The following is a 56,746-nucleotide window of genomic DNA, read 5'->3' as shown; positions in this document are numbered from 1 at the left end:
TGGATTGGTTTCTGCGTTACGCGCAGTATTAACGACATGGAGTAAAAAATGTCCAGACCCACAATTATCATTAATGAGCTCGACGCAGAACGTATTGACCGTCTTCTGGAGAAACCCGAATTCGCTTCACTCCCGGTAGCCGATGCGCTGAACGAGGAACTTGACCGGGCGCAGATGTGCACGCCTGAAACAATGCCTCAGGATGTGGTTACCATGAACAGCCAGGTAAAATTTCGCAACCTGACAACGGGCGAAGAGCTGACCCGCACGCTGGTCTATCCGGCGCAAATGACCGACAGCAGCGCACAGCTTTCCGTCCTGGCACCTGTGGGTGCGGCCCTGCTTGGGTTGCGCACAGGCGATACCATTCACTGGGAACTGCCGGGTGGCGCGTCGACGCATCTGGAAGTGCTTGAACTGCTCTACCAGCCAGAAGCCGCAGGCGATTACCTTCGTTAATTCCGCGCGTTCTGCCCTGCAAAGAGGATGCCCTTGCATCCTCTTTTCGTCATTTCACCCGATTGTCCTATATCGCTCAAAATCACCTTAATCCACGCTTAATCTGTTTTGTTGCCGCGGGGACGGTCATGAGTGAGATACTGGCTATCACACTTATTTTTCTCATTTTTTTGGCGATTATCGTCATAGCAGTGCTTTATCTTGAACGCCACTGGTAAACGACGTGGCTCACACCACCCCGCCGGGGAAAGCGTTAACCAGCCCCTTAACCTGCTGCTCTGCCGCCTCGGGGCTTTCGGCGCCGGGGACCAGAATGACTTTGCGACATGCCTCTTCCCGTTTCTCAAAAATCTTGTAGGCACGTTCAGCGTCTGCCAGGGGCAGATAGTGCGTGACGATCTCCTCCGGCGTCAGCAGACCTTTTTCAATCAGCGGCAGCAACTCGCCCAGCCAGGCGTGAACGTGCGTCTGCCCCATCTTAAAGCTGATGCCTTTATCAAATGCGTCGCCAAATAAGAACCCATGAATAAACCCGGCATAGACGCCCGGTACGCTCACTATCCCACCGCGCCTTACAGCCGCAATGCACTGGCGTAGCGCTTTGCCGCTGCTTCCTTCAATCTTGAGATTACTGAGGAGGGTTTCCGTGGTGCTGCCCTTGGCTTCAAACCCGACCGCATCAATCACCGCATCCACGCCGCGCTGCCCCGCCGTCTGCTCAATGATTTTTTCCGCCGCGTCGTTATCATCATCAAAATTAACGGGAATGGCACCGTAACGTTCCTGCGCAAACTGCAGACGGTACGGATGATGGTCAATGACAAAGATCTGTTCAGCCCCTAACAGCCGCGCGCAGGCGATGGTCAGTAAACCGACTGGCCCCGCGCCGAAAACTGCCACGCTCGAGCCTTTTGCTATCTGCGCGTTTTTGGCTGCCTGCCAGGCTGTGGGCAAAATATCTGAAAGGAACAGCGCTTTGTCATCTGACAACAGTTGCGGCACCTTGAACGGTCCAACATTGCCTTTCGGCACGCGAACGTATTCCGCCTGTCCTCCCGGCACGCCGCCGTAAAGATGGCTGTACCCAAACAGCGCGGCAGGGGCTGGAATTTGCTTTTTGTTCAGCGCCGCGCCCTGCCCGGCGTTGGTTTTCTCGCAGGCCGCATACTGTTGCAGACGGCAAAAAAAGCAGTCGCCACAGGCAATCACGAAGGGGATTACGACCCGCTCGCCCTTCTGTAGATTCTTCACATCCCTGCCGGTTTCGACCACTTCGCCCATGAATTCATGACCAAAAATGTCGCCGTGCTCGACCTTCGGGATTTTTCCGCGGTAGAGATGCAGATCGGATCCACAAATCGCCGTCGCCGTGACGCGCAGGATAATATCGTCAGGTTGTTCAATGGCGGGATCGGGGACATTATCAACGCGAACATGGTGTGGACCGTGGTACGTGAGTGCTTTCATGCGACCTCCGAAAGGATGTGAGTAAGCTTCTAAAAGGGTAGCGTCCCCTGAAGGTCAGCCCTGAAATCCAGGCGTTTTGAGATTTATCCTGGCGGAATACAAAAGTGCTGTAGAGGTTACAGAAACCGATAATATTTTATGTTTGAATGATTTCAGCGTTTATAAACAAGGAGTAACGGGTATGTATCAGACAATCATTATGCCGGTTGATGTTTTTGAGATGGAGTTGAGCGACAAGGCCGTTCGCCACGCGGAGTTCCTTGCGCAGCAGGACGGAATCATTCATCTATTACACGTGTTGCCGGGCGCTGCCAGCCTGAGCCTGCACCGCTTTGCCGCCGACGTGCGCCGCTTCGAGGAGCATCTGCAGCACGAAGCCGAAACGCGCCTGCAAACCATGGTTGGGCACTTCAGCATCGACCCTTCACGCATTAAAACCCACGTCCGTTTTGGCAGCGTGCGTGACGCCGTAAATGAACTGGCGGCCGAGTTAAACGCCGACGTGGTGGTAATTGGCTCGCGTAATCCATCGATTACCACTCACCTGCTGGGCTCTAACGCCTCCAGCGTGATCCGCCACACCCATATACCGGTGATGGTCGTAAGATAAAAAAAGAGGCCACCTTTCGGTGGCCTCTCGCTATTGCAGGTGTAGCCTTACTTTCTTCTATTATGCGGTTTTGGTGCGAATCAGGTAGTCGAACGAACTCAGCGACGCCTTCGCCCCTTCGCCGGTGGCGATGATAATCTGTTTGTACGGTACGGTGGTGCAGTCGCCCGCGGCAAACACGCCTTTCACGCTGGTTTCACACTTGGCATCAATGATGATTTCGCCCATGCGGTTGCGCTCAATCGCGCCTTCCAGCCAGGTGGTGTTTGGCAGCAGACCAATCTGCACGAAGATCCCTGAAAGTTGAACGCTGTGCACGTCGCCGCTCACGCGGTCGCGGTATTCCAGGCCGGTCACTTTGCTGCCGTCGCCCTTCACTTCCGTGGTCTGCGCATTCAGCACGATATCAACGTTTTTCAGGCTGCGAACTTTATCCTGCAGAACCTGGTCGGCCTTCATCTCTGGAGCGAACTCCAGCAGAGTCACGTGCTCAACAATCCCCGCCAGGTCGATAGCCGCTTCAACGCCGGAGTTACCGCCGCCGATCACCGCCACGCGTTTGCCTTTAAACAGCGGGCCGTCGCAGTGCGGGCAGTAGGTCACGCCTTTGGTGCGGTACTGATCTTCACCCGGCACGTTCATGTTGCGCCATTTTGCGCCGGTGGCAATGATAATGCTGCGTGCTTTCAGCACCGCGCCGGAGGCGGTTTCAATCTGGTGTAAACCACCCTCGACCGCTGCCGGAACCAGCTTACTGGCGCTCTGGCTGTCGATCACGTCCACGTCGTAGTCGCTGACGTGCGCCTTCAGCGCCCCCGCCAGCTTCTGGCCTTCGGTCTTCGGCACGGAGATGTAGTTTTCGATGTCCACGGTATCCAGCACCTGGCCACCAAAGCGTTCGCCCATCAGCCCGGTACGAATGCCTTTACGCGCGGAGTACACCGCCGCCGCCGCACCCGCAGGGCCGGAACCGACGATCAGCACGTCGTAGGCATCACGTTTGTTCAGCTCTTCCGCCGCACGTTTTTCAGCACCGGTATCCACTTTGGCAACGATTTCGGTCAGCGTCATGCGGCCCTGGCCGAACTCTTTGCCGTTCATGTAGACCGCCGGCACGCCCATCACGTTGCGATCGGTGATTTCATTCTGGAAGGTACCGCCGTCAATCGCCGTGTGCTTGATGCGCGGGTTCAGGACCGACATCAGGTTCAGCGCCTGCACCACGTCCGGGCAGTTGTGGCAGGAGAGCGAGTAGTAAGTTTCAAATTCAAAGTCACCGTCGATATCGCGGATCTGCTCCAGCAGTGCCTGCGCCTCTTTTGACGGATGACCACCGGTCCACAGCAGCGCCAGCACCAGTGAGGTAAACTCGTGGCCCAGCGGAGAGCCGGCAAAGCGCGGTCCCTGGTCGGAGCCTGGGTTGGTAATCAGGAAAGAGGGCTTACGAACCGGCAGCGCGTTGTCTTCTTTGAAGGTCACTTTCGGCGACAGTTCGGCGATCTCCGCCAGCAGTTCCTTGATCTCTGCCGATTTGGCGCTGTCGTCCAGCGTGGCAATCAGCTCAACGGGTTTGGTCAGTTTCTCAAGGTAGGCCTTGAGCTGGGTTTTCATATTTGTGTCGAGCATTGTTCTTCCCTCTCTTAAGACGTCATCATGCAAGCTGCCTTATACGGGCGGCCTGAATGCAACTTGCATCATGGTGCTGGAATGAAATGGGCGCGGGTGCGCCCATTGATTGCCGGGTGGCACTTCGTTTACCCGGCCTACGATACTGTAGGCCTGTGCAAGCGCAGCGCCGCCAGGCTTTACAGACTTAGATCTTGCCGACCAGGTCCAGAGATGGAGCCAGCGTCGCTTCGCCTTCTTTCCATTTCGCCGGGCACACTTCGCCTGGGTGAGAAGCCACGTACTGAGCGGCTTTCACTTTACGCAGCAGGTCAGATGCGTCACGGCCGATACCTTCAGCGGTAACTTCGATAGCCTGGATAATGCCCTGCGGGTCAACAACGAAGGTGGCACGGTCAGCCAGGCCTTCATCTTCACGCATATTTTCGAAGTTACGGGTCAGGGCGCCAGTCGGATCACCGATCATCGCGTATTTGATTTTCGCGATGGTTTCAGAGCTGCCGTGCCATGCTTTGTGGGTGAAGTGGGTATCGGTAGAGACAGAGTAAACGTCTACGCCCAGCTTCTGCAGTTCGTCGTAATGGTCAGCCACGTCGCCCAGTTCAGTCGGGCAAACGAAGGTAAAGTCAGCCGGATAGAAGAAGAACACGCTCCAGCGGCCTTCGGTATCTTTCTCGGTAACTTCGATGAATTCACCGTTTTTGAACGCCTGGTTTTTGAAAGGTTTAATTTTAGTGTTAATCAAAGACATCTGTACTTCCTCCGTGTTTTCGTTGAGATGTAAGGTAACCAACTTTCTTCATCGGGGCTAATGCGTATGCTTTATCAAATCAATCAGCCAAACCTTACAACGTCGACAAGACAGCAAGGTGAACCTTATTAAAGGGAGCCTGAAAGTAAAAAGGCCGCCTCAACGGGCGGCCCTGATACCTGAATTCCCCGCAGGTACATTCAGTGCCAGCCGGAGCTGGCGTTGCGTTGCGCTCTACAAACCTTTATATCAAGGCGGTAACAGCGCTTTGATTACACCATTCACGCAGGTAATGAGCAATCCATAAGAGAGATAGTCCTGCCTATGGCTGTGATAGGCTGTGTCGAACATGATTCCGGAGCGTTATAAATTTATTTTTATTATAACACCATCGCAATATATAAATGACAATTGTCATTTAAAGCGTTCATCCCCTCTTCTAAGATAAAATTATCTTAATTACCTTTGAAGCGCTATTTCAATAATCTGATGCCGTGATATATTAAGATGAGTTTAATTTAAAATTAAGAGAGTTAACCTAAAGGATTGTAAATGGTTAACTTCAAACTATAGTTATCAATGATGTGATAACCACAGCAAACACAGCATCCTCAGGACGAAACATGGCAAACCTCTACGACCTTAAAAAATTCGATCTTAATCTCTTAGTCATTTTCGAGTGCATTTACCAGCATCTTAGTATCAGTAAAGCCGCCGAGACGCTGTATATCACGCCCTCTGCCGTGAGCCAGTCGCTGCAACGTCTGAGAGGACAACTCAACGATCCTCTGTTTATCCGTTCCGGTAAAGGAATCACGCCCACGACCGTCGGCGTCAATCTACATCATCATCTGGAACAGAACCTGAACCAGCTTGAGCAGACCATCAATATCATGCACAGCAGCGGGTTGAAGAAGAATTTTGTGATTTACTGCCCGCAATTTATGAGCACGAAAATCATGCTCGGACCGATGCTGCTCCTCATGCAAAAGTACAACTATGAAGTTGAATTACATGACGTTTTACTGTCTCCGGATTCAGCAGAAGATTTACTGGCCTACCGAAAAGCCGATCTGGTCTTTTCTTTCTTGCCATTAAATAACCGCTCTATCGCCTGCAGCCTGTTTCATAAGCTTCCGTTTGTGCTGCTGTGTCGGAAGGATCATCCCCGCATCGGCGAGACAACTTCCCGTGAAGAGATACTAAATGAGTACTTCACCGCCTATCTGAGCGACGAGACCAGTGTTAAAAATTATCAGGAAAAGGCGGAACATGCGCTACCTGAAAGAAATATTATCTTTCGCAGTGACTCCTTTATTTCACTTCTGACGATGATTAGCTCTACCGATCTCCTTGGCTTAGCGCCCACACCGGCCTTTGAACAATATGGTCCAGCGCTTAACCTGCGCAAAGTGGAAACAGACATTCAGTTTCCGAGCATTGATATTTACATGATGTATAATCGTTCCGCGTTGAATAGCTCAGCATTCGCGAGCTTTATTGAAGAAATATCCTTACCGTGAGATGTTAGCGTGGTTCTCGCACAGAATGGGAGCCACGTTTTTGAAACATACACCACCGTGATAGAAACATTCACTATAAATGTTATATATCCAATTAATTATTGACTGATATAATCCTCTCTTTAGTATTGACGCTACAGTCTGGTATTTATTCCTCAGGATGAGAATAAACATGTCAATTTATAAATACCCTTTAAACCAGGATGTTCTAACTGCAACTCGAGAGCGAATAAAATGGACCCTCGAAAATTTACCCAGAACCTGTGTCTCCTTTTCAGGAGGTAAAGACTCCACCGTCATGCTGCATCTGGTTGCCCGCCAGGCGCGACAGATGAAAATAAAAATAGATGTCCTCTTTATCGACTGGGAAGCGCAGTTTTCCCATACCATTACCCATGTTGGGCATATGCGCGAGTTGTACAGCGATGTCATCGACCATTTCTGGTGGGTCGCGCTTCCCCTGACAACGCAAAATTCTCTCTCGCAATTCCAGCCGGAATGGCAATGCTGGGAACCCGGCACCCGTTGGGTCCGCCAGCCTCCTGACGATGCGATAACCGATCCCGCTTTTTTCCCGTTCTACCAGCCCGGCATGACGTTTGAAACCTTTGTCCGCAGTTTCTCCGACTGGTTCTCTCACAATCGCCCGGCGGCGGTGATGATCGGCATCCGCGCCGATGAGTCTTACAACCGTTTTCTGGCTATTGCGTCCGCGCGTAAGCAGCGGTTTGCCGATGATAAGCCCTGGACGACCGTCGCCCCTGGCGGGCATGCCTGGTATGTTTATCCCCTCTACGACTGGAAAACTGCCGATATCTGGACCTGGTTCGCCAAATCGGGATGTTGCTATAACCCGCTCTATGACCTGATGTTCCAGGCCGGCGTGCCGCCCCGCTATATGCGCATTTGCGAGCCCTTTGGCCCGGAACAACGTCAGGGATTATGGCTGTATCACGTTGTTGAGCCCGATCGCTGGGCGGCCATGTGCGAGCGCGTGAGCGGCGTGCGCAGCGGGGGGATTTACGCCGGGCACGATAACCATTTTTACGGCCACCGGAAAATCCTGAAACCCGAACACCTCTGCTGGCGCGAATATGCCATGCTGCTCCTCGACAGCATGCCGCAAAATACCGCTGAGCATTACCGCAATAAAATCGCCATTTATCTGCACTGGTATCAGAAGAGAGGCATAGAGGATATTCCCGATACGCAGGACGGTGATATCGGAGCCAAAGACATTCCCTCCTGGCGTCGTATTTGCAAGGTTATCCTTAATAACGACTACTGGTGCAGAGCGCTATCGTTCAGCCCAAATAAACCCAAACATTATCAGCGCTACAGCGACAGAGTGAAGGCAAAACGCAAGGAGTGGGGCATATTATGCGACAAAGACTAATCACCGAGATGGAAACGTACCTTCAGTCACTTCCCGAAGAGGATCGCATTAACGCCATAAATGCTTTTCGCGAAGCGATCCATAAAAACAGCCCTTTTCGCGAGCAACCGATAGACTGCGTCCTCTGGATCAGACAGGACGCTATTACCGCTAACGACTACAATCCCAATAACGTGGCTCCTCCAGAAAAGCGGCTGCTCAGTAAGTCGCTGGAACTCGATGGATTCACCCAACCTATCGTTGTGACAGAAAGTGAACCGGAGCACTACGAAATTGTGGATGGTTTTCATCGCCATGAAATCGGTAAAAACCGGGCGGCGCTGAAGCATCAGCTCAAGGGCTATCTCCCCATCACCTGCCTGCGTCAGGACCGGCAGGATAAACATGACCGTATGGCCGCCACCATTCGCCACAACCGGGCGCGCGGGCGGCATCAGATCAACGCCATGTCTGAGATCGTTCGCGAACTGGTGCAGCTCGGCTGGGACAACGAGAAAATAGGCAAAGAGCTGGGGATGGATAGCGACGAGGTGCTGCGCCTCAAGCAAATTAACGGTCTGCTGGAGCTGTTTGCAGACCGTCGTTACTCAGAAGCCTGGACGGTGAAATAATCAGAGCGAATTCAGACGCTCAGCCGCCGCGAGGAGCGTCGATTCCTGCTTCGCAAAACAAAGGCGAATCAGCCTGTGCGGGAAGGGATCGGCGCAGAACACCGACAGCGGAATAGCCGCTACCCCCACCTCTTTCGTGAGCCACTGGCAAAAGCTCACGTCGTCCAGATCGGAAATTGCGCTGTAGTCGGCCAGCAGGAAGTAGGTCCCTTCGCAGGGCAAAATCTCCAGACGGCTTTTGCTCAGCGCGTTCACAAACAGATCCCGGCGTTTCCGATAGAAGTCCGGCAGCTCGCGGTAGTGCTCCGGCTCGGCGCGCAGCATATCCGCCAGCGCCAGCTGGGCGGGCGTGTTCACCGCAAAGGTCAGATACTGGTGCACCTTGCGCAGCTCGGCGCTGATGGCGGCCGGTGCCACGCAGTAGCCCACTTTCCAGCCGGTCATATGGTAGGTCTTACCGAATGACGAGACGGCAATAGCGCGCTCGCGCAGCTGTGGATGGGCCAGCACGCTGGCGTGTCCTTCTTCTGCAAAGCAGATGTGCTCGTAGACTTCATCGCTCAGCACGTAAATTTCACGTTCCGCAATCGCCTGCCACAGCGCGGCGAAATCGGCTCTCTGCCACACCGTCGCCGACGGATTGTGCGGCGTATTCAGGATCACCAGACGGGTTTTGTCGCTCAGCAGCGCGGCGAACGCCTGCCAGTCAGGACGGAAATGCGGTGGCTGTAACGCCACGCGCTTCACCACGCCGCCGGAGAGTTCAACCGCAGGCGCATAGCTATCGTAGCTCGGGTCAAAGCAGATAACTTCGTCGCCCGCGCGCACCAGCGCGGTAATCGCCGCATACAGCGCTTCGGTCGCCCCTGCCGTCACCGTAACGTCGCTGTTCGCATCCGGCTTGTAGCCATACAGCTCCGCCGTTTTATCCGCAATGGCTTCACGCAGCGCCTGAACGCCGGTCATCGGCGCGTACTGGTTTGCCCCCTGCGCCACGTGGTACGCCAGACGCTCCTGGAGATAGCGCGGTCCGTCGAAATCCGGGAACCCCTGCGAGAGGTTAATGGCGTTGTGCTGCTGCGCCAGAGCGCTCATCTGCGTAAAGATGGTGGTCCCAAGATTGGGAAGTTTACTCTGCGGAATCAACGCGTTATTGCTCATTGTGTCGTGCCTGCTTGTAATACTTATGTTGCTGCCACTATAACACGATGTTAGTCTTTGGCAATCAAGACGCTTAGACGTCTATACCATATGAATATTCCTGGCCGCGAGGGTAAAAGGAAATGACAGACAACCTGCAACTCACACATCTGGTCGACGCCTGCCGCTGGATTGGCGCTAAAGGCTGGGCTCCCGCCACCGGCGGCAACATGTCGGTGCGGCAGGACGAACGCCTGTGCTGGCTCAGCGAATCCGGTAAAGACAAAGGCAGCCTGACGACGGAAGATTTTCTGCAGGTGGAGATCGCCACCAACCGCGCGCCGTCTGGTCGTAAGCCCTCAGCCGAAACGGGGCTACACACCCTGATTTATCGCCTGTTTCCGGAGGCCAACGCCGTCCTGCACGTTCATACCGTCAACGCCACGGTGCTCTCGCGTCTGGTGAAAGAAGCCGAACTCACCATCAGCGGCTTTGAAATGCAAAAATCCCTCACCGGACAGACCACGCATCTGGATACGGTTTCCATCCCGGTATTTGATAACGATCAGGACATCGACGCCCTCGCCTCGCGCATCGCCCATTACGCGCAGGAACGCCCGCTTAATTATGGTTTTCTTCTTCGCGGTCATGGCTTAACCTGCTGGGGACGCGACGTGGCCGAGGCCCGCCGTCATCTGGAAGGATTAGAATTCTTATTTGAATGCGAAATGCGTTTACGACAACTGGAGAGAGTATGATTCGCGCGATTGTGACGGATATTGAAGGCACCACCAGCGATATCCGTTTTGTCCATGATGTTTTGTTCCCCTACGCGCGTGAGCGGCTGGCGGCCTTCGTGACCGCGCAGCAGTACGCCGAGCCGGTTACATCCATTCTGGACAACCTGCGTGATGAAATCGGTCACCCGCACGCCAGCGTCAGCGAGCTTATCGACGCCCTGTTTGCCTTTATGGATGAAGACCGCAAATCCACGGCGCTCAAAGCCCTGCAGGGGATCATCTGGCACGACGGCTACGTGAACGGCGACTTTACCGGCCACCTCTACCCGGACGTACTGCCTGCGCTGGAAAAGTGGAAAGCGCAAGGGATTGATCTCTATGTTTATTCCTCAGGCTCCGTCGCCGCGCAGAAACTGTTATTTGGCTACAGCGACGAAGGTGATATTACTCATCTGTTCAGCGGCTATTTTGATACCCACATCGGCGCCAAGCGCGAGGTGCAGTCTTATCAAAACATTGCGGCGCAAACGGGCATCGCCCCGTCGCAGATCCTTTTCCTCTCCGATATTCATCAGGAGCTGGACGCGGCTGAACAGGCAGGTTTTCGCACCCTGCAGCTGATTCGCGGCGATGATGACGGCGCAAGCCATCACCATCAGGTCCACCAGTTTGACGAGATTAATCCGGAGCAGATCCCTTCATGAGCGCATTGACCATTTATTCCGATAAAGACGCCAGTCAACACCAGTGGCACAGCACCGACGCCGCCGAAATCGCCCAGCAGCTCAACGCTAAAGGCGTGCGGTTTGAACGCTGGGCTGCGGATCGCGATTTAGGGGACGATCCCGCGCCCGAAGCCGTGATCGAGGCGTATCAGCATGCGATCGACAAGCTGGTGGCGGAGAAAGGCTATCAGAGCTGGGACGTGATCAGCCTGCGCGCCGACAACCCGCAGAAAGCGGCGCTGCGCGCGAAGTTCCTGAACGAACACACCCACGGCGAAGACGAAGTGCGCTTTTTCGTGGAAGGCGCAGGGCTGTTCTGCCTGCATATTGGCGATGAGGTGTATCAGGTGCTGTGTGAGAAGAACGACCTGATTTCCGTTCCTGCGGGCACGCCGCACTGGTTTGATATGGGTTCAGAGCCGAACTTTACCGCCATTCGTATTTTCGATAACCCGGAAGGCTGGGTTGCCCAGTTTACGGGTGATGCAATCGCGGATGCATATCCAAGGCTGGCATGATCTTTTCTCCCTCTCCCTGTGGGAGAGGGCCGGGGTGAGGGCATCAGCGCGCACTACGCGTTAAGCCCTTTCACATACCCCACCAGCTGATCCAGCACAATCCCCCACCCTTCGTGGAAGCCCATTTGTTCATGCTGTTCGCGGATTTCCTTCGTCGGATGGCGCGCAATCGCCGTGTAGCGGGTTTTGCCCTCGCCCACATCCTCCAGCAGCAGGATCGCCGTCATAAACGGCTTCTCGGCCGGCTTCCAGCCTTCGGTATAGCCGTCGGTAAAGACCAGCTTTTTCCCCGGGTCGATTTCAAGAAATACGCCCCGGTTATCCATCCGCTGCCCGTCGACCTCAAACACGGTGTTGAACCGCCCGCCCACGCGCAGATCGAGGTCGCATTCGGTCACCTTATGGGGAGCAGGAATGAAGAAGTTTTTGATGTGCTCCGGCGTAGTCCAGCAGAGCCACAGCAGGTCGCGCGGTGCGTCCACCACGCGCTCCAGTTTTAAGTCTGTTTCAGGATCGAGCGTCACGATGTTGTCCTCTCAGGGGAACCCCTTAAAGGATAGCCGGACTCAGGCGAATTTCCCGTTTGCCACCGCCTCCGGCGTAACCACGCCCGTATCCAGCACCCAGCCGCTAATCAGCGAGGCAGGCGTAACGTCAAACGCCGGGTTATAGACCTGCGCGTTTTTCGGCGCCCACTGCACCGCGCCAAAGCTTCCGGCCACGCCCGTCACCTCGCTGGCGGCACGCTGCTCAATCGGGATCGCGTCACCGTTCGGGCAGTCCGGGTCGAGAGTCGTTTGCGGGGCGGCCACGTAGAACGGAATGCCGTGGAATTTCGCCAGCACTGCCAGAGAATAGGTGCCGATCTTGTTCGCCACGTCGCCGTTGGCGGCAATGCGGTCTGCGCCCACCCACACGGCGTCTACTTCCCCTTTCGCCATCAGGCTGGCGGCCATGGAGTCGGTAATCAGCTGATACGGCACGCCCAGCTCGCCAAGCTCCCACGCGGTCAGTCTGCCGCCCTGCAGCAGCGGACGGGTTTCATCCACCCAGACGTTGCTGACGTTACCGTCCTGATGCGCGCGGGCAATCACGCCCAATGCGGTGCCGACGCCCGCCGTTGCAAGCCCGCCGGTATTGCAGTGGGTCAGCAGGCGGCTACCGGGTTTCACCAGCGTACTACCGGCTTTCGCAATCGCGTCGCAAAGCCGTTTATCTTCGTCAATCAGGCGCAGCGCCTCGGCTACCAGCGCCGGAACATACTCTTCCTGCCACAGGGCGAGTTTCATGCGGTCGAGATTGTTCATCAGGTTCACCGCCGTCGGGCGTGATGCGCGCAGGGTTTCCAGTGCTGCCGCCAGCTCGTCGCGGCTTTTGCCGTTTTCCGCCAGCAGCGCCAGCAGCAGGCTTGCAGAGAGACCAATCAGCGGCGCGCCGCGCACCCGCAGGGCGTGAATGTGCCCAACCAGCGCCTCGACCGTCGAAGCATCCAGCCAGCGTTTCTCCTGCGGAAGCGCCTGCTGGTCGAGAATAAAGAGCTGATTATCCGCCACCCGCAGGCTGGTCGTCTGTAATGTCTGCATGTCGTTAATTCCCTGTTGCGTTGTTGTAGCACATTGTGTCAGGATGAAATCCAGATGTATAGACGTCTACATGTCTTTATTAGCAAACTCGTGAGGAGCAGGCCATGTCGCAATACCGTACCTTTACCGCTCAGGACGCCGTGGAGTATGCCAGGCAGTTTGGCGGCCTTGATGACCCATCATCGCTGGTAGAGGCGCAGGAGGTAGGCGACGGCAACCTCAATCTGGTATTCAAAATTTTCGACAGCGCGGGCGTGAGCCGCATCATCGTTAAGCAGGCGCTGCCCTACGTGCGCTGCGTCGGGGAGTCCTGGCCGCTGACGCTGGACCGCGCACGTCTTGAGGCGCAAACGCTGGTCGAGCACTACCGGCACAGCCCGCAGCACACCGTGAAAATCCACCATTTTGACCCGGAACTGGCGGTAATGGTGATGGAAGATCTCTCCAGCCATCGCATCTGGCGCGGCGAGCTGATCAACAACATTTACTACCCGCAGGCGGCACAGCAGCTGGGTGAATACCTCGCGCACGCGCTGTTCCACACCAGCGATTTCTACCTGCACCCGCACGAGAAAAAAGCGCAGGTGGCGAAATTCATCAACCCGGAGATGTGCGAGATCACCGAAGATCTGTTCTTCAACGATCCGTACCAGATCCACGAGCGCAACAGCTACCCGGCTGAGCTGGAAAATGACGTCGCGGCCCTGCGCGACGACGCCCAGCTTAAAATTGCTGTGGCCTCTCTGAAGCACCGTTTCTTTTCTCAGGCTGAAGCCCTGCTGCACGGCGATATTCACAGCGGGTCGATTTTTGTGGCCGACGGCAGCCTGAAGGCCATCGACGCCGAGTTCGGCTATTTCGGGCCGATTGGTTTTGACGTCGGTACCGCCATCGGCAACCTGCTGCTGAACTTCTGCGGCCTGCCGGGGCATCTGGGCATTCGCGATGCCGCCGCCGCGCGCGAGCAGCGGCTGACCGATATTCAGGAGCTGTGGAACACCTTCGCGGAACGCTTCCAGGCACTGGCAAACGAGAAAGCCCGCGACGCCGCGCTCGGCGCGCCGGGCTATGCCTCCGCGTTCCTGAAAAAGGTCTGGCATGACGCCATCGGGTTCTGCGGCACCGAGCTCATTCGCCGCAGCGTCGGGCTTTCCCACGTCGCGGATATCGATACCATTCAGGACGAGGCGATGCGCCACGAGTGCCTGCGCCACGCGATAACGCTCGGTAAAGCGCTGATCGTCATTGCCGACCGCATCGACAGCGCGGAAGAGCTGGTGGCACGAGTGCGGCAGTACAGCTGATTTTCTCCCTCTCCCTGTGGGAGAGGGTCGGGGTGAGGGCACCAAACCGCACTCACCCCAAATACTCAATCACCGACAGCCCACCGTTATAATCCGTGCTGTAAATAATCCCCTGCGCATCCACAAACACGTCGCACGACTGGATCACCTGCGGACGATTTGGCCGCGTGTCCATCATTCTCTCCGGCGCGGCGGGCACCAGCGCGCCGGTTTCCACCGGTCGATACGGATTAGAAATGTCATACGCCCGTACGCCCGCGTTCTGCCAGGTCGCAAAAATCAGCGTCGAGCTGACAAAGCTCCCCGGCCGGTTCTCGTGCAGGTTATGCGGGCCGAAATGCGCCCCTTTCACCACGTAGTCGGTTTCATTCGGCTGCGGGAAGGTCGAGATGCTTACCGGATTCGACGGCTCGCGGATATCAAACAGCCAGATCAGCTTTTCGCCGTCCTGCTGGTTATCCAGCACCGCTTCGTCCAGCACCACCAGCAGATCGCGGTCCGGCAGCGGCAGCGCGGTGTGCGTCCCCCCGCCAAACGGCGGGCTCCAGTTGCGGTGGCTAATGAGCTTCGGCCGGGTGCGGTCCTTCACGTCCAGCAGCGTCAGGCCGCCGTCGCGCCAGCTGCCGTAGGCGGTATCGCCCGCGATAATCGCGTGGTGCAGCGCGTAGCGTTTCCCTTCCGGCCAGTTCGGCTTCTCCCCTTCGGCCTGGTTCATCCCCGGCAGCCACCAGCGCCCTGCCACTTCAGGTTTACGCGGATCGGCCAGGTCGATGGTGAGAAAAATGTAGTCGGTAAAGCCGTCGATCAGCGCCGACACGTACGCCCAGCGGCCGCCGACGTACCAGATGCGGTGGATGCCGATGCCGCTCAGCGACAGAAAGCCGATTTCGCGCGGCTTGTCGGGCGTGGAGATATCAAACACGCGCAGCCCGGCGCTCCAGCCTTTGTCCTGCACGTCGCTGACGGTCTCCCCCACCTGGCGGGTGTAATAGACCTTCTCGTCGGCAAAGCGGGCATCGGCAAACAGATCCCGGGCGTTAATCACCAGCAGCAGGTCGTCATGCGCCTGCAGGTGCACGTTCCAGGTGCCGGGCGGTGCGGGCACGTAGCCTGCAGCTTTCGGGTTCTTCGGGTCGCGCACGTCGACAATCGAAAAGCCCTGCGACACCATGTGGCCGATATAGGCGAAACCGCGATGCACCATCAGCTGCACGCCGTCCGGACGACCGCCCTGGTCGCTGTGGCCAATCAGCCGCATATTGCGGCTGTATTCTGGAGGGGGTAAAGAAGTCACCTTAAGCTCCTGTTGGTTTTCTCCCTCTCCCTGTGGGAGAGGGCCGGGGTGAGGGCATCAGGCCGCACCTGATGCCACCCGGCTTGTTTTTATTTATTTTTCGCTTCCAGCGTCGCAAACCACGGCGCGATAAAATCCTCCGTCTGCCCCCAGCCCGGAATGATTTTCCCCAGAGACGCCACGTTCACCGGGCCCGGCTGGGCGGTCAGCAGCGCCTGCGGAATGGCCGCCGCTTTGAAATCGTAGGTAGCAGGCGTCGCTTCTCCGGCAATCTTGTTCGCCACCAGGCGCACGTTGGTCGCGCCAATCAGCTTCGGATCCACCGCCACGCTCACCTTCCACGAACTGCCCGGTTCGCGCATCAGCTGCAGATCCTGGTTGGAAATGTCGATGCTGTAGAGCTTGATCTCGGTGCGGCCGTTCTCCTTCAGCGCCTTATACGCGCCCTGACTGAAGGCGTCCCAGGTTCCCCAGATGGCGTCGATTTTGCCTTTCGGGTATTTCGCGAGGATCGCACCTACCTTGTTGGCGGTATCGCCCTGCACATCAGAGGAAACGGCGCCGATAGACTCCAGCTCTTTGATGTCCGGATACTGCTTTTGCAGCTCTTTATAGGCCGCCTGACGGCGCTCCATCGGCGGGAAGCCCGCAACCCACAGCTTGACGATATTGGCCTTGCCGTTGAAATCTTTCGCCAGCTGGCCGAAGGAGAGGTTCGTCAGGGAGGCATCGTCCTGCTGGGTGACGGTTACGCCCGGGATCTCGCCGTTCACGGCGGTATCAAAGACGGCGACTTTGATACCGGCATCCACCGCTTTCTTCACCAGCGCGGTGGAGTACGGATCGCGCCCCTGAGAGAGAATAATCCCGTCATATTTCTGGCTAATCGCCTGGTTCACGAAGTCCTGGAATTTGGCGTCATCCCCGTTGCTTAAAAAGGTGCTGACCTTAAAGCCGAGCTTTTTCCCTTCCTGAATTGCGCCGGCAATAAACTGCGTGGTGTTGTCGTCTGAGCCAAGGTTACGGATCACCGCGATGCGGATCGGGCCGTCATGGTTCGCAATGGCAGCCGGAAGCGGCGCGGGCGTAGCCGCGAAGCCTGGCAGAGCCGTGAGCAACCCAAGTGCCACCAAAGAGCGTGCAATCTTTTTCATTTTTTATCCCGTTGTGTTGTCAGCGTTTTTGTATGTAGGTAATCGCCAGTGCCACCGCGAGCACCAGCCCTTTTATAATGTCCATGGCGTAATACGGCACGGAGAGCATCACCAGCCCGTTCGACAGCACGCCGAGAATGACCGCCCCGACCAGGGTTCCCAGCGCGTTCGGCTTGCCGGAGCCTGCCAGCGAGAAGCCAATCCACGCCGCCGCCACCGCATCCATCAGGTATCCGCCGCCCGCGTTCACCTGCGACGAACCGATGCGCGACGCCAGCAAAATCCCGCCCAGTCCCGCCAGCAGCGAGGCGATCACGTAGGCCGCCACCTTGTAGCGCGTGGTGCGAATACCGGAGAGACGCGCCGCTTCCGGGTTGCCGCCGATCGCGTACATCCGGCGTCCGTGAGTGGTCAACGAGAGGCCAAGCTGCGCCAGCACGGTCACCACCAGCATGACGATCACGATGGTCGGCACCTGCCCCAGCAGGCTGAACGCCGCCGGAATGGTCCCTTCCGCCATGTCGCCGCTCGGCAGCACCATGTTCTCGGTAATTGACCCGCCGTAGCTGTATGTCATCGCCACGCCCTGAATGACAAACAGGCTGGCAAGCGTCGCGAGCATGTCCGGAATACGCAGAATGACGATCAGGAAGGCGTTAAACAGCCCCACCAGCGTGCAGAGCGCGAGGGTGATCAGAATCGACTCGGTAGTGCCAAAGCCGTGCCAGACGAAAAGGGAAATCACCAGCGCGTTCGCCAGCGAGGCGGTGGATCCGACAGAGAGATCGAACCCGCCGATGGTCAATGAAATCGACACGCCAATGGCAATCACCGTCACGATGGCAATCGAGCGCAGAATGTTGATGATGTTGTTCGGATCGAGGAAGCTGTCCGACGCCAGGCCAAAGACGGCCACCAGCGCGACAACGGTTAACAGCATGCCCCACTTGTAGAGAAAATCGAAAATCTGCTGACGGCCAGACGCCGCCGCGTTCACTGAAAGGGCCTTGCTCACGACGCCGTTCCTCCGGTTGAATAATAAAGTAGTGTCTCTTCGCGGGCCTCGGCCCCGGCGATTTCCGCCACGATGCGCCCGTCCCACAGCACGCAGATGCGGTCGCACAATCCCACCAGCTCGGCAAACTCGCCCGAGGCGTAAATCACCCCTTTACCCTCGCGCGCCAGGCCGTCAATCAGCTGGAACAGATCGGTTTTGGCCTTCACGTCCACGCCTTTGGTCGGCTCGTCGAATATCAGCACGCGGGCATCATTGCGCAGCCATTTACCGATGGCGACTTTCTGCTGGTTGCCGCCGGACAGACGTCGCAGCACCTGCCCCGGCCCGCGGGCGCGCACGCCGACGCGGGCAATCACCTCTTCCGCCCAGCGCCACGCCTGACGATGGCCAAACAGGCTCCAGCGCGAAAAGCTGTTATCGGCGCTCACGGCAAGGTTCATGCTCACCGGCTCGTCGATAAAAATGCCCTCTTTACGACGCTCCTCCGGCACCAGCGCCAGACCGCGCAGCACGGAGTCGGCCGGATCGCGCGGCTGCCAGGATTGATGATTCAGCTCACCGCGCGCCACACGGCTTTTGGTGGCGCCAAACAGCGCCTTGCAGAGTTCGGTTTTCCCCGCCCCCGCCAGCCCGGCAATCCCGAGAATTTCGCCTTTGCGCAGGTGCAGGGAGATATCTTTCAGCAGCGCGTCGTCGTGAAGCCCCTCAACGCGCAGCAGCGTTTCGTCACCATGCGGCGGTCGCGCGGGAGGATAGATATCGCTCAGCACGTGGCCGAGCATCTTCTCGACGATCGCTTCGCCGCTCAGATCGGTCATCGGGCCGGTCTCGATCAGCTTGCCGTCGCGCAGCACCGTCAGGGTGTCGCAGATGGCCTTCAGCTCGTGAATGCGGTGGGAGATAAACACCACGCCGATGCCCTGCTGCTTCAAACGTCTCACCACCGCAAAAAGACGTTCGCTCTCCTGCGCGTCCAGCGGCGCGGTGGGTTCATCAAGAATCAAAAAACGGCAGTGGTGGGACAAGGCGCGTGCCAGCAAAATCTGTTGCTTTTCGGCCAGCGAACAGCTGTCGATGGAACGGCGTACGTCCAGAGAGACATCCAGCTGCGCCAGCGCCTGTCTCGCCTGCTGGCGGACCGCGCGCCAGCTGAAGCGATGCCCCGGCTGCGCCAGCTGGTCGAGCATGATGTTCTCGGCAATGCTTAACCCCGGGATCAGCGCCACGTCCACCTCCTGCTGCACGAGGTGGATCCCCAACCGTTTGGCATCCAGCGGCTCGCGGATCGTCACCGGCTGGTTGTTGATGCCGATCTCGCCCTCATAGTGGTCGTGCGTGCCGCACAGCACCGCCATCAGGGTCGATTTCCCCGCGCCGTTGGCACCGGTCAGCGCATGTACGGACCCACCGGTTAAGGTGAAATTCACGCGCGACAGCGCCTGAAAGCCGGAAAAGGCCAGGCTGATACCGCGCATCTCAAGGCGACTGGAAACCATCCGCGTAAATCCTTCATTACTCTTCTGATTTATCGAATTTTTCACAGCTCCGGTTGACTGACAACGACGGAAAAGGCATAACTTAAAGCAAAATATTATTAGCCATCCGGATGTCCAGACATAACATCGGGTTAGCGCTTGCTAAAAAAGGACAACATCATGAGCAACACCGATATCCGCGTCGTGCCTGGCCCGGCGAACTACTTCTCTCATCCCGGAAGCCTTGCACATCTGAATGATTTCTTTACCCCGGAACAGCTTTCCCGCGCGGTGTGGATCTACGGCGAGCGCGCTATCGAAGGCGCGCGCCCTTTCCTGCCGGAGAGCTTTAACGCGCCGGGGGCGAAACACCTGCTGTTTAAAGGCCACTGCAGCGAGCGCGACGTCACCCATCTGGTGAATGAATCCGGCAGCGACGCCAGCGTGGTGATTGGCGTCGGCGGCGGCGCGGTGATGGATACGGTGAAAGCCGTGGCGCGCCGCTTAGGGGTACCTTTCGTGGGCATCCCCACCATTGCCGCCACCTGCGCGGCCTGGACCCCGCTCTCCGTCTGGTACAACGAAGCCGGTCAGGCGCTGCATTTTGAGATCTTCGACGACGCCAACTTCCTGGTGCTGGTGGAGCCGCAGATCGTCCTTAACGCCCCGGCGGAGTATCTGCTGGCGGGCATCGGCGATACGCTGGCGAAGTGGTACGAAGCGGTGGTGTTGGCACCTGAGCCGGAGAACCTGCCGCTGACCGTGCGGCTGGGCATCAACGGCGCGCTGGCGATCCGCGACGTGCTGCTGGAACACAGTGAGGAAGCGCTGGCCGACCAGCTGCGCGGCGAACAGACGCAGGCATTCCGGGACGTGGTGGATGCGATTATCGCCGGCGGCGGGATGGTCGGCGGCCTGGGCGAACGCTATACGCGCGTGGCGGCGGCGCATGCGGTGCACAACGGCTTAACCGTGCTGCCGCAGACGGAAAAATACCTGCACGGCACCAAGGTGGCCTACGGCATTCTGGTGCAGAGCGCCCTGCTCGGCCAGGACGACGTGCTGGCGCAGCTGGTGACGGCGTACCAGCGCTTTAACCTGCCGACCACGCTTCACGAGCTGGACATCGACATCAATAACCGCGACGAACTGGATCAGGTGATTGCCCACACCCTGCGCCCGGTGGAGTCGATTCACTATCTGCCGGTTGCGTTAACGCCTGACGTTCTGCGCGCTGCGTTTGAGAAAGTGGAATCCTTCAGCCGTTAATCGCGCCGACAGGCTATACCTAATGATGATTCTTACCACTCTTGTAACGAGGTCATCATGCAGATCGATTTAACAGGTAAAAAGGCGCTGGTTACCGGTGCCAGCCGCGGGTTGGGTCGGGCAATTGCACTCTCGCTGGCGCGCGCCGGTGCGGATGTGATTATTACGTATGAAAAATCGGCCGATAAAGCCCAGGCGGTCGCCGATGAGATTAAGGCGCTGGGACGACACAGCGAAGCCGTGCAGGCAGACAGCGCCAGCGCTCAGGCGATTCAGGATGTCGTCACCCATGCGGCGCGTTCCCTTGGCGGGCTGGACATTCTGGTCAACAACGCCGGGATCGCGCGCGGCGGCCCGCTGGAGTCCATGACGCTGGCGGACATTGACGCTCTTATCAACGTCAACATCCGCGGCGTGGTGATCGCCATTCAGGAAGCGCTGGTGCACATGTCCGACGGCGGACGCATCATTAACATCGGCAGCTGTCTGGCGAACCGCGTGGCGCAGCCTGGCATTGCCGTTTACTCGATGACCAAATCGGCCCTTAACTCCCTCACCCGCGGGCTGGCCCGTGATTTAGGGCCGCGCGGCATTACCGTTAACCTGGTCCACCCCGGCCCTACCAACAGCGATATGAACCCGGAAGACGGCGAACAGGCTGACTCTCAGCGTCAGCTTATTGCCCTGGGCCATTACGGCCAGCCGGAAGACATCGCGGCGGCGGTCACGTTTCTTGCCAGCCCGCTTGCCGGGCAAATCTCCGGCACCGGTCTGGACGTGGACGGCGGTTTGAACGCCTGATCGCATATTTCCTGTAAGCCTCTGTCGCCCGGCAGAGACGTTCCCGAGCGCTCTCGACGGTTCGCGTTTTGCCGCTTTCTCCCGTTTTTTCTCCGCTCTACAGTATCCCATTAGAAATTCGGAATTTATCTACTAGTCTTATTATTTCCTTATATTTTGTGTGGGCGTACAGTGGAGGTACGGATGAAGATTGTCTGGTCCAATGGTGCAAAGAAGGCGTTTTCAAAGATTGACGAGCGGTATCAGCGTCGCATTGAGGTAAAGCTTGCAGAGCTGGATGACCGCTCGGCTCCCAGGCCCGATATCAAAAAAATATCGGCGACAGAAGATCATTTCCGGCTACGCGTTGGCGATTACCGCATCATCTATACGCTTCGTGGCGATCCCGATGACCATTGTTATGTTTTGGCCGTCAAGCGCAGAACTTCAACGACTTACCTGCATGAGGAGAGTGCCAACTATGGCTGTACAGCTAATCAAGGACGATAACGGGAAAACGCAGTACGTCGTTATTCCCTATCACGAATATTTTCGTATGCTCTTACAGATGGCAGAAATTGACGACGAAACCGACGACGATCTGGAGGATATTGAGGTCGAACACGATAGTCTGGATGACGTTGAATTGCCTGGGGAAGTCTGCAGCATCATGACCTGGCAGAACGTCAGCCTGCAGGCCGCTTGGCGTATCCTGCGCGGCATGTCCCAGCAGGAGGTGGCGGAAAAACTCGGCATCACCCAGTCCGCCGTGTCACAGCTTGAAGCCCTGGACTCCCGTCCGCAAAAACGCACCCGTGAAAAGCTGGCGGCAATCTACGGCTGCAAGCAGGAACAGATCAGCCTCTATTTACCGAAAGAGGGTTAACAGCACTTTGCTCCGCCCTTGCCGCCATAGCGGGCGTCCTGACGGTCGCGGAAAAATTCTTCGTAGGTCATGGGCGTCTGGTCCGGATGGTTGACGCGCATATGCTCGACGTAATTGTCGTAGTCCGGCACACCAATCATCATTTTGGCGGCCTGGCCCAGGTACTTACCTGCTTTGGAAAGGGTGTCGAACATAATTCTGGTCTCACAGGAAATGTAGGCCGGGTAAGCGCTAGCGCCACCCGGCACACAGGTTAATGCGCCCCTTTGGCCTGGGTGACAATCTCTTCCAGGTTTTCAGGCATCGGCTCGTAAGGCGTCTCTTTTGCCGTCGGTTTGTCGACTTTCAACGCCGCCAGCGCGGTCTTAAGAGAATACAACGCCAGCACCACGACCACCACCATAAAGAAGATGGTCAGCCCGGCGTCCAGACGGTTGTTAAACACCAGCTGCGACAGCTGGGACTCGGTGTACTGCGCCGGGATCTTACCGCTGTCGATCATCGCCTGGAACTTGTTGGCGATTGCCAGGAAGCCCACCTTGTTGTCCGGGCTGAAGGCTTTCTGCCAGCCCGCCGTCAGGGTACAGATCAGCAGCCATGAGGTTGGCACTAACGCCACCCAGGCGTAACGCTGGCGCTTCATCTTGAACAGCACCACCGCGCAGAGCATCAGCGCCATGCCCGCCAGCATCTGGTTGGCGATCCCGAACAGCGGCCACAGGGTGTTAATCCCGCCCAGCGGATCGACCACGCCCTGGTGCAGGAAGTAGCCCCACGCCAGCACGCACAGCGCCGTTGCCAGCAGGTTCGCCGGGAGCGAATCGGTGCGCTTCAGGTTCGGGGAGATCACGCCAAGCAAATCCTGGAGCATAAAGCGCGCCGCGCGGGTACCCGCATCTACCGCCGTCAGGATAAACAGCGCCTCGAACAGGATGGCGAAGTGATACCAGAAGGAGACGTCCATCAGCCCGCCCAGCGCGCCGTGCAGGATGTAGGCCATGCCGACCGCCAGCGTCGGCGCACCGCCCGCACGGGAAATTATCGACTGCTCGCCCACCTCATTAGCAATATGCGTCAAGGTTTCAGGGGTAATCGCAAAGCCCCAGCCGCTCACCACCTGCGCGGCGGATGCCACCACGTCAACGGTTCCGGCAGGAGCCAGCACCGCCATCGGGCTGTTCATCGCGAAGTACACGCCCGGATCGATAATGCAGGCCGAGACCAGCGCCATGATGGCGACGAAGGACTCCATCAGCATGCCGCCGTAGCCAATCAGGCAGGCCTGATTTTCATTCGCCAGCATCTTCGGCGTGGTGCCGGAGGCAATCAGCGCGTGGAAGCCGGACACCGCGCCGCAGGCGATGGTAATGAACAGAAACGGGAACAGGTTACCGGTCCAGACCGGGCCGGTACCGTCGATGAATTTGGTTAACGCAGGCATGGTCAGGGTCGGGCGCATGATCAGAATGCCGATCGCCAGCCCGACGATGGTGCCGATTTTCAGGAAGGTAGAGAGGTAGTCACGCGGGGCCAGCAGCAGCCACACCGGCAGCACCGCCGCCACAAAGCCGTAGCCCACCAGCATCCAGGTCAGTTGAACGCCGGTAAAGTCGAAGAACGGTGCCCAGGTCGGGCTTTCCGCCACCCAGCCGCCGGAGATAATGGCGAACACCAGGAACACCAGGCCAATCACCGACACTTCACCAATGCGCCCCGGGCGCAGGTAGCGAATGTAGACCCCCATAAACAGCGCCAGCGGAATGGTGAAGGCAACGGTGTAGGTTCCCCACGGGCTGTGGGTTAACGCTTTCACCACGATCATCGCCAGCACCGCGAGGATGATCACCATGATCATAAAGGTCGCCACCAGCGCAATCACCCCGGCGGTTGCCCCCATCTCCTCTCTCACCAGCTCACCCAGCGAACGCCCGTCGCGGCGGGTGGAGACGAACAGCACCATAAAGTCCTGCACCGCGCCCGCCAGCACTACGCCCGCGAGGATCCAGATCATCCCCGGCAGATACCCCATCTGCGCCGCCAGCACCGGCCCCACCAGCGGGCCCGCTCCGGCAATCGCCGCAAAGTGGTGGCCAAACAGCACTTTTTTGTCGGTCGGCACGTAGTCCAGCCCGTCGTTATGTCGGACGGCAGGCGTCATGCGCGTCGCGTCAACGCCTAAGACGGTCTTCGCGATATAGCGGCCATAAAAACGGTACGCGATCAGATAAATACAGACGGAGGCAACGACGATCCAGAGTGCGTTGATCTGTTCCCCCCGGTTGAGGGCGATATAGCCCAGGGCAAAGGCTCCCACAACGGAGAGCCCTGCCCATGTAAGGTATTTCCCTGAGTTGTTCATAGTGGTTATCCGTTGTTGTGAAACAGTGAGATGTTACATTTTGTTTCTAGAACAACCGGAAAAATTTAACAACTTTGAAACGCAATAATGCGTGGTCAAACCAGACATTTACACCACATTGTTAAGCCGATCACTTTCGCGACGTCCTCGGTCACACTTTTGCCTTTTTCATCCATGCGCCGCCTTACGGAATGATTTGTATCATTTTTTTTGCTCATAACCTCGCCAGAATGATCCTGCGCAATCGCGCGCTTACAAGGAAAAGGATATGAACAGTTCTGTACCTCAGGATCATAAGGTCGGGCCGGGCGCGTACTTCGCCCTGGCGTTTGCAGCCGTTTTCTTCTCTGGCCTGTTAGGCGGAAAAGAGTGGTACGGCGTCTTTGATTTCACCACCCTCAACGGTGCGTTTGGCAAGGTGGTCAGTAAAGCCAGCCTGGATGACGGCACCCTGACGACAGCCAGCAGCGCCTTTCGCGGCACCGGCGGCAGCGGCGCGATGGACGGGTTTCTCTTCGCGCTCGGTTTAATTCCTGCGGTGATGTTCGCGCTGGGGATGATCAACGTGCTGGAGCACTACGGCGCCCTGCGTGCCGCCCGCAAGCTCTTAACCCCTCTGCTGCGCCCGCTGCTGGGCATTCCCGGCACTACCGGGCTGGCGCTGATCGGTAGCCTGCAAAGCACCGACGTGGGCGCATCGCTGACCCGCAACCTGTCTGATGAAGGACAAATCAGCGAAAAAGAGAAGGACGTTTTCGCCATGTTCCAGTTCTCCGCCGGGGCGATGATCACCAACTTTTTCTCTTCGGGGGCGATCCTCTTCACGCTGGTTGCCGTTGACGGCACGGCGGCGGTTCCCACGTCCATCGGAGCCTGTATCGCCGTCATGTTCATCATGAAAATCGTGGGCGCAAATCTGCTGCGATTGATCCTGTCCTTCACCCGTAAAGGAGACGCCGCATGAGTGCCCCACAGTCTAATCCCGTGATTACCGATGTCTTCGTCGAAGGCGCGCGTAAAGGCTGGAGCATTGCCACCAGCAGCACCCTGCCCAACGTGGTGATGGCGTTTATCATCATCAAAGCGCTGGAAATTACCGGTGCCCTGGAAGGGCTAGGCATGATCTTTGCCCCGTTAATGGGCCTGTTCGGCCTGCCGGGTGAGGCCGCCGCCGTACTGATTGGCGGCTGGATGTCGATGGGCGGCGGGATCGGCGTCGCCATCGGCCTGTTTGATAAAGGCATTATCACCGGCGAGCACCTGGCGATCCTGGCGCCCGCCATCTACCTGATGGGCTCGCAGGTGCAGTATCTGGGCCGCATTCTGGGCGTGATTGGCACCCGCGCCAAACGTATCCCGCTGATGATCGCCATCTCGGTAGTCAACGCGTTTTTAGCCATGCTGCTGATGCGCATTATTCTCTGAACAGGACGTGAACATGAATCTTGACCACTATATTGAAGAGCTGAAAACTCTGGTGAACGTGGACTGCGGCACCCAGACCGTTGCGGGTGTTGCCGCCGTGGCAGGCATTATGCAGCAGCTCTGGCAGCGCGAGGGCTGGTACACCGAGCAGGTGAATCTGGGCGATAAGGTGGGCCCCGGTGTGTTCGTCAGCAACAAGCCGCAGGCGGAACGCTTTGACGTGCTGCTGGTCGGGCACCTGGATACCGTGTTTGCCCCGGGCACCGTCGCCGAGCGCCCGATGAGCGAGGACGATACCCGCCTGTACGGCCCCGGCGTCTCGGATATGAAGAGCGGACTTCTGAATATTTTGTGGGCGATGCGCGGGCTTGACGCCGCGGACAACGATCGACTCGCGATTGCCGTGGCGATGAACCCGGACGAAGAGACCGGCTCGGTGCATTCCCACGAATGGATTGGCGAGCTGGCGAAGCGTTCCCGCTGCGTGCTGGTCTGCGAGGCCGCCCGCGCCGACGGCTCGCTGGTGAAAGCGCGTAAAGGGATGGCGGGCTATCACCTCACCTTCAGCGGCGTGGCGGCGCACGCGGGCAACGACCCGGAGAAAGGCCGCTCGGCGATTACCGCCCTGGCGAACAGCGTCATCGCCATTAATGCGTTAACCGACTGGGATCGCGGTACCACGCTCAACGTCGGGGTGATTCACGGCGGCAGCGCGGCCAACGTGGTGGCGGATAACGCCGTAGCCGAACTCGACGTGCGCTTCTGGGAAAACGACGAGTACGACCGGGTGAACCTTGCGCTGGAGGCGTTATGTGAAAAAGGCTTTTTAGACGGCGTGACCACTACACTTACGCGGGTGAATCACAAACCGGCGATGGCAGCCAGCGTGGCGACCCAGGCCCTGATGCAGCAGGTTGAAGCGGCAGGAAAAGCGGAGGGTATCGACATCACCTGGCAGGCGGTCGGCGGCGGCAGCGACGCCAACCACACCGCCGCGCTGGGCATCCCGACGCTCGACGGCCTGGGGCCGATTGGCGCCGGGTTCCACAGCCCCGCGGAATGGCTGGATAAAGCGTCCATTGAGCCGAGAATTCGTTTGTTAAAGCGGGTCGTGTCAATGTTGTAAGGGAACCATCGTTCGTTTTGTAGGCCGGGTAAGGCGAAGCCGCCACCCGGCAATTCTTCACCGTTCAACCCAACACCATCGTACTCAACCGGCACGTACAGCACCGCCGCCCCTGCTCGTCGAACACCACAATCTCCCAGCTCTGGGTCGAGCGGCCCAGATGCAGCGGCTGGCACACCCCGCGTACCTTACCGTGAGAGACCGCACGATGGTGCGTTGCGTTCAGCTCCGTCCCCACCACGCTCTGCCCGTCGCGGGTCATCAGAAAACCGGCCATTGAGCCCAGCGTTTCCGCCAGAGCCGCCGACGCGCCGCCGTGCAGCAGGCCAAACGGCTGATGGGTGCGTGCATCCACCGGCATCTCCGCTTCCAGCGTGTCGTCACCGATACGGGTATAGACGATGCCGAGATGCGCCACCAGGGTGTTCAGGCTGGTCGCGTTCAGCTCCTCGAGGGTTAAATGACGTTTCCAGATCATCTTACGCTCCCAGCGTGGAGCCGCCGTCCACCACGATATCCTGCAGGGTGATATGGCTGGCGGCATCGGACGCCAGGAACAGCACCGTGCTGGCAATCTCCTGCGGACGGGCGATTTTGCCCAGCGGAATGCCGAGCTTGAACTGCTCGCCAAAGCCGCGAATACGCTGCTGCTCCGCGTCGTCGCTTTTCCACAGGGTGCGCTGCATGTCGGTGTCCGTTGAGCCAGGCGACACGAGGTTACAGCGCACGCCGCTGCCCGCCAGCTCCAGCCCGACGGTCAGGGCCAGGCTTTTCAGCGCCGCTTTCGAGGCACCATAGGCGCTCATGCCGATGCGCGGCGTGTGCGCCGCGTCGGACGCCACGGTAACTATCGCCCCGCCCTGCTGACGGCGGAACTGGCCCATCGTCTGCTGGAACAGGTTGAACGCGCCGCCGACGTTGACCGCGAAGGTCTGCTGCCAGTCCTCCTGCGAGAGCTGGTCCGTCGCGCCCATACGTAGAATGCCCGCCGCGTTGACCAGCACGTCCAGCCGCTCAAGATTATTAAGCAAACGGCCACACACATCGCTGACCTGAGCAAAATCCGCCACGTCGAGGGTTTCGGTGGCGAACGGATAATCACCCAGCGGAAACGCCAGATCGAAGCCGGTCACCTGTGCGCCCGCCTCCACAAACGCCAGCGCCGTCGCGTAGCCAATCCCCTTCCCCGCGCCCGTCACCCAGACGGTCTTGCCGGTAAAATCAAAACGCATTACTTCACCTCGCGGGAGAGCAGCGCCCACCAGGCGTCGATTGTTGGATTTTTTGCCAGCATCACGAAGTCGATATCGCCGTGCACTTTGCGCCAGCGGGCGGCCAGCGCCATCATGCGCACCGAGTCCAGGCCGTAGTCGATCAGGTTTTCGTCATCCATCGGCTCGTCGGACTCGTCCAGCAGCGGCAGGATCAGCTCGCGCAGCGCGGCCTTTGAGGCCGGAACGGACGGCAGCAGCTCGTCGGTCATCACCACGCGGCCAGAGCGTCCGGCCACGTAATTGAGCGACATCAGGTGCTCGTCGCGGGTGAAATCCGCCAGCGCGTCGGCGATAAAGAACGGTTTGATGTCGCGCATAAAGGCATCGGTGGCGGTGGTCATGCAGCCGATGTGGGCGTAGACGCCGGTAATCAGCAGCTGGTTGCGGCCCGTCTCTTTCAGCATCTGCTCCAGCTGCGAGCGGTGAAACGCGCTGTAGCGCCACTTTACCAGCACCGTATCGGCTTCGTCCGGCGTCAGTTCAGCGACAATGCGCTGCTGCTCCGGCGAGCGGGTCAGGCCCGGCCCCCACATGTCGTTCAGCAGGGCGCGGTCTTCGTCGCTCTGCTCTTTCGGCTGGGCGGTGTAGTACACCGGAATATTGTGCGCTTTGCAGTAAGCGCGCAGTCTGGCGATATTCGCCACCACCTGCTGCATCATCGCGCTGTTTTCACCCCAGAAGTTCAGGAAATACTCCTGCATATCGTGAATCAACAGCGCGGCGCGCTCCGGCTCAAACGCCCAGTTCACCTTGTTGGTCGGCAGCTCTGCGGCGGTCGGCAGCGCGTAAGCGGTTAATTTTGGAATGGCCATACTCTGTTCCTCAGCCCCGGGCGCGTTCAGCAAGCCACAGGCGCAACTGTTTCTTATCGACTTTGCCGACCGGCGTCAGCGGGAGCGCATCCACGCTCTCCACGCGGTCCGGCAGCTTGAATTCGGCAACGCCCTGCTCGCGCAGGAAGCGGCGCACCTCGACCGCGCGCAGGGGCTGTTTCACCACCAGATACGCGCAGCTTTTTTCGCCCAGCAGGCTGTCCTCCATGCTCACCAGCGCGGCGTGGATCACCGCCTCGTGGCGCAGCAGCAGGTTTTCGATCTCCTCGGCGGCGATCTTCTCGCCGCCGCGGTTGATCTGATCCTTCTCGCGCCCCTGCACGGTGATGTACCCCTGCTCGTCGATGGCGATCAGATCGCCGGAGCAGTAAAAGCCGTCGGCGTCAAAGGCGCTGGCGTTGTGTTCCGGGCTGTTGAAATAGCCGCGGAAGGTATACGGCCCGCGCGTCATCAGACGCCCGACCTCCCCGCGCGGCAGCGGGTTGCCGTGCTCGTCCGCCACCCACACTTCGTCGTCCGGGCACATCGGGCGGCCCTGAGTGTTGATGATGCGCTCCGGCGCGTCGTCGAGCGCCGTGTAGTTCACCAGCCCTTCCGCCATGCCGAACACCTGCTGAAGCTGGCAGCCGATTTCCGCCGGAATGCGCGCCGCAAGCGTGGCGGAGAGGCGTGCGCCCCCCACCTGCAGCAGCCTGAGGGATTTAAGCTGCGCGTTCCCCGCGCCGTCGGCAATCGCCTGCAGCCACAGGCTCACCGCCGGGGGAACCAGCGAGGTGACGTTGATCTGATGCCGTTCAATCAGCGGGAAGCAGAGCGTGGCGCTCGGATCGTTCGCCAGCACCACGCAGCCGCCCGCGGTGAAGACGCCTAACGATCCCGGCGAGCTCATGGCGTAGTTATGCGCCGCGGGCAGCGCGTTCAGGTAACGCGTTTCGGCGGTGATGCCGCAGATCTCGTTGCTGCGGCGGATGCTGTAGTCGTAATCGTTATGCGTGCGCGGGATCAGCTTCGGCGTTCCGGTACTGCCGCCGGAGAGCTGGAAAAACGCCACCTCGTCGGCGGGCGTCGGGTTCGGGATAAAGTTGTCCGCCGGACGCGCAATTGCCGCTTCCAGTGCGTGTTCGCCCTTATCGCCACGCAGGAGTACGACGCGTACCGAGCGATGCGCATCCACAAAGGTGTTGAGAAAATCATCGCCCGCAAACAGCGCGTGGTCGCGATCGGCAATCAGCACAGCGGGTTTGATTTGCTCCGCGTAGGCGTTCAGCTCGCTGCGCTGATGGCTAAAGAGCGCGTTCACCGGCGCGACGCCGATTTGCAGCAGCGCGAAGAAGGTGATGTAGAACTCGGCCACGTTGCCGAGCTGCACCAGCGCGGTCTCGCCGCGATGCAGCCCCTGCGCCTGAAGGGCAGACGCCAGGTTGTTCACCGCCTGATTAAACGCACGGTAGGTGATGTGCCGCTCGCCGTCGATTATCGCCACGGCATCGCTGTCCGCATGGTCCGTCAGGATGTGGGTCAGCGGCAGATCCTGCCAGTAGCCTTTTTCACGGTAGCGGCGGGCAAATTCCTCAGGCCAGCGGGTAAAAGGGATGGTCATGAGTATTCCTTAGTGCAAGCCAAACACGTTGAGCATGGTGGAGAGCTTCACGCCCGTTTCGCGCCATTCGCCCACCGGCGAGGAGGCGGGCACAATGCCCGCACCGGCAAACAGGCGAACGGTATTTTTATGCAGACGCGCGCAGCGGATGGTCACCACCCACTCGCCGTTGCCTTCGCTGTCGCACCAGCCGACGATGCCGCCAAACAGCTCGCGGTCAAACGGCTCCAGCTCGGCAATCAGATCCTTCGCCGCCTGATGCGGGAAACCGCTCAGCGCCGGGGTCGGGTGCAGCAGGCAGGCCAGCGTCAGGGCGTTTTCATTTTCACGCGCCTCGCCTTCTACCGGCGTTGCCAGATGCCACAGCGTCGGCGTGGTAATCAGTTGAGGAGAATCCGGCATGCTAAGACGGTGGCTTCGCGGTGCCAGAATGGCCTTCATCGCCTGAGTCACCAGGTCGTGCTCGTGACGGTCCTTTTCGGAGGCCAGTAGCTTATTGCCCGCTTCGCGATCCAATACGTCGTCCGGCTGACGACGCGCCGAGCCTGCCAGCGGCAGCGAGCTAAAGTGCGCGCTCTCTTTGCGCAGCAGCAGTTCAGGACTCGCACCGAGCAGCACCCCACCGTCTTCCAGCGGCACGTGGAAGTTAAAGCTCGCCGGGTTCTGGGCGATCAGGCGCTCCATCAGCGCACCGCTATCAATGTGTTTATCGGTCGCAATGTCGATCAGGCGCGACAGCACCACCTTGTTCACCTGCGGCGTGGCGGTGAGCGACGCGGCGCGCGCGACCCTCTCTTCGAACACGGGCTGCGGGGGGATCTCGGTACGTTTTTCGATATTCAGTGACTGCGCACGGGAGAAATAGCGTGAAGACTGCTGACGCGCCGGGCGGGAAAACGTCTGCCAGCGTTCGGGAATAAACAGCGAAGACGGCTTGCGGGTATCGAAAGGGATGGCCCCAACCATGACCGGATGGGCAATGCCGCTGGCTTTTGCATTCCGGAACGCCTGGGCTAATTTCTGCTGGAAGCGGCCTGCCGGATCGTCGCCGCCAACGGCGGATTCAGAGAAACGGGCAAAGCAGCCTGAGGTGGTAAAACTGCGGTAAGGCGACATAAAGAAAAAGCTGTCTGATTGCAGCGTGGTCGCGGTGTGCTGAACTTCCTCAGCCAGGGACGTGTCCATATCATCCTCCTCAAAATGATAAAAGAAGCAATAATGATTATCATTTATATTTTCGTCGGCTAACCTAATCCCACATCGCTTCGCTGTCAACCGTCGGGCAAATAACTTGTGCGACAAAAGCTTGCATCCCTTCGCGGCAGCCATGAAAATGAGAAGCATTATCTTCAACAAAAACAGGATGTCGCGCTGTGAAACTCTCTGCCCTATTCCGTAATACCCTGCTTGTACCTGGACTTTTTGTTTTAGGACTAGCCTCAGCCGCTGCCGCCGACTGGCCGCGTCAGGTGACCGACAGCCGTGGCGTTCACACGCTTGAGAGCAAACCGACGCGCATTGTCTCCACCAGCGTGACCTTAACCGGCTCCCTGCTGGCGATTGACGCGCCGGTCGTCGCCAGCGGCGCGACCACGCCGAACAACCGCGTGGCGGATGCGCAGGGTTTCCTGCGCCAGTGGGGGGATATGGCGAAACAGCGCAAGGTTGCGCGGCTGTACATCGGCGAGCCGAGCGCTGAAGCGGTTGCCGCCCAGATGCCGGATCTGATTTTGATCAGCGCCACCGGCGGGGATTCCGCGCTGGCGCTGTACGATCAGCTCTCCGCCATCGCCCCAACGCTTATCATTAACTACGACGATAAAAGCTGGCAGGAACTGCTGACCCAGTTGGGCACCATCACCGGGCAGGAAAAACAGGCCGCAGAGCGCATTGCCGCCTTTGATAAACAGCTCGCGCAGGTGAAACAGCAGATGAAGCTGCCACCGCAGCCGGTGAACGCCATCGTCTACACCGCCGCCGCGCACAGCGCCAACCTGTGGACCGCGGAATCCGCGCAGGGCAAGCTGCTGCACCAGCTGGGCTTTACGCTGGCGGAGCTGCCCGCCGGGCTGCAGACCTCCAAAAGCCAGGGCAAACGCCACGACATTATCCAGTTAGGTGGTGAAAACCTGGCGACGGGGCTGAACGGCGAAGGATTGTTTGTGTTTGCCGGCGACCAGAAAGACGTGGATGCGATTTACGCCAACCCGCTGCTGGCGCATTTGCCGTCGGTGAAAAACAAACGGGTTTGGGCATTGGGAACCGAGACGTTCCGCCTGGATTATTACAGCGCGATGTTGGTATTAAACAGATTGAATGCGTTGTTTAAGTAGGCATTTTCCCTCCCTCTCCCAGTGGGAGAGGGCCGGGGTGAGGGCATCAGGCCGCACCGTCGTTCAACACGCTCTCCTGCCTGAACCGCCGCAACTCCACCAACGCCACTAACAAAATCACGCCAACCATCGCTAACGCAAACCCGCTGCTGCTCGCCGAGGCCATCGGGGTCATCATCGCCCCCAGCCCGCCGAGGATCGCTGCGCCAATCGCATCACCCGTCACGTTCTGCGCCGTCCACAGGCCGTTAATGCGCCCGAGCATCCCTTCCGGCGTCTGGGTCTGGATCAGGGTGTACTGCAGCAGCGAACTGATAGCGCTCAGCCAGCCGAAAATCACCAGGCACAACACGCCCAGCGCCCACACCGGCATCAGGCTGAAGAAGCCAATGGCGATAAACGACGCCAGCGTGGCAAGCAGCATAATCAGCCCCGGACGCGCGCTCTGCGCCAGGTTGCCGCTGGTCAGCGCCCCGCACGCCGCGCCGAGCGGAATGGCGGCGTAGAGAATGCCAATTTCCGAGGCGCTCATCTGCCACTCTCCCGCTAATGCCGGGTAGAGCACGCGCACGGCACTCGCCATCGTCAGCAGGCCGCCGAGCAGCGCAATCCCACCAATCAGCGGGTTGCTGAACAGGAAACGAATCGCGGCCATCAGCGATTTCAGCGGATGCTCGCGCGGCTGCGGCGGAGGCGGCAGCAGCGGCAGGTGCAGCAGCGTCAGGGTGGTGATAAACGTCCCTGCCGCCGCCAGCCCGTAGTTCCACGCCACGTTACCGGTCGCCAGCAGCAGGCCGCCCACCATCGGCGAAATCACCGAGCCGAGGCGCACGGTGAGCATGGTAATCGCCCCCGCCTGCATCAGGTTCTCGCGCCCGACCAGCGCGGGCGTTGCCGCCAGCAGCGCCGTCACGCCCAGCGAGGCAAAAAAGCCGTCCCACAGCCCCAGGGCATAAATCGCGATCAGCGACGGCTCCGGCAGCATCGCGTTCAGACACAGCCCGATAAAGCCCACGCCGCATGTGCCGCGCGCCAGCAGGATCAGCTTCTTACGCTCGTAGCGGTCCGCCAGCACGCCGCCGACCATCAGGCCGATGAACATCGCCCCGCCGGTTAAGGTGACGGATAACCCCACCAGCCAGCTGGAGTGCGTCAGGGTCTGGATCTGGACCGGCACGGCCACGCCGAGCAGCCCGAGGGACAAAATGGAGATAAAGCGAGCGATAAAAACGGCGCGATACGCCGGGTGCGTTTTCAGCAGGCTGAGGTTGAGCAGCCAGGATTTTTGATTCATGACAAAGCCTTGAGTCTATTTCTACCCTTTCCATGGGCGCACATGCTAACATAGCCAAATAAGATAGATAACGATAATCACTATCATTATCAAATCATGGATGTTGCTATGTCGTTTTCCTCTTCTGCGGTGCGCGCCGTTGCCGTGCCCGTTTTACTGCTGCTCCTGAGCCTTGCGGTTGCACTCAGCCTGCTGGTCGGCGCGAAGCCGCTGCCCGCGTCCGTTATCGTTGATGCGCTCTCCGGCACCTGCCAGAGCGCAGACTGCATTATCGTGCTCGACGCCCGACTCCCCCGCACGCTTGCCGGAATGCTGGCGGGTGGCGCGCTCGGCCTTGCCGGTGCCCTGATGCAAACCCTTACCCGTAACCCGCTGGCGGACCCCGGCATTCTCGGCGTTAACTCCGGCGCCAGCTTTGCCATCGTGCTCGGCGCGGCGCTGTTCGGGTTGACGTCTCCTTCCGAGCAGCTGGCGATGGCCTTCTGCGGCGCGCTGGCTGCCTCGCTGGTCGTCGCCTTTACCGGCAGCCAGGGCGGCGGCCAGCTGAGTCCGGTCCGCCTGACGCTGGCGGGCGTGGCGCTCGCGGCGGTGCTGGAGGGCCTGTCCAACGGCATCGCCCTGCTCAACCCGGACGTCTACGACCAGCTGCGCTTCTGGCAGGCCGGTTCGCTGGATATCCGCACCCTTGAAACCCTAAAAGTGGTGGCGACCCCGGTCATCCTCGCCGCCGCCGTAGCGCTGTTTTTAAGCCGGGCGCTCAACAGCCTGAGCCTCGGCAGCGACACCGCGACTGCCCTCGGCAACCGCGTGGCGCGCACGCAGCTGATTGGTCTTCTCGCCATCACGGTTCTGTGCGGCAGCGCGACCGCGGTGGTCGGCCCGATCGCCTTTATTGGCCTGATGATGCCGCACATGGCGCGCTGGCTGGTGGGGGCGGATCACCGCTGGTCGCTGCCGGTGACCCTGCTGGCGACCCCTGCCCTGCTGCTGTTTGCCGACGTGCTGGGCCGCCTGCTGGTGCCCGGCGAGCTGCGCGTCTCGGTGGTCAGCGCCTTTATCGGCGCGCCGGTGCTGATTTTCCTGGTTCGTCGTAAACGCGGAGGTGGCGCATGATGGCCCCGTCCCGTCGTTTAGTCACCAGCGTCTCGCTGCTGCTTATCGCCATTCTGCTGCTGGCGGTCTGGAGCCTGCGCAGCGGCGCGATGACGCTCGATTTTGCGCAGGTGTTTAACGCCCTGCTCGGCAGCGCGCCGCGCAATATCACCATGGTAGTGACGGAGTGGCGACTGCCGCGCGTGGCGATGGCGATTCTGGTCGGCGCGGCGCTCGGCGTGAGCGGTGCGATATTCCAGTCGCTGATGCGCAACCCGCTTGGCAGCCCGGACGTGATGGGCCTCAACACCGGGGCCTGGAGCGGCGTGCTGATGGCGATGGTGCTGTTCGGTCAGCACCTGACGGCCATTACCTTTACGGCGATGGCGGGCGGCATTCTGACGTCCTTACTGATCTGGGCGCTGGCCTGGCGCAACGGCATCGACACCTTCCGCCTGATCATCATCGGGATCGGCATCCGCGCCATGCTGATGGCCTTTAACACCTGGCTGTTGCTGCAGGCCTCGCTGGAAACCGCGCTCTCCGCCGGGCTGTGGTACGCCGGTTCGCTCAACGGCCTGACGTGGGGCAAAATCTGGCCCGCTACGCCGCTGATTTTGCTGATGTTTATCGGTGCGCTGCTGCTGGTGCGACGCATGCGCCTGCTGGAGATGGGCGACGACAGCGCCTGCGCGCTGGGCGTGGGCGTCGAACGCTCGCGCCTGATGCTGATGCTGGTCGCCGTACTGCTGACCGCCGCCTCCACCGCGATTGCCGGGCCGATCTCGTTTATCGCCCTCGTGGCACCGCACATCGCCCGCCGTCTTAGCGGAACGGCGCGCTGGGGATTAACCCAGGCGGCGCTGTGCGGCGCGCTGCTGCTATTGGCCGCCGATCTCTGCGCCCAGCGGCTGTTTATGCCTTATCAACTGCCGGTGGGCGTGGTGACCGTCAGCCTCGGCGGGATTTACCTCATCGTCTTGCTCGTTCAGGAGTCACGCAAGAAATGACAGATTCAACCACCCGCTTGCGCGGCGAAAACCTCACCCTCGGCTACGGCAAAAAAATCATTGCCCGTGACTTATCCGTCGCCATTCCGGACGGGCACTTCACGGCAATTATCGGGCCGAACGGCTGCGGAAAATCGACCCTGCTGCGCACGCTGAGCCGCCTGATGACGCCGTCTGAGGGCAGCGTGTTCCTTGACGGAGAGCAGATCCAGCGCTTCGCCAGCAAAGAGGTAGCGCGGCGCATCGGGCTACTGGCGCAAAACGCCACCACGCCGGGGGACATCACGGTGCAGGAGCTGGTCTCGCGCGGACGCTATCCGCACCAGCCGCTGTTTACCCGCTGGCGTAAAGAGGACGACGTGGCGGTGAACCGCGCGATGCAGGCGACGGGCATCACCGATCTGGCCCAGCAGAGCGTGGACACACTCTCCGGCGGGCAGCGCCAGCGCGCGTGGATTGCGATGGTGCTGGCGCAGGAGACCTCCATCATGCTGCTGGACGAGCCGACAACCTGGCTCGACATCAGCCATCAGATCGACCTGCTGGAGCTGCTGAGCGAGCTGAACCGCACGCAGGGCTATACCCTGGCGGCGGTGCTGCACGACTTAAACCAGGCGTGCCGCTACGCCACGCATCTGATTGCCCTGCGAGACGGTGAGATTGTGGCGCAGGGCGCGCCAAAAGAGATTGCGACGCCGGAGCTGATCGAGCGGATCTACGGCATGCGCTGCATGATTATTGACGATCCGGTGGCGGGTACGCCGCTGGTGGTGCCGTTGGGCAAACGTGCGGTCTGATGTCCCCTCACCCTGACCCTCTCCCCAAAGGGGAGAGGGGACGATTACACCCTCTCCCCTTTGGGGAGAGGGCTGGGGTGAGGGGCTGTTAACGTTATCCCAATATCTCCCTCAACACCGGCCCAATCTTCTCAAACGCCTGCGGTGAAATGATATCCACGTGGGCACAGTCCTGGCTGTACACCTCAAGCTCCGCCACCCACGGCGCCCAGGCGACCTGCGGATCCATCGTTCGGGTGCGCTCGGCGACAAACAGCGTCGCTTTGCCGTCAAACCGCGCGCTGTGCGCCGTGGTGAGCAGCCGTACCGCATCGGCGTAGTTGCCTTCGATGGCGTTAAACAGCTCGCTGGAGCCCTGCCCCTGCTGAGCGGCGATAAACGCCTGACGCTCGCGCTCGATTTCCGCCAGCACCTCCGGGTCGAGGCCGTTGGCCTCTTTCTCCGCCCAGTTCTGGGTTTCCGGCGGCCAGGTATCCAGCAGGCCGAGGAAGGCCACCTCTTCACCCCGCTCGCGCAGACGGGCGGCAATGCCCTGCGCCAGCGTGCCACCGAGGGAATAGCCGAACAGATAATATGGCCCCTGCGGCTGCTGCTTACGCAGCGTAGCCAGGTGGTGCTCAATCACCCCATCCAGATCCGCACGCTGCTGCATCGGCCCGTCCGGGCGCGGCGACTGAATGCCGGTAATGGACCAGCGCGGGCTGAGGTAGCGTGCCAGCACGCTAAACTGCCAGGCAAAACCGGACGCCGGATGGAAGCAGAACAGCGTCGGGCCGTTGCCTTCACGCAGCGGGAGAAGGGTTTCATAGCCCAGACGCTGCGCCTGCTCGTCGCTCATCTGTGAATCCAGCAGCGCACTGAGCTTGCTCACCGTCGAGGCGACCATAATCTGCCCCGGCGTCACCCTGCGGTCGAACGTGCGGCTAAGCTGTGCCGCCAGGCGCATCGCCAGCAGCGAGTGTCCGCCGAGGGCAAAGAAGTCGGCCTCAATGTCGTTGACCTCGCAGCCCAGCAGGGCGGAAAACGCCTGCGAGACGGCGGCTTCGGTTTCCGTCTCCGGCGCTCGGCCGGAGGTTTTACTCGTCAGCTCCGGCAGCGGCAGCGCCTTGCGGTCGAGCTTGCCGTTCGCGCTGAGCGGCAGCGCGCTGATTTGCAGCAGCACCACCGGCACCATGTGCGGCGGCAGCTGCGCTTTGAGCGACTCCAGCAGCACGTCGCGATCCAGCGGTAAGCCGGATTCAGAGACCACGTATCCCACCAGCTGGCGGGCATCGCCGCCGGTGGCCGCTGCCTGGTTGAACACGCAGGCATGCGCCACGGCCTGGGCCACGTCCGGCAGCGACAGCATCGCCCGGTCGATTTCGCCCAGCTCGATGCGCTGGCCGCGAATTTTTAGCTGATCGTCGCTGCGGCCGAGATATTCCACCGCGCCGTTGTCCAGCCAGCGGGCAACGTCACCGGTGCGGTACATGCGCTCGCCGGGGGCAAACGGGTCGGCAATAAAGCGGCTGGCGGTGAGGTCGGGACGGCCCAGATACCCCTGGGCCAGCTGAATGCCGGTGAGATACAGATCCCCCGCCACGCCGAACGGCACCGGGCGCATCATCGCGTCCAGAATGCGCAGCCCCGTGTTCCACACCGGGAAGCCAATCGGCACGCTGTTGCCCTCTACCGCCGCCAGCTCGGGGCCAAACGCCGGATACCAGCTCACGTCCACCGCCGCTTCGGTTGGGCCATAGAGGTTGTGCAGCGGCGCACGGGTGAGCTGCTCCCACTCGCGGCATAGCTCGGTCGGCAGCGCTTCGCCGCTGCAGAACACCTGCTTTAGGGTTTTGCAGCACGCCACGTTTTCCGGCGTCAGCGAGGCGACAAACGCCGCCAGCATCGAGGGCACGAAGTGGGTGGTGGTCACGCCGTATTGCGCGAAGAAGCTCTGCATCGCCTGCGGATCGCGGTGCGCGTCCGGCTCGGCCAGCACCAGCTTCGCCCCGGCGATAAACGGCCACCAGAACTCCCACACCGACACGTCAAAGCTGCACGGCGTTTTCTGCGCCACCACGTCCGTCGCGTCCAGCGGGTAATGATCCTGCATCCACTTCAGGCGGTTAACGATGGCGGTATGGCCGACCATGACCCCTTTCGGGCGGCCCGTCGAGCCGGAGGTAAAAATGATGTACGCCGTCTGCTCCGGCGTCGCCAGCCGCAGCGGTTCCGCATCCGCAGCCGGTAACAGTGTGTTGTAACTAAACGAACTAATCGGCAGATCGCTAAAGCGCGAACGCTGTTCGTCGGTGGTAATGAGCAACGAAGGTTTGGCATCTTCCAGCATCATCCGCAGCCGGTCGTCCGGGTAGCCGGTGTCGAGTGGCAGCCACGCGGCACCGGCCTCGACGATGCCGTGCAGCGCCAGCGTCAGGAACACCGAGCGCGGCAGGGCCACCGCCACGCTGTCGCCCGGCTTCACGCCGCGCGCGCGCAGCAGGTTTGCCAGCGCGACCACCTGCTCGCGCATCTGGCGATAGTTCAGTTCAACGTTTGCATCCACCAGCGCGGGGGCGTCCGGCGTTTTGCTCGCCTGCTCAGCCACCAGATCCGCCAGCGTGGTGGACGGCAGCGCCAGCCCGGTATCGTTGATGCGCGCCAGCTGCTGGTATTCCTGCTCTGAAACGGTTTCCACTTCGCCGCAGCGCAGGTCCGGGTTGGCCGCAAACTGCATCAGCATCGCGTTCAGACGCGCGACGTGACGGGTGAGCGTCGCCTCATCGTAACGCTGTTTATTGGCGAGGATCTCAATGCTCAGGCCACCCTGCTCGTCCGGGAACAGCGCCAGCTCCAGATCGTTCACCGGGCCGGTTGCCAGCGTGTGGGTGATGGCCTCCACGCCGTCGATATCCAGCTGATAATCAAACACCTTGACGTTCAGCACCGGGCCAAACAGTGCTTCGTCGCCTGCGGCACGCCCGCCGTCGCGCACGATCTGCTCGGCGTCGTAGCGCTGGTGGCGGCGCATTTTTTTCAGCTGGTTCGCCAGGCGCAGCGCCAGCGCCGGCAGGCTCTCCTGCGGGTTGATATTCACCGCCAGCGGCAGGACGTTGAGCACCGGCCCGGTCGCAGTCAGCGCGGCGGAGCCCATGCGGCGCATAAAGATAAACCCGGCGGCGTAATCGAGCCGCCCGGTCAGGCGGCCCAGCCACAGCGCCACCAGCGCAAGGGCCAGATCGGTGCGCTGCGCCAGCCCTGCAGCCTGTGCAAGCTGGCTAAAGGCGCGACCGTCCATTGCAATTTTCAGGCGCAGAATGTCGGTAGTGGCGGCGCGTCCCGGCAGCGGCGCGGAAGAGAGCGAGACCGGAGAAGGAAGCTGCCTGCGCTGCTCTGCCCAGAAGGCGCCGTCGCGCTGATACGCCTCGCTTTGACGGTAGCGCTGGTACTCCTCCACCACTTCGGCAAACGGCGTAAACGGGGATGCGGGCGTCGGGCCACCCTTCTTCCACGCGGCGTAAATCGCGGCGATCTGCCGGGTAATGGCCGGGAAGCTGAAGCCATCCACCACCAGATGGTGATAGCGCTGATACCAGTACCAGTGGCTTTCACCCACCTGAATCAGCTGGTGAAACGCCAGCGGCTGGCCGCTCTCGACGCGCAGGTTTTGATTGAGATCGGCCTCCATCAGCGCCACGGCGGCGGCGTGAGAATCAACACGAACGACAGGTGGCTCCGGCAAAATGACGGTGTCATCCACCCACTGCCATACCTCGCCGTTATCTTCGGCAAAGCGCATGCGCAGGGTATCGGCCTGCATCATGCCTTCAGCGATGGCTTTTGCCAGCAACGGCGCGTCGATATCGCCTTTCAGCTCGGTGTAGTGCGCCACGCTCCAGGCGTTTGGCAGGGAGGAAAGCTGTTCCGCCATCCAGATACCCGGCTGGGCGGCGACGAGAGGAAGACGGTTCATGCGCTCCCCTCCGCAAAATGGGACGGGACAAGCGTTTGCCAGTGCCCGGCCAGCCACTGCTGACACGCCTCCTGGGACTGCGGCTCGCACACCACGCGCCACCCCGCCGGCAGTTCGCACTGCTGTGGCCACAGGCTGTACTGCCCCTGGTCGTTTTGCAAAATGGCGAACTGTCCCTGCGGATTATCGAAAGGATTGCTGAATTCCATACAGACTCCGTTAGTGAATGAGCGGCTGCAAGAGGGTCATCAGCCCCTGCGTCAGCCCACCGCGCCAGCAAAGCGCATCGTGCCCGCCGTCAACCTGACGCCAGAAAATCGGCTGCTGCGTGTTAAGTTCGGCGTAAATCGCCTGATTCGCGCGGAAGATAAGCGGCTCGTTGCGCCCGGCCTCCAGGACGATGCGCAGCCCGCGTGCGGTTTTTTCACCCGCCTTGAGTTGTTCGATGAGTAGCCCGTCGTGCTGCGCGCCGCGGTGCGGCCACCAGTAGGATCCGGACTGGCTGAGGATGCAGCCAAACCGCTGCGGCCAGTTGAGGCCAGCATAAAGCGAAGAGAGGCCGCCAAAGCTCTGGCCCGCCACCACGGTACGCTCGGCGCGGTCGCTAAATGGCGCGAGATTTTTTACTTGAGGGAGAAGTTCTTCCTGCACCGCCAGCCAGAAATCGGGGTTACAGGGTAGCTCGCGGCTGCGGTGTTCGGTATCAATCACGTCGATCAACACGTAGACCGCAGGTGGCAGTTTGCGCTCGGTGGTGAGCGACGCCAGCGCGGGCCAGACCGGCATACTTTCGGCCCAGAACTGCCCGTCGAGCAGCACCGCCAGCGGGCGCTCGGGGTCATCATCGCCGGTGGTAAAAATCCACACGCGGCGACGGTTGTTCAGACGCGCGCTGTTCCATTCAATGCAGACGGGCTTTTGGTATGGCGCATCGGGACGGTCCCAGCCCGGCTGCACTGGCGCGTCCGGCATCTCAAGCGCCGAGACGGCATGACCGCGCCCGCCGCGCCAGCTCTGCGGGTTCAGCGGGTCGGACACCGCGTGAGGCAGCAGCCTGCGCCAGCCTTCGCGCAGCGCCATGCGGTCCGGCTGCGCGCCTTCAAACACGGTATCGGCAAAATCGTTTTCATTCACTGAAGGGATAAAACAATAGCTGCCGCGCCATTCGGGGCTGAACTCGCCCTGCCACTGCCAGACGTCGGTATCCGGGATGCGCTCGAGGGACTGCGGGCGGGCATTTTGATGGTGATCGGTCACGCCGGTAACGTAGAGCCAGACGTGTTTAACTGCTGACGTTTTCTGCGTTCCTGTCGGGTCACGCCACCAGAAGGTGACGCGATAGCTCGCCCTCAGACGTTCCCATTCTGGCCCGTTTTTCGACTGCCACCAGGCTTCACTTCCCGTTGTTAACGCCGTCACCCTTATAACCTCATGTTTAACAGACTTTTTTGTTTCAGGACAAATTTTATTGATAATATTATTGATAACTATTTGCATTTGCAATAGCGTAATGCCCGCGCTGTGGGAAGCGCGTTCATTAAATAACCATAAAAGCGGGACGTACAATGAATAAGAAGATTCACTCTCTGGCCTTGCTGGTCAATTTAGGGATTTATGGTGTCGCGCTGCCCGCTATGGCAGACGACAACACCGCCTCCGCGCAGCACGAAGACACGATGGTGATCACCGCCGCCGAGCAGAATTTACAGGCGCCGGGCGTGTCCACCATCACCGCCGATGAAATCCGCAAAAACCCGCCCGCGCGGGACGTGGCGGAAATCATCCGTACCATGCCGGGCGTTAACCTGACCGGAAACTCCACCAGCGGCCAGCGCGGGAACAACCGTCAGATTGATATCCGCGGCATGGGGCCGGAAAACACGCTGATCCTGATCGACGGCAAGCCGGTGACCAGCCGTAACTCCATCCGTCTGGGCTGGCGCGGTGAGCGCGACACCCGTGGCGATACCGGCTGGGTGCCGCCAGAGATGATCGAACGTATTGAAGTGATCCGCGGCCCGGCCGCCGCGCGCTACGGCAACGGCGCGGCAGGCGGCGTGGTGAACATCATCACCAAAAAATTCGACGACCAGTGGCACGGCTCCTGGAATACCTACCTGAACGCGCCTGAACATAAAGATGAAGGTTCCACCAAGCGCACCAACTTCAGCCTGAGCGGCCCGCTGGGCGGCGACTTCAGCTTCCGCATGTTCGGTAACCTCGATAAGACCCAGGCCGACGCGTGGGACATTAACCAGGGCCACCAGTCTGACCGTACCGGTGCCTACGCCAACACCCTGCCCGCAGGCCGTGAGGGCGTGGAAAACAAAGACATCAACGGCGTGGTGCGCTGGGACTTCGCGCCGATGCAGTCACTGGAGTTTGAGGCGGGCTATAGCCGCCAGAACAACCTCTACGCGGGCGACACGCAGAACACCAACAACGACAACGCGCTGGTGAAGAAAAACTACGGCAAAGAGACTAACCGTATTTATCGCCAGAACTTCGCGGTGACCTGGAACGGCGGCTGGGATAACGGTATCACCACCAGCAACTGGGCGCAGTACGAACACACCCGCAACTCCCGCCTGGGCGAAGGGCTGGCGGGCGGGACGGAAGGCTTGTTCAACAGCAACAAATTCACCGACACCGATCTGGCCGACGTGATGCTGCACAGCGAAATCAACCTGCCGATTGATTTCATCGTCAACCAGAACCTGACGCTGGGCACCGAGTGGAACCAGCAGCGCATGAAGGACTCCACCTCGTTCTCGCAAACCCTGCAGGGCGGCACCATCCCGGGCATGAGCGACGACCGCAGCCCGTACACGTCAGCGGAGATCTTCTCCCTGTTCGCCGAAAACAACATGGAGCTGACCGACAGCACCATGCTGACCCCGGCCCTGCGCTTCGACCATCACACCATCGTCGGCAACAACTGGAGCCCGTCGCTTAACCTGTCGCAAGGTCTTGGCGATGACTTCACGCTGAAGATGGGGATCGCGCGCGCCTACAAAGCGCCGAGCCTCTACCAGACCAACCCGAACTACCTGCTCTATAGCAAGGGCCAGGGCTGCTACGCCAGCTCCGACGGCGTGGGTTGCTACATGATGGGTAACGACGACCTGAAAGCGGAAACCAGCATCAACAAAGAGATTGGCCTCGAGTGGAAACGCGACGGCTGGCTGGCTGGCGTGACCTGGTTCCGCAACGACTACCGCGACAAGATCGAAGCGGGCTACGCGCCGATTGGCCAGACGTCCACCGGTAAAGTCACCACCGATATTTACCAGTGGGAAAACGTGCCGAAGGCGGTGGTTGAAGGTCTGGAAGGCTCCCTGAACGTGCCGGTCAGCGACACGATTAACTGGACCAACAACATCACCTACATGCTGCAGAGCAAGAACAAGGAGACCGGCGACCGTCTGTCGATCATTCCGGAGTACACGCTGAACTCAACCCTGAGCTGGCAGGTGCATCAGGACGTGTCGCTCCAGTCGACCTTTACCTGGTACGGCAAGCAGCAGCCGAAGAAGTACAACTACAAAGGTCAGCCGGTGACCGGGTCTGAGAAAGACGAAGTCAGCCCGTACAGCATCGTGGGCCTGAGTGCGACCTGGGACATGACCAAAAACGTCAGCCTGACCGGCGGCGTGGACAACGTCTTTGACAAGCGCCAGTGGCGCGCGGGTAATGCCCAGACGACCGGAAATGCCACCACCGGTGCGTATATGTACGGTGCGGGTGCCTACACGTATAATGAACCGGGTCGAACCTGGTACATGAGCGTGAATACGCGTTTTTAAGGCACTGAAGTCAATCCTTCCCTCTCCCCTCCGGGGAGAGGGTCAGGGTGAGGGGAAAACCATGCACACCACCCACAGCACATTTTCTCTCGCCAACCTCACCGTCCACCGCATTACCTTCGACCCCGCCACCTTCACCGACGCCGATCTCCTCTGGCTACCCCACCACGCTGAGCTGTCAAACGCCGGGCGCAAGCGCAAAGCCGAGCATCTTGCCGGACGTATCGCCGCCGCGCATGCGCTTAACGCGCGTGTGATACCCGGCATCGGTCCCAGTGGCGAACCGCTCTGGCCGGACGGTATTTCCGGCAGCATCACCCACAGCGGCACGCAGGCCATGGCGGTTGTGGCCCGCGAGCAACAGGCGCTTATCGGCATCGATTGCGAGGCGATCCTGCCCGAATACGAAGCCAGAGAGATCAAAGACGGCATAATAGATATTCAGGAAGAACACGTACTTTCCCGCTCGGGATATCCGTTCGCCCTTGCCCTGACGCTGGTGTTTAGCGCCAAAGAGAGCCTGTTCAAAGCTCTCTTTCCACAGGTGCAGGCATATATGGGTTTTGACAACGCTCGCGTCACCCTGCTCGACGATAAGACGCTTACGCTGGCGTTGACTCGTCAACTGGCAGGTTTTAACGAAAGCGCCACCTTCACCCTTCACTGGCAGCAGCAGGATGAACAGGCGCTCACCCTGCTGTCACGTTCTCCTGACGACGGGCCTTCACGCTGGTGACCCCGAACGTCACGATAAACACCATCGCGAACAGCACTACGATGGTCGGCGCAGGCGCGCTGTCGAGATAAAACGACGCATACACGCCGCTGACCGACACGAGGGCGGAAACGGCGACCGCGACCAGCAGCGCCATGTGGAAGCGTCGGGTGATCAGCACCGCCACCGCGCCGGGCGCAATCAGCAGCGAAATCGACAGAATTATCCCCACCGCCTTCAGCGTCGCCACGATGGTTAGCGAGACCATGCACAGTAAGCCGTAGTGCAGCCAGCGGGTGCGCAGCCCGCTCGCCTGCGCCTGCTGGTAATCAAAGCAGAACAGCAGAAAATCGCGCCACTTCAGGCCAATCACCAGCGCGATCAGCCCCGCCACGATCCCGCTTTGCAGAATGTCCATCCCGTTAATGCCCAGCATATCGCCGAACAGAATGTGGTCGAGATGCACCTCGGGTTTGACGGCGATATAGAGGATCAGGCCCGCACCGAACATGCCGGAAAACACGATCCCCATGACCGTATCCTGCTTGATTCGGCTGTTATCCTTCAGGTAGCCGGTGGCGACCGCGCAGAATAGCCCGGCCACAAACGCGCCCAACGCCAGCGGCAGGCCCATCATCCACGCCAGCACGACGCCGGGAAACACCGCGTGGCTCATGGCGTCGCCCATCAGCGCCCAGCCTTTCAGCACCAGAAAAACCGACAGCAGCGCGCAGGGCACGGCCACCAGAAGTGAAATCAGCAGGGCGTTGTTCATAAACGCAAACTGGAAGGGTTCGAGGAGCAGCGCCATCACGGGTGTGCCTCCTGCGCGAGACGCGCGCGACGGCGGCTGGCGAGCAGCCCGTGCTTCGGCGCAAAGACGAACGCCAGCAGGAACAGCAGCGTCTGGGCGACCACGATAATGCCGCCGGTCGCGCCGTCCAGATAGTAGCTGGCCCACGCGCCGAGGAAGCTGGTGATGCTGCCAATGGCGACCGCAATCATCAGCAGGCGCGGGAAGCGGTCGGTGAGCAGCCACGCGGTTGCGCCGGGCGTGACCACCAGACAGATCACCAAAAATGCGCCGACGGTTTGCAGCGCCGCCACGGTGGAGACCGCCAGCAGCGTGAAGAACAGAATTTTCAGGCGTTCAGGACGCAGGCCGATGGCGCGGGCGTGGTTCTCATCAAAAAAGGTCACCATCAGGTCTTTCCACTTAAACAGCAGGATAACCATCGATACCACGCCGATAATCGCCAGCTGGACGATGTCTTCCGGGGCGATGGCGAGAATATTGCCGAGCACGATGGTCTGAATATTCACCGAGGTCGGGTTGAGCGAGACCATAAACAGCCCCAGCCCGAAAAAGGAGGAGAAGATCAGCCCGATGATGGCGTCCTCTTTCAGGCGGCTGCGCTGGTTGAGAAACAGCATGCTGCCCGCCGCCAGCCCGCCGGATAAAAACGCCCCCAGCGAGAACGGCAGCCCGAGCATGTAAGCGCCCGCCACGCCGGGCACGATGGAGTGCGACAGCGCATCGCCAATCAGCGACCAGCCTTTAAGCATCAGATAGCAGGAGAGAAACGCGCACAGCCCGCCCACCATCGCCGAGACCCACATCGCGTTGAGCATGTACTCGTAGCCGAAGGGTTCGAGAAGCGCGTTCATTTGGCCTCCTGACGGTGCGTGACGAAGGGCCGTTCGTCGTCGGTAATGATGCGATCTTCCGAGCCGCTAAGCACCACGTGGCGCAGCACGCCGCTGAAGGCGCGCTCAAGATTTTCGGCGGTAAAGGTGGTATCCGTCGGGCCGCTCGCCAGCACGGTGCCTTTGACCATCACCGTGTAATCGCAAAACTCCGTGACCGAGCCTAAATTATGTGTCGAGACCAACATCGTTTTGCCCTCGTCGCGCAATTCGCGCAGCAGGGTGATGATTCTGGCTTCGGTTTTGACGTCCACGCCGGTAAACGGCTCGTCGAGCAGGATCACCTCGCCCTGCTGGGCAATCGCCCGCGCCAGAAATACGCGCTTCTTCTGCCCGCCGGACAGCTCGCCAATCTGCCGATGGCGCAGCTCGAGCATGTCCACGCGCTTCAGGGCGTCGGTCACGATCTGCCTGTCGCGATCTTTGGGCCGACGCAGAAACCCCATGTGCCCGTAGCGGCCCATCATCACCACATCTTCGACCAGCACCGGAAACGACCAGTCAACCTCTTCCGACTGCGGCACGTAGGCGACCAGGTTCTGACGCAGCGCCCGGTGAGGCGGCAGCCCCAGAATGGTGATGGTGCCGCTCGCCGCCCGCACAAAGCCCATCACCGCCTTAAACAGCGTGGATTTACCGGAACCGTTCACGCCGACCAGGGCGGCAATCGATCCGCCCGGCACGCTGAACGACGCGTCGTGCAGCGCCGTGTGGCCGTTGCGGTAGGTCACGGTCACATCTGAGACAACAATCCCCTTGTGCATGGTTACTCCTTCATGCCGTCACGGATGCCCTGCACCAGCGTGCGGGTGGTGACGTTCAGCAGATCGATATAGGTCGGCACCGGGCCGTTTTCCGCGCTCAGGGAGTCGACGTACAGCACGCCGCCGTAGTGGGTGTCGGTTTCCCGCGCCACCTGACGCGCGGGCTTATCAGAGACAGTACTTTCGCTAAACACCGCCGGGATGTGATGTTTTTTCACCAGGTCGATCACCTTGCGCACCTGCTGGGGCGTGCCCTGCTGATCGGCGTTGATCGGCCACAGGTAAAGCTCTTTCATTCCCAGATCCCGCGCCAGATAGGAGAAGGCGCCTTCGCTGGTCACCATCCAGCGCTTGTCTTCCGGGATCTCCGCAACCTGCTTACGCAGCGGTTCCAGAGTGGCGGTGATCTTCTGCTTGTAGGCTTCGGCGTTGCGCTGGTACGTCTGCGCGTTGGCCGGATCGTACTTCACCAGCGCGTCGCGGATGTTATCAACGTAAATCAGGGCGTTGTCCGGCGACATCCACGCGTGCGGGTTGGGCTTACCGTTATACGGCCCCTCGCCGATCCCCATTGGCGTAATGCCCTGGGTGACAATCACTTCCGGCACGCCGTTCAGGTGCTGATAAAAGCGCTGGAACCAGAGTTCCAGATTCATGCCGTTCGCCAGGATCAGCTGCGCCTTCTGCGCGCGTTTGATATCGCCCGGGGTGGGCTGATACTCGTGGATTTCAGCGCCCGGCCTGGTAATGGACGTCACGTCTGCGGCGTCACCCGCCACGTTTTTCGCCATATCAGCGATAACGGTAAAGGTGGTGATAACCTGAAACTTTTCAGCCGCCAGCGCGCCGGTCGTGGTCGCAGTCATGAGCAGCGCGCCGAGCAACAGACGCTTCAATCCTTGCCGTGGGTGCATCGCAGAAGTCTCCTGAGGTGATTAAATTCAAAGCAAAATTAGCCCGTGCTATAAGGTATAGCACAGGCTATATTTAAATGAAAATGGTTATCATTAAAGTTGTGTCAATGAAGGGCGTGCCTGATGGCGCTTCGCTTATCAGGCCTACGGAAAACTGGTTTGGTAGGCCGGGTAAGGCATCGCCGCCACCCGGCTTGAGGGAGGCGGCGATGCCTTTATAGGTTATTCAGCTCAAACATCCGGGAACATCACGCTGTTCCCCGGCGCTTCCCTGTGCAGATGGATAAAGTTCAGGTGCCGCTCATACTGGTCCAGAATGTCCGTAATCACCTGCTCCTTGCTGTAGTCCATCAGATCATTCCCCTGGCTCCCTTCCAGCAGGAAGGTCTCAAGCCGATAGTAGGTCGACTTCCCGCTGCGCGCCCGGTAGGTAAACCCGGGAACCGAATACTGCTGCGGCCAGATCTGATAGACAAAGTTCTGCTCGTCGCCCATGTGCACCAGCAGATCCAGGTGCCCCAGGTTCTCGCCCTCGTCCGGCGGCAGGTTTTTCAGCTCCACGTAGGCACCACGCAGCTTCAGCTCCTGCGCCACCTCTTGCATTGCCGGGTAACACACCGTCTCCATCATCTGTCGGGTATAGCGCGTGCCGGGGTAGTTCATCAGGCGCGAGAGGCGTTTCTTCCAGCTCAGGCGATCCTGCGCCCCCAGTGGTCGCGGCGCGGTGTCGCGGTTGGCGCTTTCGCGGCGGTAGTCTTCCACCTTGAGCGATTTGTACAGCCCGGCCATTACGAAGAAGATGACGAAGCTGAACGGCAGTCCCATGATCACCGTGGTGTTCTGCAACGCCGAGATGCCGTTGGTCATCAGCATGCCGAGCGTCAGCAGGCCGATGGCGACGGACCAGAAGATGCGCAGCCAGTTCGGCGCGTCGCTGTTGATGTCCTTCAGCTTCGAGGTGAAATTGCCCAACACCAGCGCGCCGGAATCCGCCGAGGTGACGTAAAACAGCAGGCCGGTGATGGTCGCCACGGAGGCGCTAAAGGTGAACGCCGGGTATTGCGCCAGCAGGCTGTAGAAGCCGCGCTCCGGGTGCGCCATCGCTTCCTGCGCGAAGGTTGCGTTGCCGTGGATGATCTCGTGCAGCGCGCTGTTGCCGAAAATCGACAGCCACAGCAGGGTGAAGGTGAACGGGATAATCAGCGTGCCCATCACAAACTGGCGGATGGTGCGGCCACGTGAAATACGCGCCAGGAACAGGCCGACAAACGGCGACCACGCCACCCACCACGCCCAGAAGAACAGCGTCCAGTTGTTCATCCACTCCACCGGACGGTCGAAGGCGAAGCTGTTCAGCGTCATGCCCATAAAGCGGTTGACGTAGTCTCCCACGTTCAGCACTAAGGCATTGAGCAGGAACGAGGTATCGCCCATAAAGAGCACGAACAGGATCAGGCCCAGCGCCAGCGCCACGTTCAGCTCGGACAGCACGCGGATGCCTTTATCCACGCCCGACGTCACCGAGATGGTGGCGATAATGACGGAGAGCGCAATCAGCGCCGCCTTGGCCGCCATCGAATCCGGGATATCAAACAGCACGCTCAGCCCGTAGTTGAGCTGCACCACGCCGATACCCAGCGTTGTCGCGATACCGAAGATGGTGCCGATCACCGCCGCGATATCTACCGTGTGACCAATCGGGCCGTTAATTTTTTTACCGAAGATCGGATACAGCGCGGAGCGGATGGTGAGGGGCAAATTATAACGATAGCTAAAGTATCCGAGCGCCATGCCCATCAGGGCGTACATCGACCAGCCCGTCAGGCCGTAGTGGAACAGCGTCCAGACCATCGCCTGGCGCGCGGCCTCCATCGTCTGCCCTGCCCCTTCCGGCGGCTGCATATACTGCGTGACCGGTTCCGCCACAGAGAAGAACATCAGGTCGATGCCGATGCCCGCGGCAAACAGCATCGCGGCCCAGCTCAGCAGGCTAAACTCGGGCTTCGACTGCTCCGGCCCGAGCTTCACCGACCCAAAGCGCGAGCAGGCGATGCAGACCACGAAGACGATATAAAGCGTTGCCGCCAGCAGATAGTACCAGCCGAAGGTCTTCGACACCCAGTTCAGGGTGTGCCCAATCCACTCGGCGGAAAAATCACGAAAGAAGATTGTCGTCAGGGAAAACAACAAAATCAGCCCGGCGGAAGTATAAAAAACGACCGGGTTGATTTTGTCTTTTTCTCTGTCCTGTGAAAGGTCTGTCATCCAGTATCCTCACTGTCTTTGTAACTATTAAAATCCAAATCCGCAACAATTAAGACACATTTTATATTGAACGTCCAATCAAAAACCGCTTTAATGTATTACCAACGCTGATGAATGGAGTGGCATAAATGCCCAAAGTGGGGATGCAGCCGATCCGGCGCAGGCAGCTTATCGACGCCACGCTGGAAGCAATAAATGAAGTAGGAATGCACGACGCGACGATCGCGCAGATCGCCCGACGGGCGGGCGTTTCCACGGGGATCATCAGTCACTACTTCAAAGACAAAAACGGTCTGCTGGAAGCGACCATGCGCGACATCACCGGCCAGCTGCGCGACGCAGTATTAAGCCGTCTGCACGCCCTGCCGGACGGCAGCGCGGAGCATCGCCTGCAGGCGATTGTCGGCGGCAATTTTGATGAAACCCAGACCAGCGGCGCGGCGATGAAGGCCTGGCTGGCCTTCTGGGCGAGCAGCATGCACCAGCCGATGCTCTACCGCCTGCAGCAGGTGAGCAGCCGCCGTTTACTCTCAAATCTGGTCTACGAGTTCCGCCGCGTGCTGCCGCGCGAGCAGGCCCAGGAGGCGGGCTACGGGCTGGCGGCGCTGATCGACGGGCTGTGGCTGCGCGCCGCGCTGAGCGGCAAGCCGCTGGATAAGACCCTGGCGCAGTCGCTCACCAGCCACTTTATCAGCCAGCATTTACCGACCGAATAACCGAGGAGAATTTATGTCCCGAATGGCAGAACAGCAGCTTTATATCAATGGTGGTTATACATCCGCCACCAGCGGTCGCACCTTCGAGACCATCAACCCGGCCAACGGTGAAGTTCTGGCGAGCGTACAGGCCGCCGGGCGTGAAGACGTCGATCGCGCCGTGGAAAGCGCAACACGCGGGCAAAAAATCTGGGCGGCGATGACCGCCATGGAGCGCTCGCGCATCCTGCGTCGCGCCGTCGATATCCTGCGCGAGCGCAACGACGAGCTGGCGAAGCTGGAAACCCTCGACACCGGTAAAGCGTATTCCGAAACCTCAACCGTCGACATCGTTACCGGCGCGGACGTGCTGGAGTACTACGCGGGGCTGATCCCGGCGCTGGAAGGCAGCCAGATCCCGCTGCGTGAGACCTCATTCGTCTACACACGCCGCGAGCCGCTGGGCGTGGTGGCGGGCATCGGCGCGTGGAACTACCCGATCCAGATCGCCCTGTGGAAATCCGCCCCGGCGCTGGCGGCCGGCAACGCGATGATCTTCAAGCCAAGCGAGGTCACCCCGCTCACCGCCCTGAAGCTTGCGGAGATCTACACCGAAGCGGGCGTGCCGGACGGCGTGTTTAACGTCCTGCCGGGCGTGGGCGCGGAGACCGGCCAGTACCTGACCGAGCATCCGGGCATCGCGAAAGTCTCCTTCACCGGCGGCGTCGCCAGCGGCAAAAAGGTGATGGCCAACTCGGCGGCCTCGTCCCTGAAAGAGGTGACGATGGAGCTGGGCGGCAAATCTCCGCTGATTATTTTCGACGACGCGGATCTCGATCTCGCGGCAGACATTGCCATGATGGCGAACTTCTTCAGCTCCGGCCAGGTGTGCACCAACGGCACTCGCGTGTTCGTGCCCGCGAAGTTTAAAGCCGCGTTTGAGCAGAAAATCGTTGAGCGCGTGGGCCGCATCCGCGCGGGCGATCTGTTCGATCAAAACACCAACTTTGGCCCGATGGTCAGCTTCCCGCACCGCGACAGCGTGCTGCGCTACATCGCGAAAGGCAAAGAGGAAGGCGCGCGCGTACTGTGCGGCGGCGACGCGCTGAAGGGTGACGGCTTTGATAACGGCGCGTGGGTCGCCCCGACCGTGTTCACCGACTGCACCGACGAGATGACCATCGTGCGTGAAGAGATCTTCGGCCCGGTGATGTCCATCCTTACCTACGAAAGCGATGAAGAAGCCATTCGCCGCGCCAATGACACCGACTACGGCCTGGCGGCAGGCATCGTCACGACCGACCTGAACCGCGCGCACGGCGCCATTCATCAGCTCGAAGCGGGCATCTGCTGGATCAACACCTGGGGTGAATCCGCTGCGGAGATGCCGGTCGGCGGCTACAAACACTCCGGCATTGGCCGCGAGAACGGCGTGATGACGCTGCAGAGCTACACCCAGGTGAAGTCCATCCAGGTTGAGATGGGTAAATTCCAGTCCATATTTTAACCGGGAGGTTTATTTGCAATTTGACTACATCATTATCGGGGCCGGCTCTGCCGGCAACGTACTGGCTACACGACTGACTGAAGATCCGAATACCACCGTCCTGCTGCTTGAGGCGGGCGGGCCGGATTACCGCTTTGACTTCCGCACCCAGATGCCCGCCGCGCTGGCGTTCCCTTTGCAGGGCAAGCGCTACAACTGGGCGTATGAAACCGAGCCAGAGCCATACATGAATAACCGCCGCATGGAGTGCGGGCGCGGCAAAGGGCTGGGCGGCTCGTCGCTGATCAACGGCATGTGCTACGTGCGCGGTAACGCGATGGATCTGGACAACTGGGCTAAAGAAACGGGCCTGGAGCACTGGAGCTACCTCAACTGCCTGCCCTACTACCGCAAGGCCGAGACGCGCGACGTGGGGCCGAACGACTACCACGGCGGCGACGGCCCGGTGAGCGTCACCACCTCAAAGCCGGGCGTGAACCCGCTGTTTGAGGCGATGGTGGAAGCGGGCGTGCAGGCGGGCTACCCGCGCACCGAGGATCTCAACGGCTATCAGCAGGAAGGCTTCGGGCCGATGGACCGCACGGTCACGCCGCAGGGCCGACGCGCCAGTACCGCGCGCGGCTATCTGGACCAGGCGAAGCAGCGTCCGAACCTGACCATCCGCACCCACGCCACGACCGATCGCATTATTTTTGACGGCAAGCGCGCGGTGGGCGTCGAGTGGCTGGAAGGCGAGAGCACTATCCCGTCCAACGCGACGGCGAATAAAGAGGTGCTGCTGTGTGCGGGCGCGATTGCTTCCCCGCAGATCCTCCAGCGCTCCGGCGTGGGCAGCGCGGAACTGCTGAAGCAGTTCGATATTCCGCTGGTGCACGATCTGCCCGGCGTGGGCGAAAACCTTCAGGATCACCTGGAGATGTACCTTCAGTACGAGTGCAAAGAGCCGGTCTCCCTCTACCCTGCCCTGCAGTGGTGGAACCAGCCGAAGATTGGCGCCGAGTGGCTGTTTGGCGGCACCGGCGTGGGCGCGAGCAACCACTTCGAAGCGGGCGGGTTTATCCGCAGCCGCGAGGAGTTCGAATGGCCAAACATTCAGTACCACTTCCTGCCGGTGGCGATTAACTACAACGGCTCGAACGCGGTGAAAGAGCACGGCTTCCAGTGCCACGTCGGCTCCATGCGCTCGCCGAGCCGCGGCCACGTGCGCATCAAGTCCCGCGATCCGCACCAGCATCCGGCGATCCTGTTCAACTATATGTCCCACGAGCAGGACTGGCAGGAGTTCCGCGACGCGATCCGCATCACCCGCGAGATCATGCACCAGCCCGCGCTGGACAAGTACCGCGGGCGCGAAATCAGCCCGGGCGTCGAGTGCCAGACCGATGAGCAGCTGGACGAATTCGTGCGTAACCACGCCGAAACCGCGTTCCACCCGTGCGGGACCTGCAAGATGGGTTACGACGAGATGTCGGTGGTTGACGGCGAAGGCCGCGTTCACGGGCTGGAAGGGCTGCGCGTGGTAGATGCGTCGATCATGCCGCAGATTATTACCGGCAACCTGAACGCTACCACCATTATGATCGGTGAGAAAATTGCCGATGCCATTCGCGGTCGCGAGCCGCTGGCGAAGAGCACGGCGGCGTATTATAGGGCGAACGGTGCACCGGTCAGACGCTGAGTGCGTTTATCCCCTCACCCTAACCCTCTCCCCTTTGGGGAGAGGGGACGATTACACCCTCTCCCCAAAGGGGAGAGGGCCGGGGTGAGGTGTAAGTCTTTTACTTCCGAAATTCCTCTAACCGCTTAATCTGCCGCCCTTCCCCGTCAAAATTCTCCGCCGCCAGCCAGGCACGCAGTTCGGCGTCTCTTTGCGGCCACTCGCCGTCGATAATAGAAAGCATATCGCTATCGCGATTGCGCCCTTTGCGTACCAGCTTCTGACGCAGGCGTCCTTCCCAGACAAACCCCAGCCGCTCCGCCGCGCTGCGTGAGGCGACATTCATCGAATCGCACTTCCACTCCAGCCGACGGTATTTATGCTCGAAGGCGTTTTTCAGCAGCAGCCACACCGCTTCGGTGCCAATGCGGGAGCCTTTCATCCTGCGCGACCAGGTGACGTGGCCGATTTCCACCGAGCCGAGAAACCGCTCGATCGCCATATAGCTCACCAGTCCTACCGCTTTTTCGGTGGCTAAATCGATAACGGCAAAGGGCACAAGATCATCATCCAGCACCTTTCCCAGCACCCAGTGCGCGGTCGCTTCCACGCTTTCCGGCTGGGTGCTGGCAAGCCACGTCCAGTCGCTGTCGTCGCCCAGCGCATAGGCCTCGAACAGATCCGCCGAGTGACGCTCGGCATCCAGCGGTTCCAGACGGCAATACTGGCCGGTAAGCACCGTGCGGGTTAATACCTGCGCGCATTTCCAGTCGGGAACGATATCGTTAACGGTTTGACCATGTTGATTGATTTCGGGCACGGCGATGACTCCCTGAAAGGTAAGGAGTTTGTTATAGCAGGTTAAAAAGCGGACGAAAAGAGAGAACGTGTAGGCCGGGTAAGGCGTAGCCGCCACCCGGCAAAAAAATCACTTCAGCAGCTTCACCGTGGCATCAATGTCGATCTCATCTTCGGTGAAGATCAGCGTCGTATTCTGGAAGGTGGTGATCGCCAGCTTCTTCACCGTGCGCATTTCGCCCGGCTTTTTCTCGGATTTCGGCTTGATGCTGTTCATCAGCAGCCCCACCGACAGTACCGCGTTCTCTTTGTCGATTTTGGTATCAGCCGGCTCTTCTTCGTTAAACACCACGAAGGATTTGATGGAGGAGAGCTTCACGCGCTCGCCCGCAATAAAGAGATGTTTGCTTTCGGGGATCACCTTCACCGCATAGGCGGAAAGGCCTTTGTTATTGGTGGTTGGCTCAAAGGTCACCGCGGCATCTTTCTTAATC

54 protein-coding genes (1 of these 54 running past the window's edge) are annotated in these 56,746 nt (G+C 59.9%); 26 read left to right on the top strand and 28 right to left on the bottom strand.

All coding sequences use genetic code 11. The features are described from left to right. Positions 1-48: 48 nt before the first annotated feature. Both rnk and yldA read left to right on the top strand, forming a co-directional pair. Complete coding sequence (rnk, locus tag K5E19_RS07415; protein ID WP_221550633.1) at positions 49-459, top strand: nucleoside diphosphate kinase regulator; 411 nt, start codon at positions 49-51, stop codon at positions 457-459. 128 nt (positions 460-587) lie between these two features. Further along, the gene (gene yldA, locus K5E19_RS24375) at positions 588-677 is read left to right on the top strand and encodes a small membrane protein YldA (protein WP_366036740.1); all 90 of its coding nucleotides are present in this window, start codon (positions 588-590) and stop codon (positions 675-677) included. Between the two features lie 10 nt (positions 678-687). Here yldA and K5E19_RS07410 read toward each other — a convergent pair whose 3' ends face one another. Next, positions 688-1,926 carry a zinc-dependent alcohol dehydrogenase gene (locus K5E19_RS07410; RefSeq protein WP_221550632.1) on the bottom strand — a complete coding sequence of 413 codons (1,239 nt, stop codon included), beginning with the start codon at positions 1,924-1,926 and terminating at the stop codon, positions 688-690. Positions 1,927-2,107: 181 nt separating this feature from the next. Here K5E19_RS07410 and uspG point away from each other — a divergent pair, with 181 nt between their 5' ends. After that, positions 2,108-2,536 (top strand): universal stress protein UspG, encoded by a 429-nt coding sequence (gene uspG, locus K5E19_RS07405; RefSeq protein WP_221550631.1) that lies wholly within the window; start codon positions 2,108-2,110, stop codon positions 2,534-2,536. Between the two features lie 60 nt (positions 2,537-2,596). On the opposite strand, the gene ahpF is transcribed toward uspG, so the two are convergent. Continuing rightward, on the bottom strand, positions 2,597-4,162 hold the full coding sequence (gene ahpF / locus K5E19_RS07400; protein ID WP_058841803.1) for an alkyl hydroperoxide reductase subunit F: 1,566 nt from the start codon (positions 4,160-4,162) through the stop codon (positions 2,597-2,599). Between the two features lie 187 nt (positions 4,163-4,349). After that, the gene (ahpC, locus tag K5E19_RS07395) at positions 4,350-4,913 is read right to left on the bottom strand and encodes an alkyl hydroperoxide reductase subunit C (RefSeq protein ID WP_010428492.1); all 564 of its coding nucleotides are present in this window, start codon (positions 4,911-4,913) and stop codon (positions 4,350-4,352) included. Positions 4,914-5,536: 623 nt separating this feature from the next. Here ahpC and citR point away from each other — a divergent pair. From citR to K5E19_RS07380, 3 genes are all read left to right on the top strand, one after another. Further along, positions 5,537-6,436 carry a DNA-binding transcriptional repressor CitR gene (citR, locus tag K5E19_RS07390; RefSeq protein ID WP_221550630.1) on the top strand — a complete coding sequence of 300 codons (900 nt, stop codon included), beginning with the start codon at positions 5,537-5,539 and terminating at the stop codon, positions 6,434-6,436. Positions 6,437-6,608: 172 nt separating this feature from the next. Further along, on the top strand, positions 6,609-7,832 hold the full coding sequence (locus K5E19_RS07385) for a phosphoadenosine phosphosulfate reductase (protein ID WP_221550629.1): 1,224 nt from the start codon (positions 6,609-6,611) through the stop codon (positions 7,830-7,832). Next, complete coding sequence (locus tag K5E19_RS07380; RefSeq protein WP_221550628.1) at positions 7,817-8,443, top strand: ParB/RepB/Spo0J family partition protein; 627 nt, start codon at positions 7,817-7,819, stop codon at positions 8,441-8,443. The genes K5E19_RS07385 and K5E19_RS07380 overlap by 16 nt, the downstream gene beginning before the upstream one ends. Here K5E19_RS07380 and K5E19_RS07375 read toward each other — a convergent pair whose 3' ends face one another. Continuing rightward, positions 8,444-9,604, bottom strand: coding sequence for a pyridoxal phosphate-dependent aminotransferase (locus K5E19_RS07375; RefSeq protein WP_221550627.1), 1,161 nt, complete (start codon positions 9,602-9,604; stop codon positions 8,444-8,446). 122 nt (positions 9,605-9,726) lie between these two features. Between K5E19_RS07375 and K5E19_RS07370 the strand changes: the two genes are divergently transcribed. From K5E19_RS07370 to K5E19_RS07360, 3 genes are read left to right on the top strand one after another with little or no spacing between them, the layout of a single operon-like run. Further along, positions 9,727-10,341, top strand: a complete 615-nt coding sequence (locus tag K5E19_RS07370) for a methylthioribulose 1-phosphate dehydratase (protein WP_221550625.1) — start codon at positions 9,727-9,729, stop codon at positions 10,339-10,341. After that, positions 10,338-11,027, top strand: a complete 690-nt coding sequence (gene mtnC, locus K5E19_RS07365; protein WP_108415840.1) for an acireductone synthase — start codon at positions 10,338-10,340, stop codon at positions 11,025-11,027. The genes K5E19_RS07370 and mtnC overlap by 4 nt, the downstream gene beginning before the upstream one ends. After that, positions 11,024-11,566 (top strand): acireductone dioxygenase, encoded by a 543-nt coding sequence (locus K5E19_RS07360; protein ID WP_221550624.1) that lies wholly within the window; start codon positions 11,024-11,026, stop codon positions 11,564-11,566. Before mtnC ends, K5E19_RS07360 begins: the two co-directional genes overlap by 4 nt. A 53-nt stretch (positions 11,567-11,619) precedes the next feature. On the opposite strand, the gene K5E19_RS07355 is transcribed toward K5E19_RS07360, so the two are convergent. Continuing rightward, positions 11,620-12,090, bottom strand: a complete 471-nt coding sequence (locus tag K5E19_RS07355) for an SRPBCC family protein (protein ID WP_023343575.1) — start codon at positions 12,088-12,090, stop codon at positions 11,620-11,622. Between the two features lie 42 nt (positions 12,091-12,132). Further along, complete coding sequence (gene mtnA / locus K5E19_RS07350; protein ID WP_221550623.1) at positions 12,133-13,149, bottom strand: S-methyl-5-thioribose-1-phosphate isomerase; 1,017 nt, start codon at positions 13,147-13,149, stop codon at positions 12,133-12,135. Positions 13,150-13,253: 104 nt separating this feature from the next. Between mtnA and mtnK the strand changes: the two genes are divergently transcribed. After that, on the top strand, positions 13,254-14,453 hold the full coding sequence (gene mtnK / locus K5E19_RS07345; RefSeq protein WP_221550622.1) for an S-methyl-5-thioribose kinase: 1,200 nt from the start codon (positions 13,254-13,256) through the stop codon (positions 14,451-14,453). Positions 14,454-14,505: 52 nt separating this feature from the next. Here mtnK and K5E19_RS07340 read toward each other — a convergent pair whose 3' ends face one another. The 4 genes from K5E19_RS07340 to K5E19_RS07325 all read right to left on the bottom strand — a co-directional run bounded on the left by K5E19_RS07340 (position 14,506) and on the right by K5E19_RS07325 (position 19,415). Further along, positions 14,506-15,747 carry an LVIVD repeat-containing protein gene (locus K5E19_RS07340; RefSeq protein ID WP_221550621.1) on the bottom strand — a complete coding sequence of 414 codons (1,242 nt, stop codon included), beginning with the start codon at positions 15,745-15,747 and terminating at the stop codon, positions 14,506-14,508. Positions 15,748-15,836: 89 nt separating this feature from the next. Next, on the bottom strand, positions 15,837-16,901 hold the full coding sequence (locus tag K5E19_RS07335; RefSeq protein WP_221550620.1) for a sugar ABC transporter substrate-binding protein: 1,065 nt from the start codon (positions 16,899-16,901) through the stop codon (positions 15,837-15,839). A gap of 19 nt (positions 16,902-16,920) precedes the next feature. Further along, positions 16,921-17,916 (bottom strand): ABC transporter permease, encoded by a 996-nt coding sequence (locus tag K5E19_RS07330; RefSeq protein ID WP_039024441.1) that lies wholly within the window; start codon positions 17,914-17,916, stop codon positions 16,921-16,923. After that, on the bottom strand, positions 17,913-19,415 hold the full coding sequence (locus tag K5E19_RS07325) for a sugar ABC transporter ATP-binding protein (RefSeq protein ID WP_221550619.1): 1,503 nt from the start codon (positions 19,413-19,415) through the stop codon (positions 17,913-17,915). The genes K5E19_RS07330 and K5E19_RS07325 overlap by 4 nt, the downstream gene beginning before the upstream one ends. Positions 19,416-19,574: 159 nt before the next feature. Between K5E19_RS07325 and K5E19_RS07320 the strand changes: the two genes are divergently transcribed. The 4 genes from K5E19_RS07320 (at position 19,575) to K5E19_RS07305 (ending at position 22,329) form a co-directional block, all read left to right on the top strand. Further along, positions 19,575-20,663, top strand: coding sequence for an oxidoreductase (locus K5E19_RS07320; RefSeq protein WP_221550618.1), 1,089 nt, complete (start codon positions 19,575-19,577; stop codon positions 20,661-20,663). Between the two features lie 57 nt (positions 20,664-20,720). After that, entirely contained in the window at positions 20,721-21,464 is a 744-nt protein-coding gene (locus K5E19_RS07315; RefSeq protein WP_221550617.1) for an SDR family NAD(P)-dependent oxidoreductase, read from the top strand. A gap of 183 nt (positions 21,465-21,647) precedes the next feature. Beyond that, the gene (locus tag K5E19_RS07310; protein ID WP_131633116.1) at positions 21,648-21,953 is read left to right on the top strand and encodes a type II toxin-antitoxin system RelE/ParE family toxin; all 306 of its coding nucleotides are present in this window, start codon (positions 21,648-21,650) and stop codon (positions 21,951-21,953) included. After that, positions 21,925-22,329: a helix-turn-helix domain-containing protein gene (locus K5E19_RS07305; RefSeq protein ID WP_029740113.1), complete on the top strand. Its 405-nt coding sequence runs from the start codon at positions 21,925-21,927 to the stop codon at positions 22,327-22,329. Before K5E19_RS07310 ends, K5E19_RS07305 begins: the two co-directional genes overlap by 29 nt. On the opposite strand, the gene K5E19_RS07300 is transcribed toward K5E19_RS07305, so the two are convergent. After that, complete coding sequence (locus K5E19_RS07300; RefSeq protein WP_006809671.1) at positions 22,326-22,523, bottom strand: YbdD/YjiX family protein; 198 nt, start codon at positions 22,521-22,523, stop codon at positions 22,326-22,328. The two genes, K5E19_RS07305 and K5E19_RS07300, sit on opposite strands and share 4 nt — an antisense overlap. A 59-nt stretch (positions 22,524-22,582) precedes the next feature. Further along, complete coding sequence (gene cstA / locus K5E19_RS07295; protein ID WP_221550615.1) at positions 22,583-24,688, bottom strand: pyruvate/proton symporter CstA; 2,106 nt, start codon at positions 24,686-24,688, stop codon at positions 22,583-22,585. A 268-nt stretch (positions 24,689-24,956) separates the two neighbouring features. Between cstA and K5E19_RS07290 the strand changes: the two genes are divergently transcribed. From K5E19_RS07290 to K5E19_RS07280, 3 genes are read left to right on the top strand one after another with little or no spacing between them, the layout of a single operon-like run. Continuing rightward, positions 24,957-25,652, top strand: a complete 696-nt coding sequence (locus tag K5E19_RS07290) for a nucleoside recognition domain-containing protein (protein ID WP_010428444.1) — start codon at positions 24,957-24,959, stop codon at positions 25,650-25,652. Continuing rightward, positions 25,649-26,113 (top strand): YjiG family protein, encoded by a 465-nt coding sequence (locus K5E19_RS07285; RefSeq protein WP_221550614.1) that lies wholly within the window; start codon positions 25,649-25,651, stop codon positions 26,111-26,113. The genes K5E19_RS07290 and K5E19_RS07285 overlap by 4 nt, the downstream gene beginning before the upstream one ends. 13 nt (positions 26,114-26,126) lie before the next feature. Continuing rightward, positions 26,127-27,239: a M20 family metallopeptidase gene (locus K5E19_RS07280; protein WP_221550612.1), complete on the top strand. Its 1,113-nt coding sequence runs from the start codon at positions 26,127-26,129 to the stop codon at positions 27,237-27,239. Positions 27,240-27,303: 64 nt separating this feature from the next. Here the strand turns inward: K5E19_RS07280 and entH are convergent, their stop codons facing one another. The 5 genes from entH to entC are packed head-to-tail and all read right to left on the bottom strand — an operon-like array spanning position 27,304 to position 32,131. Further along, a complete protein-coding gene (entH, locus tag K5E19_RS07275; protein ID WP_221550611.1) occupies positions 27,304-27,717 on the bottom strand; it encodes a proofreading thioesterase EntH in 414 nt (137 codons plus the stop codon). Position 27,718: 1 nt separating this feature from the next. Next, a complete protein-coding gene (gene entA, locus K5E19_RS07270; RefSeq protein ID WP_221550609.1) occupies positions 27,719-28,471 on the bottom strand; it encodes a 2,3-dihydro-2,3-dihydroxybenzoate dehydrogenase EntA in 753 nt (250 codons plus the stop codon). Continuing rightward, positions 28,471-29,325, bottom strand: coding sequence for an isochorismatase (locus K5E19_RS07265; RefSeq protein WP_221550607.1), 855 nt, complete (start codon positions 29,323-29,325; stop codon positions 28,471-28,473). The genes entA and K5E19_RS07265 overlap by 1 nt, the downstream gene beginning before the upstream one ends. A 10-nt stretch (positions 29,326-29,335) precedes the next feature. Beyond that, on the bottom strand, positions 29,336-30,946 hold the full coding sequence (entE, locus tag K5E19_RS07260; RefSeq protein ID WP_221550605.1) for a (2,3-dihydroxybenzoyl)adenylate synthase EntE: 1,611 nt from the start codon (positions 30,944-30,946) through the stop codon (positions 29,336-29,338). A 9-nt stretch (positions 30,947-30,955) separates the two neighbouring features. Further along, a complete protein-coding gene (entC, locus tag K5E19_RS07255; RefSeq protein ID WP_221550604.1) occupies positions 30,956-32,131 on the bottom strand; it encodes an isochorismate synthase EntC in 1,176 nt (391 codons plus the stop codon). Positions 32,132-32,319: 188 nt separating this feature from the next. Here entC and fepB point away from each other — a divergent pair, with 188 nt between their 5' ends. After that, positions 32,320-33,279: a Fe2+-enterobactin ABC transporter substrate-binding protein gene (gene fepB, locus K5E19_RS07250; RefSeq protein WP_221550602.1), complete on the top strand. Its 960-nt coding sequence runs from the start codon at positions 32,320-32,322 to the stop codon at positions 33,277-33,279. A gap of 46 nt (positions 33,280-33,325) precedes the next feature. Here fepB and entS read toward each other — a convergent pair whose 3' ends face one another. Then, complete coding sequence (gene entS, locus K5E19_RS07245; protein WP_221550600.1) at positions 33,326-34,573, bottom strand: enterobactin transporter EntS; 1,248 nt, start codon at positions 34,571-34,573, stop codon at positions 33,326-33,328. Between the two features lie 108 nt (positions 34,574-34,681). On the opposite strand from entS, the gene fepD reads away from it, so the two are divergent. From fepD to fepC, 3 genes are read left to right on the top strand one after another with little or no spacing between them, the layout of a single operon-like run. After that, the gene (gene fepD / locus K5E19_RS07240; RefSeq protein ID WP_221550597.1) at positions 34,682-35,686 is read left to right on the top strand and encodes a Fe(3+)-siderophore ABC transporter permease; all 1,005 of its coding nucleotides are present in this window, start codon (positions 34,682-34,684) and stop codon (positions 35,684-35,686) included. Next, positions 35,686-36,675: an iron-enterobactin ABC transporter permease gene (gene fepG, locus K5E19_RS07235; protein WP_221550850.1), complete on the top strand. Its 990-nt coding sequence runs from the start codon at positions 35,686-35,688 to the stop codon at positions 36,673-36,675. Before fepD ends, fepG begins: the two co-directional genes overlap by 1 nt. Continuing rightward, complete coding sequence (fepC, locus tag K5E19_RS07230) at positions 36,672-37,472, top strand: iron-enterobactin ABC transporter ATP-binding protein (protein WP_221550596.1); 801 nt, start codon at positions 36,672-36,674, stop codon at positions 37,470-37,472. The genes fepG and fepC overlap by 4 nt, the downstream gene beginning before the upstream one ends. A 94-nt stretch (positions 37,473-37,566) precedes the next feature. Here the strand turns inward: fepC and entF are convergent, their stop codons facing one another. Genes entF through fes form a run of 3 tightly spaced genes read right to left on the bottom strand, consistent with a single transcriptional unit; the run spans position 37,567 to position 42,843 of the window. Beyond that, positions 37,567-41,424, bottom strand: coding sequence for an enterobactin non-ribosomal peptide synthetase EntF (gene entF / locus K5E19_RS07225; protein WP_221550595.1), 3,858 nt, complete (start codon positions 41,422-41,424; stop codon positions 37,567-37,569). After that, complete coding sequence (locus K5E19_RS07220; RefSeq protein WP_221550594.1) at positions 41,421-41,633, bottom strand: MbtH family protein; 213 nt, start codon at positions 41,631-41,633, stop codon at positions 41,421-41,423. The genes entF and K5E19_RS07220 overlap by 4 nt, the downstream gene beginning before the upstream one ends. Positions 41,634-41,643: 10 nt before the next feature. Beyond that, on the bottom strand, positions 41,644-42,843 hold the full coding sequence (gene fes / locus K5E19_RS07215; protein ID WP_221550593.1) for an enterochelin esterase: 1,200 nt from the start codon (positions 42,841-42,843) through the stop codon (positions 41,644-41,646). 146 nt (positions 42,844-42,989) lie between these two features. Between fes and K5E19_RS07210 the strand changes: the two genes are divergently transcribed. Both K5E19_RS07210 and entD read left to right on the top strand, forming a co-directional pair. Then, positions 42,990-45,230, top strand: coding sequence for a TonB-dependent siderophore receptor (locus tag K5E19_RS07210; protein WP_221550592.1), 2,241 nt, complete (start codon positions 42,990-42,992; stop codon positions 45,228-45,230). A gap of 61 nt (positions 45,231-45,291) precedes the next feature. Beyond that, the gene (entD, locus tag K5E19_RS07205; protein WP_221550591.1) at positions 45,292-45,966 is read left to right on the top strand and encodes an enterobactin synthase subunit EntD; all 675 of its coding nucleotides are present in this window, start codon (positions 45,292-45,294) and stop codon (positions 45,964-45,966) included. Here entD and sitD read toward each other — a convergent pair. The 5 genes from sitD to betT form a co-directional block, all read right to left on the bottom strand. Beyond that, a complete protein-coding gene (gene sitD / locus K5E19_RS07200) occupies positions 45,920-46,759 on the bottom strand; it encodes an iron/manganese ABC transporter permease subunit SitD (protein ID WP_221550590.1) in 840 nt (279 codons plus the stop codon). The genes entD and sitD overlap by 47 nt on opposite strands. Beyond that, positions 46,756-47,613, bottom strand: a complete 858-nt coding sequence (gene sitC, locus K5E19_RS07195) for an iron/manganese ABC transporter permease subunit SitC (RefSeq protein ID WP_042713805.1) — start codon at positions 47,611-47,613, stop codon at positions 46,756-46,758. Before sitC ends, sitD begins: the two co-directional genes overlap by 4 nt. Next, positions 47,610-48,416 carry an iron/manganese ABC transporter ATP-binding protein SitB gene (gene sitB, locus K5E19_RS07190; protein ID WP_221550588.1) on the bottom strand — a complete coding sequence of 269 codons (807 nt, stop codon included), beginning with the start codon at positions 48,414-48,416 and terminating at the stop codon, positions 47,610-47,612. The genes sitC and sitB overlap by 4 nt, the downstream gene beginning before the upstream one ends. 2 nt (positions 48,417-48,418) lie before the next feature. After that, positions 48,419-49,330: a metal ABC transporter substrate-binding protein gene (locus K5E19_RS07185; protein WP_221550586.1), complete on the bottom strand. Its 912-nt coding sequence runs from the start codon at positions 49,328-49,330 to the stop codon at positions 48,419-48,421. Positions 49,331-49,561: 231 nt separating this feature from the next. Next, on the bottom strand, positions 49,562-51,595 hold the full coding sequence (betT, locus tag K5E19_RS07180) for a choline BCCT transporter BetT (protein WP_221550584.1): 2,034 nt from the start codon (positions 51,593-51,595) through the stop codon (positions 49,562-49,564). Between the two features lie 128 nt (positions 51,596-51,723). Here betT and betI point away from each other — a divergent pair, with 128 nt between their 5' ends. Genes betI through betA form a run of 3 tightly spaced genes read left to right on the top strand, consistent with a single transcriptional unit; the run spans position 51,724 to position 55,475 of the window. Next, on the top strand, positions 51,724-52,311 hold the full coding sequence (betI, locus tag K5E19_RS07175) for a transcriptional regulator BetI (RefSeq protein WP_221550582.1): 588 nt from the start codon (positions 51,724-51,726) through the stop codon (positions 52,309-52,311). 13 nt (positions 52,312-52,324) lie between these two features. Then, positions 52,325-53,797, top strand: a complete 1,473-nt coding sequence (gene betB, locus K5E19_RS07170; RefSeq protein ID WP_221550581.1) for a betaine-aldehyde dehydrogenase — start codon at positions 52,325-52,327, stop codon at positions 53,795-53,797. Positions 53,798-53,810: 13 nt separating this feature from the next. Then, positions 53,811-55,475, top strand: a complete 1,665-nt coding sequence (gene betA, locus K5E19_RS07165) for a choline dehydrogenase (RefSeq protein ID WP_221550580.1) — start codon at positions 53,811-53,813, stop codon at positions 55,473-55,475. 100 nt (positions 55,476-55,575) lie between these two features. On the opposite strand, the gene K5E19_RS07160 is transcribed toward betA, so the two are convergent. After that, positions 55,576-56,274: a GNAT family N-acetyltransferase gene (locus tag K5E19_RS07160; protein ID WP_221550579.1), complete on the bottom strand. Its 699-nt coding sequence runs from the start codon at positions 56,272-56,274 to the stop codon at positions 55,576-55,578. A gap of 108 nt (positions 56,275-56,382) precedes the next feature. Beyond that, positions 56,383-56,746 carry the 3' portion of a cold-shock protein gene (locus K5E19_RS07155; protein ID WP_023310683.1) on the bottom strand. Its footprint extends 110 nt past the window's final position, so 364 of the gene's 474 nt are visible here — the last part of the coding sequence; its start codon lies off the right edge, out of view — the gene reads right to left on this strand; it ends in the stop codon at positions 56,383-56,385.

The sequence above is a fragment of the Enterobacter sp. RIT637 genome, from assembly GCF_019718755.1.
Taxonomy (GTDB): domain Bacteria; phylum Pseudomonadota; class Gammaproteobacteria; order Enterobacterales; family Enterobacteriaceae; genus Enterobacter.
Note: the sequence above shows the minus strand (reverse complement) of the source record. Positions and strands in the feature narration are given on the sequence as shown.

Coding starts and splice junctions, on each gene's coding strand:
- K5E19_RS07300 (WP_006809671.1), bottom strand. CDS start 22,523: ATGTTCGACACCCTTTCCAAAGCAGGTAAGTACCTGGGCCAGGCCGCC.
- uspG (WP_221550631.1), top strand. CDS start 2,108: ATGTATCAGACAATCATTATGCCGGTTGATGTTTTTGAGATGGAGTTG.
- sitC (WP_042713805.1), bottom strand. CDS start 47,613: ATGAACGCGCTTCTCGAACCCTTCGGCTACGAGTACATGCTCAACGCG.
- entC (WP_221550604.1), bottom strand. CDS start 32,131: ATGGACACGTCCCTGGCTGAGGAAGTTCAGCACACCGCGACCACGCTG.
- fepG (WP_221550850.1), top strand. CDS start 35,686: ATGGCCCCGTCCCGTCGTTTAGTCACCAGCGTCTCGCTGCTGCTTATC.
- mtnA (WP_221550623.1), bottom strand. CDS start 13,149: ATGCAGACATTACAGACGACCAGCCTGCGGGTGGCGGATAATCAGCTC.
- entF (WP_221550595.1), bottom strand. CDS start 41,424: ATGAACCGTCTTCCTCTCGTCGCCGCCCAGCCGGGTATCTGGATGGCG.
- ahpF (WP_058841803.1), bottom strand. CDS start 4,162: ATGCTCGACACAAATATGAAAACCCAGCTCAAGGCCTACCTTGAGAAA.
- K5E19_RS07385 (WP_221550629.1), top strand. CDS start 6,609: ATGTCAATTTATAAATACCCTTTAAACCAGGATGTTCTAACTGCAACT.
- betI (WP_221550582.1), top strand. CDS start 51,724: ATGCCCAAAGTGGGGATGCAGCCGATCCGGCGCAGGCAGCTTATCGAC.
- K5E19_RS07375 (WP_221550627.1), bottom strand. CDS start 9,604: ATGAGCAATAACGCGTTGATTCCGCAGAGTAAACTTCCCAATCTTGGG.
- K5E19_RS07285 (WP_221550614.1), top strand. CDS start 25,649: ATGAGTGCCCCACAGTCTAATCCCGTGATTACCGATGTCTTCGTCGAA.
- cstA (WP_221550615.1), bottom strand. CDS start 24,688: ATGAACAACTCAGGGAAATACCTTACATGGGCAGGGCTCTCCGTTGTG.
- K5E19_RS07315 (WP_221550617.1), top strand. CDS start 20,721: ATGCAGATCGATTTAACAGGTAAAAAGGCGCTGGTTACCGGTGCCAGC.
- citR (WP_221550630.1), top strand. CDS start 5,537: ATGGCAAACCTCTACGACCTTAAAAAATTCGATCTTAATCTCTTAGTC.
- fepC (WP_221550596.1), top strand. CDS start 36,672: ATGACAGATTCAACCACCCGCTTGCGCGGCGAAAACCTCACCCTCGGC.
- rnk (WP_221550633.1), top strand. CDS start 49: ATGTCCAGACCCACAATTATCATTAATGAGCTCGACGCAGAACGTATT.
- K5E19_RS07320 (WP_221550618.1), top strand. CDS start 19,575: ATGAGCAACACCGATATCCGCGTCGTGCCTGGCCCGGCGAACTACTTC.
- sitB (WP_221550588.1), bottom strand. CDS start 48,416: ATGCACAAGGGGATTGTTGTCTCAGATGTGACCGTGACCTACCGCAAC.
- K5E19_RS07310 (WP_131633116.1), top strand. CDS start 21,648: ATGAAGATTGTCTGGTCCAATGGTGCAAAGAAGGCGTTTTCAAAGATT.
- K5E19_RS07360 (WP_221550624.1), top strand. CDS start 11,024: ATGAGCGCATTGACCATTTATTCCGATAAAGACGCCAGTCAACACCAG.
- K5E19_RS07410 (WP_221550632.1), bottom strand. CDS start 1,926: ATGAAAGCACTCACGTACCACGGTCCACACCATGTTCGCGTTGATAAT.
- betB (WP_221550581.1), top strand. CDS start 52,325: ATGTCCCGAATGGCAGAACAGCAGCTTTATATCAATGGTGGTTATACA.
- mtnK (WP_221550622.1), top strand. CDS start 13,254: ATGTCGCAATACCGTACCTTTACCGCTCAGGACGCCGTGGAGTATGCC.
- K5E19_RS07370 (WP_221550625.1), top strand. CDS start 9,727: ATGACAGACAACCTGCAACTCACACATCTGGTCGACGCCTGCCGCTGG.
- K5E19_RS07335 (WP_221550620.1), bottom strand. CDS start 16,901: ATGAAAAAGATTGCACGCTCTTTGGTGGCACTTGGGTTGCTCACGGCT.
- K5E19_RS07280 (WP_221550612.1), top strand. CDS start 26,127: ATGAATCTTGACCACTATATTGAAGAGCTGAAAACTCTGGTGAACGTG.
- entE (WP_221550605.1), bottom strand. CDS start 30,946: ATGACCATCCCTTTTACCCGCTGGCCTGAGGAATTTGCCCGCCGCTAC.
- K5E19_RS07210 (WP_221550592.1), top strand. CDS start 42,990: ATGAATAAGAAGATTCACTCTCTGGCCTTGCTGGTCAATTTAGGGATT.
- mtnC (WP_108415840.1), top strand. CDS start 10,338: ATGATTCGCGCGATTGTGACGGATATTGAAGGCACCACCAGCGATATC.
- fepD (WP_221550597.1), top strand. CDS start 34,682: ATGTCGTTTTCCTCTTCTGCGGTGCGCGCCGTTGCCGTGCCCGTTTTA.
- K5E19_RS07305 (WP_029740113.1), top strand. CDS start 21,925: ATGGCTGTACAGCTAATCAAGGACGATAACGGGAAAACGCAGTACGTC.
- entH (WP_221550611.1), bottom strand. CDS start 27,717: ATGATCTGGAAACGTCATTTAACCCTCGAGGAGCTGAACGCGACCAGC.
- entA (WP_221550609.1), bottom strand. CDS start 28,471: ATGCGTTTTGATTTTACCGGCAAGACCGTCTGGGTGACGGGCGCGGGG.
- entS (WP_221550600.1), bottom strand. CDS start 34,573: ATGAATCAAAAATCCTGGCTGCTCAACCTCAGCCTGCTGAAAACGCAC.
- K5E19_RS07185 (WP_221550586.1), bottom strand. CDS start 49,330: ATGCACCCACGGCAAGGATTGAAGCGTCTGTTGCTCGGCGCGCTGCTC.
- betT (WP_221550584.1), bottom strand. CDS start 51,595: ATGACAGACCTTTCACAGGACAGAGAAAAAGACAAAATCAACCCGGTC.
- yldA (WP_366036740.1), top strand. CDS start 588: ATGAGTGAGATACTGGCTATCACACTTATTTTTCTCATTTTTTTGGCG.
- K5E19_RS07325 (WP_221550619.1), bottom strand. CDS start 19,415: ATGGTTTCCAGTCGCCTTGAGATGCGCGGTATCAGCCTGGCCTTTTCC.
- K5E19_RS07380 (WP_221550628.1), top strand. CDS start 7,817: ATGCGACAAAGACTAATCACCGAGATGGAAACGTACCTTCAGTCACTT.
- K5E19_RS07290 (WP_010428444.1), top strand. CDS start 24,957: ATGAACAGTTCTGTACCTCAGGATCATAAGGTCGGGCCGGGCGCGTAC.
- K5E19_RS07265 (WP_221550607.1), bottom strand. CDS start 29,325: ATGGCCATTCCAAAATTAACCGCTTACGCGCTGCCGACCGCCGCAGAG.
- ahpC (WP_010428492.1), bottom strand. CDS start 4,913: ATGTCTTTGATTAACACTAAAATTAAACCTTTCAAAAACCAGGCGTTC.
- entD (WP_221550591.1), top strand. CDS start 45,292: ATGCACACCACCCACAGCACATTTTCTCTCGCCAACCTCACCGTCCAC.
- K5E19_RS07220 (WP_221550594.1), bottom strand. CDS start 41,633: ATGGAATTCAGCAATCCTTTCGATAATCCGCAGGGACAGTTCGCCATT.